Source organism: Bacillus cereus group sp. BfR-BA-01350, assembly GCF_022663775.1.
Lineage (GTDB): Bacteria > Bacillota > Bacilli > Bacillales > Bacillaceae_G > Bacillus_A > Bacillus_A paranthracis.
This window is the reverse complement of record NZ_JAKUGD010000022.1, coordinates 1-48,490: the sequence shown is the minus strand read 5'-3', so window position 1 is coordinate 48,490 and position 48,490 is coordinate 1. Positions and strand designations below refer to the sequence as shown.

The window sequence follows — 48,490 nt, the reverse complement described above, 5'->3', positions numbered from 1 at the left end:
GGCAGAGAGGTCACACCCGTTCCCATACCGAACACGGAAGTTAAGCTCTCTAGCGCCGATGGTAGTTGGGACCTTGTCCCTGTGAGAGTAGGACGTCGCCAAGCAACTAAAAACACAAGTCTTTTGACTTGTGTTTTTTTGTGTTTTCAAACAGTATGCAAAAAGAAGTAATGGTAATACAAACACGTTGCCCAAGGATGAATCATATTATATAAGAAATCGATGTATATTTTTCTGTAAATTGTTAAGGAATAGAAGTATAAAATATGTCCATTTAAATTAAATAGGGAGGGAAAGGTATGAAATCACAAAACGAAGTTTGTATTGTTTGTGAGACAGAAAGAAAAGAAGGGATATATGTTTATAATAATTTAATATGTTATGAATGTGAAAAGGACATGGTGAATACAGAAACAAATGATCCAAAGTATATATATTATTTAAAACAGCTTCGGAAATTAGAAGTATCATATTTTTAAATAGGCATATGCCTATTATTTTTTTTGTTCTGTATAATAGAGAAAGAATGAAATAATAAGGAAGAGATATAGATGAATCAAAATCGCATACCTTTATATGAAGCATTAATAGAGTTTAAAGAAAGAAGGCCGTTATCCTTTCATGTTCCAGGTCATAAAAATGGTTTAAACTTCCCTCAAGGGGCAGTAGAGGAGTTTAAAGATATACTATCTATCGATGTAACTGAGTTATCAGGGTTAGATGATTTACATAGTCCGTTTGAATGTATAGATGAGGCACAACAATTATTAGCTGATGTATATGGAGTGAACAAAAGTTATTTTTTAATTAATGGTTCAACAATCGGGAACTTAGCAATGATTTTGTCTTGCTGTAGGGAACATGATATTGTTCTTGTACAAAGAAATTGTCATAAATCAATTATTAATGGTTTAAAATTAGCAGGAGCAAATCCAATTTTTTTAGATCCATGGATTGATGAAGCTTATAACGTACCCGTGGGAATTCATGATGAGATTATTAAGGAAGCAATTGAAAAATACCCAAATGCGAAAGCACTTATTTTAACACATCCTAATTATTATGGTATGGGGATGGATTTAGAGGCAAGCATTGCTTATGCACATGCACATAAAATTCCTGTGTTAGTAGATGAAGCGCATGGAGCTCATTTTTGCTTAGGTGGGACATTTCCAAAGTCAGCTTTAGCATATGGTGCAGATATTGTAGTTCATTCCGCACATAAAACATTACCTGCGATGACGATGGGATCCTATTTACATATAAATAGCCGCTTAGTGAAAGAAGAAAAAGTTTCTACTTATTTAAGTATGCTACAATCTAGTAGTCCATCGTATCCAATTATGGCTTCCCTTGATATTGCACGCTTTACGATAGCGCGTATAAAAGAAAAGGGACATGATGAAATTGTCGAGTTTTTACAGGAATTTAAAGAAGAATTGTCTTCTATCCCACAATTAGCTATTTTACAATATCCATTACAAGACGAGCTAAAAGTTACCATACAGACGCGTTGTCGGTTATCAGGATACGAATTACAGTCTGTATTAGAAAAGGTTGGTATATATACCGAAATGGCAGATCCATATAATGTCTTATTTATTTTGCCTTTGCAAGTAAATAAGAAGTATATGAAGGCAATAGAGATGATCCGGGCGGCATTGCAACCTTATGAGGTGAAAGACAAGACGGAATCTATTCGTTATACTTATAAAGGAGAAATTTCTCCCCTGCCGTATACATATAAACAACTGGAAGGATATGAAACAAAAGTAGTATCTGTAGAAGAAGCAGTTGGGATGATAGCGGCGGAAATGGTAATTCCATATCCACCTGGTATTCCATTGATTATGTATGGAGAAAGAATTACTTCAGAACATAAAGAGCAAATTATGCATTTAGAGAGAGCAGGCGCTCGTTTTCAAGGTAGCACGAAATATATGAAAGTGTATGATATAGAAAGTAGGTTTTAGGATGAAGGGATTATTTGTAACAATTGAGGGGCCAGAAGGTTCGGGTAAAACAACGTTAATTCAAGGTTTATTGCCATACTTTAAACAAAAGGAACAAAAGGTAATGGCGACGAGAGAACCAGGTGGTATTGCAATTTCTGAGGAGATTAGAACGATTTTACATAAGCAAGAATATACGATGATGGAAGCACGTACAGAGGCACTTCTATATGCCGCTGCACGTAGACAACATTTAGTGGAAAAAGTTATGCCGGCACTTGATGAGGATTACCTTGTATTATGTGATCGTTTTATAGATAGCTCTTTAGCGTATCAAGGCTATGCAAGAGGGTTAGGTATGGATAAAGTATTTGAAATCAATCGTTTCGCAACAGAAGACTGCATGCCTAGTTTAACAATTTACCTAGACATTGAACCCGAGGTTGGTTTAGCTCGAATTGCAAAAGATGCAGGACGTGAAGTGAATCGGTTAGATATGGAAGATATCACTTTCCATAAACGTGTGCGTGAAGGGTATTTACAAGTTGTAGAACGTTTCTCGGATCGTATTGTATTAGTAAATGCTGATCAACCAATGGAAAAACTTATAGAAGAAGTTATTCAAGTTATAGAAGATAAATTGTTATAATAGAAGGAAAGAATGAAATAAGTGAGGTATGCATTATGACGAAGACGTGGGAGCAGCTTTCTGCTATACAACCCATCGGTGTAAAAATGTTGATGAATAGCATCGCAAAAGAGCGTATATCCCACGCTTACTTGTTAGAGGGAGGGAAAGGAACAGGAAAGTTTGCGACAGCAATTCAAATGGCAAAGAGTTTCCTCTGTTCTCAGCGGAATGGGGTAGAGCCTTGTCATGTATGTACAAATTGTAAGCGAATTGATTCAGGTAACCACCCAAACTTACATATTGTAAAACCAGACGGATTATCTATTAAGAAGCAGCAAATTCATGATTTACAAGAAGAGTTTTCAAAAACAGGATTAGAAGCAAATAAAAAAGTATATGTTATTGAGCACGCAGACCGTATGACAGCAAATGCGGCGAATACACTGTTGAAATTTTTAGAAGAACCAAGTAGTGATACAACAGCTATTTTACTTACTGAACAAAGTCATCAAATTTTAAATACGATTTTATCTCGCTGTCAAGTTGTTACATTTAGACCGTTACCTACGGAATCTTTAATTAGGAGACTACAGGATGAAGGTGTTACGACATCTTTATCGACACTTGCTGCACAACTCACAAATAGTTTTGATGAAGCTTTAGCTTTATGTAGTGATGAATGGTTTGCACAAGCACGAGCTTTAGTGATAAAATTATGTGAAGCGCTCGAAAAAGATAAAGCCTCTATTTTTTTTGTACAAGAAAAATGGGGAAAACACTTTGGAGAGAAAGAACAATTACAGCAAGGTTTAGATATGTTACTCCTTATTTATAAGGATTTATTATATGTTCAACTTGGAGAAGAAGATCGTCTTGTTTTTCATGAGCAGAAAGAGATGTTTGAATCTTTCTCCTACGCTCAGAAGCGCATTGTATCAGCTCTCTTTAATATATTAGAGGCAAAAAATAGAATCAACGCTAATGTAAATGCGCAGCTTGTGTTCGAACAGTTAGTGTTGCGGTTGCAGGAGGGATGACCGTTTTGTATGATGTAGTAGGTGTTCGCTTTAAGAAGGCCGGAAAGGTGTATTACTTTGATCCGAATCAGTTCGATATCTCTGAAAATGAGTTTGTAATTGTAGAAACGGTAAGAGGTATTGAATACGGAAAAGTAGTTATTACCAAAAAGCAAGTTGATGAAAACGACGTTGTATTACCGCTAAAAAAGGTTATTCGCATTGCAAATGAAAACGATCGTACCATTGTTGAAGAGAACAAACATGCTGCAAAAGAAGCATATCAAGTTTGTCAGCAAAAGGTAGTAGAACATAATCTTGATATGAAACTTGTAGATGTAGAGTATACGTTCGATCGCAATAAAATTATTTTCTACTTTACTGCGGATGGTCGGATTGATTTTCGCGAACTAGTGAAGGACTTAGCAGCAATTTTTAGGACAAGAATTGAACTAAGACAAATTGGTGTTCGTGATGAAGCGAAAATGCTTGGTGGTATTGGTCCATGTGGTCGTATGCTTTGTTGTTCTACTTTTTTAGGGGATTTTGAACCTGTATCCATTAAGATGGCAAAGGATCAAAATTTATCATTAAATCCTGCAAAAATCTCTGGTTTATGTGGTCGCTTAATGTGTTGCTTAAAATATGAGAATGATGAATATGAGGCAGCAAAGGAACAACTTCCTGATTTAGATCAACGTATACAAACCCCGCATGGTACTGGCCGTGTTATCGGATTAAATATTTTAGAAAGATTAATTCAAGTGGAACTAGTAGACAAGGAACGGATAGTAGAATATACGTTAGATGAATTAGTGAATAAAGGGGTCGTTTCGAGTCAAACCACAGATTAATGAGGTGGGTGCTTGTGGAGAAAAAAGATATTTTTGCATCGGTTTCTAGTATGGAAGAGCAAATTGGACATTTATACAAACAGTTGGGAGAATTAAAACAACATCTTGCAGAGTTACTGGAAGAAAACCAACATATAAAAATGGAAAATGAAAATTTGCGACACCGCTTTGAAGAAGTACAGATTAAAGAAAAACAAAAAACTCAAAAACGTAAAGAAGTGAAGCCGAAGACAGATATTGGTGAAGGCTACGATAATTTAGCAAGACTATATCAAGAAGGTTTTCATATTTGTAATCTGCATTATGGAAGTGTACGTAAAGAGGGAGATTGTTTATTCTGCCTGTCATTTTTAAATAAAAAGTGAAATTACCTTTCCAATAATAATTGGAAAGGTAATTTTTTATACATGAGAGTAGAATCGAATATGTTTTTTATTAGTAGAAGATGAAATAGGGTAGGTTAAGTGTAAGAAAAGGAGCAACATATGAATTTATATGAAGATGAACGTTTAGATTACTTATTAGCACAAGATTTGAAGATTATACAAAGCCCATCAGTATTTAATTTCTCGTTAGATGCTGTTTTACTTGCAGACTTTGCTTGGGTGCCAATTCAAAAAGGTAATTTACTTGATTTGTGTACAGGTAATGCAGTTGTGCCCCTTCTATTAAGTACAAGGACGAAAGGGAATATTACTGGTGTAGAAATTCAAGAACGCTTATATGATATGGGAATAAGAAGTGTCCAATACAATAAGTTGGAAGAAAGAATTCACTTAATACACGGGGATTTGAAAGATATGCCGGAGAAACTTGGGCGTCATCAATATGATGTTGTCACATGTAATCCGCCTTATTTCCAAACACCTGCAACTTCTGAAAAAAATATGAATGAACATTTAGCGATAGCTCGTCATGAAATTATGTGTACACTAGAGGATGTTGTATCTGCAAGTAGTCAGTTAGTAAAGCAAGGCGGGAAAGTAGCATTTGTACATCGTCCAGGTCGTTTATTAGATATTGTTACATTAATGCGTAAATACAAAATTGAACCGAAGCGTGTACGATTTGTTTATCCTAAGGCAGGGAAAGAAGCGAATACATTGTTAATTGAAGGAATTAAGGACGGAAACGCAGATTTGAAAATATTGCCACCTCTTTTTGTATATGAAGAAAATAATGAATATACAAAGGAGATTCGCTCGATTTTATATGGAGAAGAATAAGCATTGTTTTTATGTAGTGGAGTGCTCTGATGGAAGTTACTATGCTGGATATACAAATCATATAGAGAAGCGGATTGAGACCCATAATAGCGGAAAAGGGGCTAAGTATACGCGTGCTAGACTTCCTGTTGCTTTAAAATACGTAGAATTTCATGAAGATAAACGTACAGCTATGCAAGCAGAGTATTATTTTAAGCAATTAAATAGAAAACAAAAAGAAGAATATATGCAAAAAGGAGAACGCTATGTGGCAACAAAAAAGCTTTCAACAAAGTGAAAAGGGAGTTTTATATTTAGTACCAACTCCTATTGGAAATTTAGAAGATATGACATTTCGTGCAATCCGAATTTTAAAAGAAGCGGATTTAATTGCTGCTGAAGATACGAGACAAACGAAAAAACTTTGTAATTATTTTGAAATTGAAACGCCTGTTATGAGTTACCACGAGCATAATAAAGAAGTAAGTGGAAAGAAAATATTAGAGAAGTTAGATGAAGGAAAGACTGTAGCACTTGTTAGTGACGCTGGTATGCCGTGTATTTCCGATCCAGGCTATGATATTGTTGTCGAGGCAGTAGCTGAGCAATATCATGTAATCCCGCTTCCTGGGGCAAATGCAGCCCTTACAGCATTAATTGCATCAGGACTTGAAACAAAACAGTTTTATTTCTATGGGTTTTTACAAAGAAATAAAAAAGAAAGAAAAATGGAGTTAGAGAAGCTTCGTTACATACAAACTACAATGATGTTTTATGAAGCGCCTCACCGCCTGGATGATACTTTAATCTCGATGCAAGAAGTATTGGGAAATAGAGAAATCGTATTATGCCGAGAGTTAACGAAAAAATTCGAGGAATTTATTCGAGGAACAGTTGAAGAAGCAATTGAGTGGACGAAACAAAATGAAGTTCGTGGTGAGTTTTGTATTTTAGTAGCTGGTTCAACGGAAGAACCTGCTCCAGAAGAAAAATGGTGGGAATCTATTTCAGTATATAATCATATTGAACATTATATAAACGAAAAAGGTATGAATTCAAAAGAGGCGATAAAAACAGTCGCTAAAGATCGAGATTTGTCGAAACGCGATGTATATCAAATCTATCATGTCGATAAAAAATAAGCTTCTCATAATTGAGAAGCTTATTTTGCTGTTTCGATATAATCTTGAAGCTCGTTTAAGATTTGCTCAGCGCCTTCTTTGCTTAAGATAATTTTACCTTCAGCTAAAGATAGGTTACCATCAGATACTTCACCAGTTACTTGGCAAGTCATGTTTGGCTTATATTTTTTTAAGATGATTTTCTCGTCATCAACATAGATTTCAAGAGCATCCTTTTCTGCAATACCTAAAGTACGGCGTAATTCGATCGGAATTACTACACGACCTAATTCATCAACTTTACGAACGATACCAGTAGATTTCATAATTCTTTTCCTCCTAAAGAAATAGTTTATAAGTTTCGAGTCTATTTTTAGATTCGTCATTTTTCGACAAAATACCCTATGGACATATGATACCAATCATTTACATTTCCGTCAATTCTTTAATTCTATATTTTTTAAAAAGATTTATAGATTTCTTACTTCTTATATATAATAGAATTTGAGTAATTTCTACTATTATTTCACTTTATTTTCGGAAAAATCAAGAAATTATAGGTAATGACTGTATATTTTCTTGAAATATGAGTAATAGATGATAAATATAAAAATATGAACTTGTTTTTATCCTGCATTGACGAGTAGTAAGATTCTAAATTTTAAATTCGGCTGGGCCAAAGAAGTTAAGTGGAAGTCGGATTGCTCGTAAAAGTCCGATTGGTGTGGGTTGATAATCCGTGGGAATGAACAAGACCCTCACAGATTAAAGTTTCACTTTATATATAAGTTTTTGATATACTATTTATAAATACATATGAGGTTATTCGGGAGGTCCAAAACAATGACAGAGGAAAACAAATCCTTTTATATTACTACCCCAATTTATTATCCAAGTGGAAAATTACACATTGGACATGCTTATACAACAGTAGCAGGAGATGCGATGGCACGATATAAGCGTATGCAAGGATATAATGTTCATTATTTAACAGGAACTGATGAGCATGGACAGAAGATCCAAAAGAAAGCAGAAGAATTAAACGTTACACCACAAGCATATGTGGATAACATCGTTGCAGGAATTAAAGAACTTTGGGGGAAAATGGATATCTCTTATGATGATTTTATTCGTACAACGGAAGATCGTCATAAAGATGTTGTTGAAAAAATCTTTAAGCAACTAGTAGATCAAGGTGATATTTATCTTGATGAATATGAAGGTTGGTATTCTGTACAAGATGAGACATTCTATACGGAGCATCAATTAGTAGATCCAATTATGGAAGGTGACAAAGTAGTTGGAGGAAAAAGTCCAGATAGTGGTCATGATGTAGAACTTGTTCGTGAAGAATCGTATTTCTTTAGAATGGGTAAATATGTCGACAGACTATTAAAATTCTATGAAGATAATCCACATTTCATTCAGCCAGAGTCTCGTAAGAATGAAATGATTAATAACTTCATTAAACCAGGCTTAGAAGATTTAGCAGTTTCCCGTACTTCATTTGACTGGGGAGTTCGTGTTCCAGGTAATCCGAAACACGTTATTTACGTATGGGTTGACGCATTATCTAACTACATTACAGCATTAGGTTATGGAACAGAAAATGAAGAGATGTATAAGAAGTTCTGGCCAGCAGATGTGCATTTAGTTGGAAAAGAAATCGTTCGTTTCCATACGATTTATTGGCCAATCATTTTAATGGCATTAGATTTACCTCTTCCGAAAAAAGTCTTTGCTCACGGTTGGATTTTAATGAAGGATGGAAAGATGAGTAAGTCAAAAGGAAATGTAGTAGATCCAGTTACATTAATTGATCGTTACGGATTAGATGCATTACGTTATTACTTACTTCGTGAAGTTCCATTCGGATCTGATGGCGTATTCACACCAGAAGGATTTGTGGAGCGTATTAATTTCGATTTAGCAAATGACTTAGGTAACTTATTAAATCGTACAGTAGCTATGATTGATAAGTACTTTAACGGAGAAATCCCTGCATTTAAAGCAAATGTAACGGAATTTGATGAAACGTTAGTAACATTTGCGAAAGATACATTGAAAAAAGTTGAAGAAGCAATGGAGAATATGGAATTCTCTGTAGCTCTAAGCTCAATTTGGCAATTGGTTAGCCGTACGAATAAATATATTGATGAAACACAACCATGGGTATTAGCGAAAGACGAGAATGATCGTGAAAAGTTAGCTTCTGTAATGGCTCACTTAGCAGAAGTACTTCGTCAAACGGGTATTATGCTTATGCCATTCTTAACGGTAGCACCAAGCAAAATGTTTGCTCAGCTTGGCCTGACTGATGAAGCACATACATCCTGGGGAAGCCTATCTACAATCGGCTGTATTCCAGCTGGAACAAAAGTAGAAAAAGGACAACCAATTTTCCCTCGTTTAGAAATGGACGTGGAAGTGGCGTACATTAAAGAACAAATGAAAGCCTCTGCTCCTAAAGTAGAAGAGAAAAAAGAAGAAGAACCGAAGGCAGAAGAAATTACAATTGATGATTTCTTTAAAGTAGAATTGCGTGTAGCTGAAGTACTATCTGCTGAACCTGTAAAAAAGGCAGATAAGTTGTTAAAAATTCAACTAGACTTAGGTACAGAAAAGCGTCAAGTTGTTTCTGGAATTGCAAAATTCTATTCGCCAGAAGACCTAAAAGGTAAAAAGGTTATTTGTGTAACAAATTTAAAACCTGTAAAATTACGCGGTGAATTATCGCAAGGTATGATTTTAGCGGGTGAAGAGAATGGCGTATTGTCATTAGCATCGATTGACCAAAATCTACCAAATGGTACAAAAATCAAGTAATTAAGACAAGAAAAGAGATGTTTCACGTGTAACATGTGTGAAGCGTCTTTTTTCTTTTTACACTCTCATTTTTGCATTAAGATTGTAGTATTGTTATCGTTAAGTTATGAAAGAGCTTATTTGCGTAGAATAAATTGGATTTCAATATAAAAGGAGTTATGTATTATGTTGTTTGATACACATTCACATTTGAATGCAGAGCAATTTGAAGAAGACTTGCAAGAAGTGATTGCCCGAATGAAAGAAGCGGGGGTTACTTATACAGTTGTTGTTGGTTTTGATGAAGCAACGATAAAAAAGGCGATTGAATTAGCTGAAGCCTATGATTTTATTTACGCTGCGGTTGGATGGCATCCAGTTGATGCAATTGACATGACAGAAGAGCATTTAGCTTGGTTAGAAGAACTTACTGCTCATCCTAAGGTCGTTGCACTTGGAGAGATGGGCTTAGATTATCACTGGGATAAGTCGCCAAAAGAAATACAGAAAGAAGTATTCCGTAAACAAATTGCGTTAGCGAAAAAGGTAAAGTTGCCGATTATTATACATAACCGCGATGCAACGCAAGATATTGTTGATATTCTAGAAGAAGAGAATGCAGCTGAAGTAGGAGGCATTATGCATTGCTTTAGCGGCAGTGTAGAAGTAGCAGAGCGATGTGTTGATATGAACTTTTTAATTTCATTAGGTGGACCAGTTACATTTAAAAATGCTAAGAAGCCGAAAGAAGTTGCTACTGAGATTCCATTAGAGAAATTGTTAATAGAGACGGATTGTCCGTATTTAACACCACATCCATTTCGAGGAAAACGAAATGAACCGAGTTATGTAAAACTCGTAGCAGAAGAAATTGCAAACTTAAAAGGAATTTCTTATGAAGAGGTAGCGGAAGTAACAACTAAGAATGCAAAAGCTTTATTTGGTGTCGAATAAAAAGAATGGGGGAGCCCATTCTTTTTATTTTTTGAGAAACAGAATAGTAGAAGTGGTAGAGAAAACGAGGGTGAATGAGTAAGTGTTACAATAAGGAGAGAGAACAAAGTTTTGGACATTCTATTTTTTAAAATGTAACAATGGGGAAAATAATAATGGAAAAGTCGTCATTTTTTTGTTTTACTAAGTAGAGACGAAACGAGTGTGGAGGCAAGCATGAAAATTAAAGAGATTATCGTTGTAGAAGGTAAAGATGATACAGTCGCGATTAAGCGTGCTGTTGATGCGGATACAATTGAAACGAACGGTTCAGCAATCGGTGATCATGTTATTGAACAAGTAAAATTAGCGCTGCAAAAACGAGGCGTTATTATTTTCACAGATCCGGATTATCCTGGAGAGCGTATTCGAAAAATTATTTCTGACAAGGTACCTGGGTGTAAACATGCTTTTTTACCGAAGGAAGAAGCACTTGCTAAGAGGAAAAAAGGTGTCGGGATTGAACATGCTTCTAATGAATCAATTCGCCGTGCTTTAGAGAATATACATGAAGAAATGGAAGCTTACACAAGTGAAATCAGTTGGAGCGATCTAGTCGATGCAGGTTTAGTGGGCGGAGAAATGGCAAAGAGTCGCAGAGAAAGAATGGGTAAGCTATTAAAGATTGGTTATACAAACGCAAAACAGTTACATAAACGTTTACAAATGTTTCAAGTCTCAAAAGAATCATTTGCAGAAGCTTATAAGCAAGTCATACAGGAGGAAAGAAAATGAAGGATATCGCAACGCCAAATCGTACGAAAGACATTGTTGAAAAGTATGGATTTTCATTCAAAAAAAGTTTAGGGCAAAATTTTTTAATTGATACGAATGTATTAAATCGTATCGTTGATCACGCTGAAATTGGTTCAGAAAGTGGTGCAATTGAAATTGGACCAGGTATCGGTGCATTAACGGAACAATTAGCGAAGCGTGCCAAAAAAGTAGTGGCTTTTGAAATTGATCAAAGGTTATTACCGATTTTAGATGAGACGTTAGCTCCATATGGCAACGTTACAGTTATCAATAAAGATGTACTAAAGGCAGATGTACATGAGGTGTTTAGTGAGCAATTTGAAGAAGGACAAGATGTAATGGTAGTAGCTAACTTACCATACTATATTACAACGCCAATTTTATTTAAATTGCTGGAAGAGAAATTACCGGTTCGTGGATTCGTTGTTATGATGCAAAAAGAAGTTGGGGATCGTTTAGCGGCTAAGCCTGGAACGAAAGAGTACGGTTCTTTATCCATTGCTATTCAGTATTATACAGAGGTAGAAACAGTTATGACTGTACCGCGTACAGTGTTTGTGCCACAACCGAATGTTGATTCTGCAATTATTCGCCTCCTAAAGCGTCCGAAACCAGTAGTAGAAGTAACAGATGAGACATTCTTCTTTGAAGTAGTACGAGCAAGTTTTGCACAGCGTCGTAAAACTTTAATGAATAATTTATCAAATAATTTAAATGGTTTCCCGAAAGATAAAGAGCTGTTGGATCGAATTTTAACAGAAGTAGGAATTGATCCAAAACGAAGAGGCGAAACGCTATCTATCGAGGAGTTTGCGACATTAAGTAATGCATTAGTTCTTCATAAGTTATCATAAGAATACAAAAGGGACAGTTCAATTTGAACTGTCCCTTTTGTCACCTTTCTCCTCCTAAATTCATACTTTAAAAACAGGTAAGATGGCCTAACGAGTTTGGAGGTAGGAGAATGGCTTTACATGTTGGAGAATTAGTGGAACGATATTCTCATAATAGGGATATCCTTTTTCGTATTATAGAAATAAAAGGCGAGATAGCTATATTGTTTGGAGAGGAAATTAGATTAGTGGCAGATGCGCCACTTGAAGATTTAATTAGTATAGATCAACGAGAACATAAAAAGAGAGCAAAGCGTGAGAAAGAAACAATGGAGCGCACGTATCGTTTGTTTCAACAAGATTACGTATTAATGAAACAAAGGCATGAACACACTTCAACTGGTGGATATACAAGTGAAGTGAATTATTTTCAAATGCCAGGGCGTGTCTTGCATATAGATGGAGACCCGTTATATTTGCGCAAGTGCCTAGATTTATATAATAAAATTGGTGTTCCTGTACAAGGTATTCATTGTAAAGAAACGGAGATGCATGAAAAGGTAGTAGATTTAATAGACCATTTTCGTCCGGACATTTTAGTTATTACAGGGCACGATGCGTATACAAAATCAAAAGGCGTAAAGGGAGATTTAGCAGCCTATAGGCATTCAAGGCATTTTGTACAGGCTGTTCGAGAAGTGAGAAAAAAATATCCATCATTGGATCAACTCGTTATTTTTGCTGGGGCATGTCAATCACACTTTGAAGCATTAATTCGAGCAGGCGCTAATTTTGCTAGTTCCCCATCTAGAATTAATATTCATGCACTAGATCCTGTATATGTGGTTGGTAAAATTAGTTTTACATCATTTATGGAAAGGGTTAATGTATGGGATGTTGTACGTAATACGATTACTGGTGAAAAGGGGCTTGGCGGGATTGAGACGAGGGGGATTTTACGAACTGGATTACCTTTTCAACATTATGAAGAATAAGCAAGGTACATATGTATCTTGCTTTTTTATTTGGAGAGGATTTAAATCAGTTTGGATAAAAAGAGACAAGAACGCACAGACTACATAATGATACTTTTACAATATAGTATTTCTTCTATCTATTCGAACGCATGATGCTTTTATAATGATATTGTCTGTGAGTTGCGGTTAATAATTGGGATAGATATATCGTGTTTTAAGTGTTCAATCTAAATTACAGCGAGGTGTAACGAAGTATATGTCAAAACGTTTAGATGAAATTAAAAGCGAATTAGATCACCATCTTGGACAGAGACTGATGTTAAAGGCAAACAGTGGGAGAAGAAAAACTGTAGAACAATCAGGTGTACTTGCAGAAACGTACCGTTCTGTTTTTGTTGTACAACTGGATCAACAAGAAGATACGTTGCAACGTGTGTCGTATAGTTATGCGGATGTTTTAACAGAGACAGTAGAGTTAACATTTTATGGTGAACCTCATAATGAAGTGATTTTATAATTCATGTATCGTTACATATATTCCCACAAATGAAAAGCTATATTATTTTGCATACTAATGATACCGTAGCAAAATAAGGAGGGACTCTGCATTGAGTAGACGAAGAGGTGTCATGTCGAATCAATTTAAAGAAGAGCTTGCAAAAGAGTTGGGCTTTTATGATGTTGTTCAGAAAGAAGGATGGGGCGGAATTCGTGCGAAAGATGCTGGTAACATGGTGAAACGTGCTATAGAAATTGCAGAACAGCAATTAATGAAACAAAACCAGTAGTTGTAAGATACTTTCTATGCTACGGTAGCCGAGGAGTGATTCCTCGGCTTTTTGTACTATAAAAGGTGCCATCATTTTACATAAGTAGTTTCATTCTGAATGCTTTTCGTTATAATTAGGGAAGTGTCATCGTCTTACTATAAATTTATGGTAAAATAAACGATAAAAGATTGAGTACATAGAGTGGGTGAATAGATTGAAGCTACTAGTGAAAGCACCAGCAAAGATTAATCTGTCGTTAGATGTACTGGGAAAAAGACAAGACGGATATCATGAAGTGAAAATGATTATGACAACAATTGATTTAGCGGATCGTTTAGAACTAATGGAATTAGCAGAAGACCGTATTGAAATTTTATCCCATAATCGGTATGTCCCAGACGACCAAAGAAATCTGGCTTATCAAGCAGCGAAATTATTAAAAGAGAAGTTTAATGTGAAAAAGGGTGTATCTATTACTATTGAAAAAACGATTCCAGTAGCAGCTGGATTAGCGGGTGGAAGTAGTGATGCAGCAGCGACATTACGTGGTCTTAATAAATTATGGAATTTAGGGCTTACAATTGATCAGTTAGCAGAGCTTGGCGCAGAAATTGGGTCAGACGTATCGTTTTGCGTATATGGTGGGACAGCAATTGCCACTGGAAGAGGGGAGCAGATTGAGCACATAAAAACTCCACCTTCTTGTTGGGTTATTTTAGCAAAACCCCATATTGGTGTATCTACTGCTGATGTGTATGGAAATTTAAAGTTAAATCGAGTTACACATCCAAATGTAGATAAAATGGTGGATGTCATAAATGCTGGAGACTACAAAGGGATTTGTGATACTGTCGGTAACGTTTTAGAAGATGTAACGTTTGCGATGCATCCTGAAGTTGCACGTATTAAGGCACAGATGAAGCGATTTGGAGCAGATGCCGTATTAATGAGTGGTAGTGGTCCAACTGTATTCGGCCTAGTGCACCATGATTCGCGAATGCATCGTATATATAACGGATTAAAAGGATTTTGTGAACAAGTATACGCAGTACGTTTATTAGGAGAGCGAGAAACGCTTGAATAAAGACGTATAATACGTTATGATTTGTTTAGAATATTCGTGATTTGAGGTGGGAGTATGAAAATTAGACGAAGTACAAGATTAGTCGATATGACTTATTACTTGCTACAAAACCCTCGTCAGCTAGTTTCTCTCACTTTTTTTGCTGAAAGGTATCAATCAGCTAAGTCTTCTATTAGTGAAGATTTAGTTATTATTAAGCAAACGTTTGAACAACAAGGGGTCGGCACATTGCAAACGATACCAGGAGCAGCAGGAGGAGTGAAATATATACCATATATAAGTGAGGAAGAGGCAGATTTAATTATTGGTGAGCTGTGTAGCTTATTTGAAAATCCAGATCGTATTTTGCCTGGTGGTTACTTATATATGACAGATCTTTTAAGTAATCCTCGTCATATTAATGGCGCAGGTCGTTTGTTTGCTTCTGTTTTTGCTAGGCAACCAATTGATGCAGTTATGACGGTGGCAACGAAGGGGATTCCACTTGCATATGCAGTGGCGAACTACTTAGATGTACCGGTAGTGATTGCAAGAAAAGATAATAAGGTAACAGAAGGACCAACTGTTAGTATTAACTATGTATCAGGTTCTTCTAAGCGAATTCAAACAATGACGTTAGCGAAGCGTAGCCTTCCAGAAGGATCCAATGTTTTAATTATTGATGACTTCATGAAAGCTGGCGGAACCATTCAAGGTATGATGAGTATGTTAGAAGAGTTTAAAGCTAATGTTGTTGGTATTGGTGTATTAGTAGAGTCTACGGATATTGAAGAAAGACTAATTAATAATTTTGTATCATTAATTCGTCTATCGGAAGTTGATGTGAAAGAAAAAGCGATTCAAGTGGAAAAGGGAAATTATTCACTGGCACCATTTGATGAAGGGCTTGTAGAGGCTGAGTAAAAAGGTAAAGCAAATAGCTTTATCTTTTTTTATTCTATTTATAAGTTATAAAATAGATGGACAAACTGCTTTTCGTACACTATTTTTAAAGAGTAAAAATAAATAATAAAAGGGTGAAAAGTATGAAAGTTGTTCAAACAAACAATGCACCACAAGCGATTGGACCATATTCACAAGGGATTATTGTAAATAATATGTTTTACAGTTCAGGACAAATTCCGTTAACTGCAAGTGGAGAGCTTGTAGCAGGAGACGTAACAGTACAAACAGAGCAAGTATTTCAAAATTTACAAGCAGTATTAGAAGAAGCAGGTGCTTCATTTGATACGGTAGTAAAAACAACAGTATTCTTAAAAGACATGGATGATTTTAATGCTGTTAATGAAGTATATGGATCTTATTTCTCTGCTCATAAGCCAGCTCGTTCTTGCGTACAAGTAGCAAAATTACCGAAAGATGTTTCAGTTGAAATTGAAGTAATTGCCCTAGTTAAGTAATTCTTTGTAAGCGATAACCTCCACTAATCTCTATATTCAATTACATTAAAAATTTTTATCTTAAAAATTTTTAAAAAATTAAAGGGAAAATAGAAATTTTGTGGAATTTATACAAATATATCGCTTATTTAGAAAAGGGTGGTGAACACAAGATGGAAGTGACTGACGTAAGATTACGCCGCGTAAACACAGAAGGCCGCATGAGAGCAATTGCCTCTATTACTCTAGACCATGAATTTGTTGTTCATGATATTCGTGTAATTGATGGTAATAATGGATTATTTGTAGCAATGCCAAGTAAACGTACTCCAGATGGAGAATTCCGTGACATTGCACATCCAATTAATTCTGGTACACGCTCTAAAATTCAAGATGCGGTTTTAACAGAGTATCATCGTTTAGGCGAGTTAGAAGAGGTTGAGTTTGAAGAAGCGGGCGCTTCGTAAAATTCGAATGAAAAGGGCTTTTTAAAGGAAGCCCTATAATTTTGCAACAAACTCCTGTAAGCATTTACAGGGGTTTGTTTTTTTTGTGTTTATACATATATTTCGTTTAGAAAATTCCGAATTAAATAAAATAAAGAGGGGAACTTCTAATTTTTTCAAAATCATTTTAAATAGTATAGCTTATTTCTTAAAAAAGATACTAAAGAGTAAAACATCTTATAAGAATTATGGTAAAATTTAATAGTTAAAATGTGTTTCTTGAAATATATGATGATTTAGGATAATATCGTTAATGGATAAATAGGTTGCGATGGAGGGTCTATATGTCAAACAGATTTGCAGTGATTCTAGCGGCAGGTAAAGGCACACGTATGAAGTCTAAGCTATACAAGGTGCTTCATCCTGTATGTGGAAAACCTATGGTACAACATGTTGTCGATCAAGTATCTCAATTAGGATTGCAGAAACTTGTAACAGTCGTAGGACATGGTGCTGAAATGGTACAAGAACAGCTAGGAAACGTAAGTGAGTTTGCATTACAAGCAGAACAACTTGGTACAGCACATGCTGTAGATCAAGCTGCAAGTGTACTTGCAAACGAAGAAGGAACAACTTTAGTTATTTGTGGTGATACACCGCTAATAACTGCTGAAACGATGGAAGCATTACTTCAGCAACATAAAGAAGCAGGGGCAATGGCAACGGTATTAACAGCTTACATAGAAGAACCTGCTGGATATGGTCGTATCGTTCGTAATGAGAATGGTCATGTTGAAAAGATTGTTGAGCATAAGGATGCAAATGAGAAAGAATTAGCTATTAAAGAAATCAATACAGGTACGTATTGTTTTGATAATAAAGCTTTATTCGCTTCACTTTCTAAAGTTTCAAATGATAACGTACAAGGTGAATATTACCTGCCAGATGTTATTGAAATTTTAAAAAATGAAGGTCATATTGTATCAGCTTATCAAACAGAGCACTTCGATGAAACGTTAGGTGTTAACGACAGAGTCGCTCTATCGCAAGCGGAAATTATTATGAAAAACCGTATCAACCGAAAGAACATGGTAAATGGTGTTACTATTATTGATCCAAGTAACACGTATATTTCTGCTGATGCAATTATCGGTAGTGATACAGTTCTTCATCCAGGAACAATTATTGAGGGGAACACTGTAATTGGTTCTGATTGTGAGATTGGACCGCATACAGTAATTCGCGATAGTGAAATTGGAGATCGTACGACAATTCGTCAATCTACTGTACATGATAGTAAGCTTGGTACAGAAGTATCGGTTGGCCCATTTGCACATATTCGCCCAGATTCAGTTATTGGAGATGAAGTACGCGTTGGAAACTTCGTGGAAATCAAAAAAACTGTTTTTGGTAATAGAAGTAAAGCTTCACACTTAAGTTATATCGGGGATGCACAAGTTGGAGAAGACGTGAATCTTGGTTGTGGTTCAATTACGGTGAACTATGACGGTAAGAATAAATTCAAAACTGTGATTGGTAACGGGGTATTTATTGGATGTAATTCAAACCTTGTTGCTCCTGTAACAGTTGAAGACGGTGCTTATGTGGCAGCAGGCTCTACAATTACAGAGAATGTTCCATCAAAAGCATTATCTGTAGCACGTGCACGTCAAGTTAACAAAGAAGACTATGTTGATCAATTGCTGAATAAGAAAAAATCATAATGTGGAGGGTTAATCTAGATGTCGACTCAATATCTAAATTCTAATTTGAAAGTATTCTCTTTAAACTCTAATAAGGAACTTGCTGAGCAAATTGCAAAGCATATTGGAGTAGGACTAGGAAAATGTTCTGTTGATCGTTTTAGTGATGGAGAAGTTCAAATTAACATTGAAGAAAGTATCCGTGGTTGCGATGTATTCATTATTCAATCTACAAGCTTCCCAGTAAACGAACATATCATGGAATTACTTATTATGATCGATGCATTAAAGCGTGCATCTGCAAAAACAATTAATATTGTTATTCCTTACTATGGTTATGCGCGTCAAGACCGTAAAGCGCGTTCTCGTGAACCAATTACATCGAAACTTGTAGCAAACTTGCTTGAAACAGCAGGTGCAACTCGTGTAATCACTCTAGATTTACATGCTCCACAAATTCAAGGGTTCTTTGATATCCCAATCGACCACCTAATGGGTGTACCAATTCTTTCAGATTACTTTGAAACAAAAGGTCTTAAAGATATCGTAATCGTGTCACCTGACCACGGTGGAGTAACTCGTGCTAGAAAAATGGCAGATCGCCTAAAAGCACCGATCGCTATTATTGATAAGCGTCGTCCTCGTCCGAACGTATCTGAGGTAATGAACATTATCGGTAATATTGAAGGTAAAACAGCAATTTTAATTGATGACATCATTGATACAGCTGGTACAATTACATTAGCAGCAAACGCTCTTGTTGAGAACGGTGCTTCTGAAGTATATGCTTGCTGTACACACCCAGTATTATCTGGTCCAGCAATTGAGCGTATCCAAAACTCAAATATTAAAGAGTTAGTTGTAACGAACTCTATCGTATTACCAGAAGAGAAGAAAATCGACAAAGTACATGAACTTTCAGTTGCTCCACTAATCGGAGAAGCAATCATTCGTGTATACGAAGAAGAATCTGTAAGTGTATTATTCAATTAATTGGATAGAATGAGACGTAACCAAGATTGGTTACGTCTTTTCGTATCGAAAAAAGAAAGTAGTGGTACAAGAATGAAATTGATAGTAGGACTTGGGAACCCAGGTAGAGAATATGAATTAACAAGGCATAATATTGGATTTATGGCGATTGATGAACTTGCAAAGCGTTGGAATATTTCTTTGAACGAACAAAAGTTTAAAGGAGTATTTGGTGCAGGATTTGTTAATGGAGAAAAAGTAATCTTATTAAAGCCACTTACATATATGAATTTATCTGGGGAAAGTATTCGTCCGTTAATGGATTACTATAAAATTGATGTAGAGGACTTCGTTGTTCTGTACGATGATTTAGACATCCCTGTAGGTAAATTACGCCTTCGTATGAAAGGCAGTGCGGGTGGACATAATGGTGTGAAATCAACAATTTCACATTTAGGAACACAAGAGTTTCAACGTATCCGTATGGGAATCGATCGTCCGAAAAATGGAATGAAGGTAGTAGATTACGTATTAGGACGTTTTACATCAGAAGAGATTCCTGATGTAAATCATTCTATTGAAAAAGCAGCAGATGCATGTGAAGAATGGTTAAATAAACCTTTTCTTCAAATTATGAATACTTTCAATAGTTAAGAGTACGATTGGGAATATTTTATTTTATTTTTACCCATACTAGCAGTAATTGGATTTTTAGGAGGCTAGTATGGAAGGGTATTATTATTGCAGACATTGCGGGAGTAATGTAGGCTCCGTTACCGCAGAAAAAGTATATAGCGACGTTTTATTTCAACTAACAGAGCAAGAAGTAGTAGAAATGATTCATTTTCATGAGAATGGAAATATATATATAAAAACGATTTGTGAATTGTGTCAAGAAACGCTCGCATCTTATCCTGAGTATTATGAATATGAAAAATTTCTGCAATAAAATGTTGTCGCTTTGGCATGTCCAAAGCATTTTTCTGTTTTCTTTTTCCGAAATATTTGCATAAAATATAGTGGCTTGCTCTTTTATGTTGAGAGGGGTTTTGAAAATGATAGGTTTATTAGAGCAATTTTATAAAAATGAAGAGATCCAATCGGTCATTAATGGATTAGAAGATGGTTTAAAAGAGCAACTTGTATCAGGTATGGCAACCTCTTCTCGTTCGTTATTAATGGCGGCCTTATATAAAAAAACAAAAAAATCACAACTTATTGTGACGCATAATTTATACCAAGCACAAAAAGTACATGAAGATTTAGTGGCGTTACTTGGTGAAAAAGATGTATGGCTATATCCAGTAAATGAATTGATAGCATCAGAACTTGGTGTTGCAAGCCCAGAATTGAAGGCGCAACGTATTGAAGTCTTAAATCGCTTAGCTGCAGGAGAGCATGGGATTATTGTAGCACCAGTTGCAGGGCTACGCAGATTTTTACCAATGAAAGAGTTGTGGAAGCAAAGGCAAATCGAAATCAGTCTAGGGCAAGAGATTGATTTAGATACATTTTTGCATACTTTACATCATATTGGCTATGAGCGTAAGTCTATGGTAGAAGCTCCTGGAGAATTTAGTTTGCGTGGGGGAATATTAGATATATATCCACTAACTGAAGAGTTACCATTTCGTATTGAATTTTTCGATACAGAAGTCGATTCTATTCGATTATTTGATGTGGATGAACAGCGCTCTCAAGATAAAAAAGAAAGTGTTAGATTTGGTCCAGCAACAGAGTTTTTATTTTCGCAGGAAGAATTGAAATCAGGAATTAAGCATCTTGAAGAAGGTCTGACTAAGACGATGCAAAAACTTTCTGATGATAAGTTGAAGACTACAGTGCTTGAGACGGTAAGTCATGAAATTGAGATGTTAAAAAACGGGCAAAGTATAGAACAGATGTTTAAATATTTATCTATTTTCTATAACGAACCTGCTAGTCTGATAGATTATTTACCAGAAGATGGTGTTGTGATTTTAGATGAGATTTCACGTATTCAAGAAACAGCATCACATCTTGAAACGGAAGAGGCGGAATGGTATATATCCCTTCTCGGTGAGGGAACAATCATTCAAGATTTATCTTTCTCTCATTCGTTTGAAGAATTTCTTCATCATAAAAAAAGAAGTTTTGTATATTTAACGTTATTCTTACGTCATATAGCACATACACATCCGCAAAACATTGTGAATGTGACATGTAAAACAATGCAGGATTTCCATGGGCAGATGCAGTTGTTGAAAACTGAAATTGATAGATGGAACGAAGGGCATTTTACGACTGTTGTGTTAGGTACAGATGATGAACGTGTGAAAAAACTACAACATATTTTAAGTGATTATGATATTGAGGCAGATATTGTAGAAGGCACAGATATATTATTGCCTGGAAGGTTACAAATTGCTGTAGGTGATTTACATGCAGGATTTGAAATGCCGATGCAAAAGCTTGTTGTCATTACTGAAAAAGAGCTTTTTCATAAGAAAGTTAAAAAATCACAACGTAAGCAAAAGTTATCGAATGCTGAACGTATTAAAAGTTATTCGGAATTAAAAGTTGGGGATTATGTAGTTCATGTAAATCATGGTATAGGTAAATTCTTAGGTATTGAAACATTAGAGATTAACGGTGTTCATAAAGATTATTTGAATATTAAATATCAAGGTAATGATAAGTTATACGTTCCAATTGAACAAATTGACCAAGTGCAAAAATATGTAGGATCTGAGGGTAAGGATCCGAAAGTTTATAAATTGGGTGGAAATGATTGGAAGAAGGTCAAAACGAAAGTTGAAAAATCTGTACAAGACATTGCGGATGACCTAATTAAACTATATGCTGAGCGCGAAGCTTCAAAGGGTTATGCATATACACCGGATACGGCAGAACAACAAGAATTCGAGTCCTCTTTCCCGTATCAAGAGACAGAGGATCAATTACGTTCTATTGAAGAGATTAAAAAGGATATGGAACGTGGACGTCCGATGGATAGGCTTCTTTGTGGTGATGTAGGATATGGAAAGACGGAAGTAGCTATTCGTGCGGCGTTTAAAGCAATTATGGATGAAAAACAAGTTGCAATTTTAGTGCCGACAACGATCCTTGCACAACAACACTATGAAACAATTCGAGAGCGTTTTCAAGATTATCCAATCAATATAGGATTATTAAGTAGATTCCGTACGAGAAAGCAGCAAAATGAAACAATTAAAGGTTTAAAAGATGGCACAGTAGATATTGTAATCGGAACGCACCGTATTTTATCTAAAGATGTTACTTATAAAGATTTAGGTCTTCTTATTATTGATGAAGAACAAAGATTTGGTGTAACGCATAAAGAAAAAATTAAACAATTAAAAGCAAATGTTGACGTATTAACATTAACGGCAACTCCGATTCCGCGTACGCTCCATATGTCTATGCTTGGTGTGCGTGATTTATCTGTTATTGAGACGCCGCCGGAAAATCGTTTCCCAGTTCAAACATATGTAGTAGAGTATAATCCAGCATTAATGCGAGAAGCGATAGAACGGGAGCTTGCAAGAGGTGGTCAAGTTTACTTCCTATATAATCGTGTAGAGGATATCGAACGAAAAGCAGATGAAATTTCGATGTTAGTTCCAGATGCGCGTGTAACTTATGCACATGGGAAAATGAACGAGAGTGAATTAGAGTCTGTTATGCTATCGTTTTTAGAAGGACAGCATGATGTTCTTGTAAGTACAACGATTATTGAGACGGGTGTAGATATTCCAAATGTAAATACATTAATTGTATTTGATGCAGATCGTATGGGATTATCGCAGTTGTATCAGCTTCGTGGGCGTGTTGGACGTTCTAATCGTGTTGCATATGCTTACTTTGCATATAAACGGGATAAAGTGTTATCGGAAGTTGCGGAGAAGCGCCTGCAAGCCATTAAGGAGTTCACAGAGCTTGGATCTGGTTTCAAAATTGCGATGCGAGATTTATCAATTCGTGGTGCTGGTAACTTGTTAGGAGCCGAACAACATGGATTTATTGATTCTGTCGGATTTGATTTATATTCTCAAATGTTAAAAGATGCAATTGAACAGCGTAGAGGAACAGACGGAGTTGAAAATACAGTTAATGTTGAAATTGATTTAGAAGTAGATGCATATTTACCGGATGCTTATATTTCTGATAGTAAACAAAAAATTATGATGTATAAACAGTTTAGAGGTGTTTCTGCAATTGAGGATATTGAAGAATTGCAGGAAGAGATGATAGATAGATTTGGTGATTACCCGCAAGAAGTTGGTTACTTATTACAAATCGCAAATATTAAAGTATTAGCAATGAAAGAACAAATTGAATTAATTAAGCAAAATAAATTTGAAGTAACAATTCTGTTCTCAGAACAAGCGAGTCAAAACATTGATGGCGGAAAATTATTCATGCTTGGAAATAGTTTTGGACGAATGATCGGTCTAGGAATGGAAGGATCACAATTGAAAATCGTCATGAAAACAAATGGCTTAGAGACATCGAAGTGGTTAACAATTGCTGAAAATTTATTAAAAGGCTTGCCAGATGTAAAAAAAGAAGTCATAAATGCCTAATATTAGATAAAAAAATGCAATTCGACGTGCATAGAAGAACTAATGTGTAAAATACTATGTCTAACAGTTGGTGATTTTTACATGAACAGGTAAATTCACCACTTTGATCATCAGTAGAAAGTGAGGCAGCATTAGAATGAAAGCAACTGGAATCGTACGTCGAATTGATGATTTAGGTAGGGTAGTAATCCCGAAGGAAATTCGTAGAACTTTACGTATTCGAGAAGGGGACCCGCTAGAAATATTTGTAGATCGCGATGGAGAAGTAATTTTAAAGAAATATTCTCCAATTAGCGAGCTAGGTGATTTTGCAAAAGAATATGCAGATGCTTTATATGATAGCTTAGGACATAATGTGCTTGTATGTGATCGAGATTCTATTATCGCAGTATCAGGTGTATCAAAAAAAGAATACTTAAATAAAAGCGTTGGCGATCTAATTGAAAAAACGATGGAAGAAAGAAAGTCTGTTATTATGACGGATGAAAGTGATATTTCCATTATTGATGGTGTAACAGAAAAGGTTCATTCTTATACAGTTGGGCCGATTGTTGCAAATGGAGACCCAATTGGGGCTGTCATTATTTTTTCAAAAGAAGCGATTATAAGCGAAATAGAGCACAAGGCGGTCAATACTGCTGCCAGTTTCTTAGCGAAACAAATGGAACAGTAAAGGTGTATGATTTTAGAAGTAGCAATCTTTCCTAATTATGATATTTCTTCTTGAGAAATCAATTATTTGGAGATATATGTATATTGAATGAAGGTAGCGCTTTGCTACCTTTTTTCATTGAATATTTCTAACGTTGCACGAACGTATTCTTACTTGTGTAGGTAAGGAAGCTTGTCCTTTTCTTTATGATATAATACGAGGGGTGAGAATAGAAAAAGGAGTTTTCTTGCATGGAATCGAAGAAGTATCAAGCCTTTTGGCGTGGGGCTATTATATTAACAATCGCAAGTTTTGTTACAAAGGTATTAAGCGCCTTTTACCGTATTCCATATCAAAATATAGCGGGTGACATTGGTTTTTATATTTACCAACAAATTTATCCATTTTATGGATTTTGTTTAATTTTAGCTACTTATGGGTTCCCTATTATAATTTCAAAAATGGTTGCGGAACGATTAGAGCGAGGGAAAAAACAAGAAGCAGAGGAAATTATTTGTGTATCTTTTTGGTTTTTATTAGGGATTGGTTTCATAGGATTTTTTACATTGTTCTTTGGTGCCGAAGCAATTGCGATAGCTATGGGCGATATACAATTAGATAAGCTATTACGCGTTATTTCCTTTTCATTCATATTGATGCCGTTTTTATCTGTAGCAAGAGGATATTTCCAGGGATTCAATAATATGATGCCAACAGCTGTTTCGCAAGTGATAGAACAAACGATTCGTGTTTCTATTATTGTATTTTTATCTCTATTCCTAATTGCTCACGAATTTGATTTATATACAGTTGGTGCAGGTGCTATGCTCGGTTCAATCGCAGGTGGATTGATTGGGATTATCGTACTTATACTTTATATGCGTCATGACTTTCGTTCTATATTCTTCAAAAGTGTAAAGAGGATTAAAGGGAAAAAGAAGATTATAAAAATCCTGTTTTGGCAGGGGTTAGCGATTTGTGTTAGTAACTTAGTGCTTATTTTTATACAAATGGCTGATTCTATTTCTTTCTATTCTCTACTTATTGGAGCGGGAGAGCCAGTTGAAAGTGCAAAGGTGTTAAAAGGTGTTTATGACAGAAGTATCCCGCTTATGCAATTGGGTACTGTCGTGACAACTTCCTTCTCGTTGTCGCTTATTCCAATTATTACAGCAGCGAAGGAAAGAGGGGATCTTACCTTTATTCGAGAAAAGGTAAGGTTAGCGATGAAAATAACATTTGTTATCGGATTTGCAGCAGCCATTGGATTAACTTGTATTATCCAACCTACGAATATTATGTTGTTTGAAAATAGTGATGGGTCAGATGTTTTATCTATTTTATCTTTATCTATTTTATTTAGTTCATTGTCGATTACAACTGCTTCTATTTTGCAAGGGTTAGGACAAACATTAAAACCAGCAATATTCGTTATATTTGGCGGTTGTTTAAAGTTAGCTTTAAATTATATATTAATGCCATATTTTAGTGTGAAGGGAGCTGCAATTGCGACGCTAGTTGCGTTAATTGTAATTTCTATACTAAATAGTGTATTACTTATGCGAGCTGTATCCGAATCGCTTATCGACAAACGGAATATGTTAGGTATAGTTATTAGTGGTATCGGTATGGGATTTGTACTAATAATGTTTATGCGTGTATTGCAAATGTCTGGATTAGTAATGGATACAAGTCATAGAGGTGTTGCAACACTTGAGGCGTTGTTAGGTGTAGCCATCGGCGGATTGGCATATATGTTTTTCATTTTAAAATTACGTGTATTTACAAAAGCAGAAATAGGAACCGTTATGAAAAAAGAGAAAAAAGAGAAAAAAGAAGGTTCATTGAAGAAGAGTGGATAGAGGTGACAGGTTGTGAGTGGAATCATTACTATTTTAGGATTAGGTGCTGGTGAATTAGATCAGTTAACGATGGGTGTATATAGAAAAATAAAAGAAGCAGATCACATGTTTGTTAGAACGAAGGAACATCCCGTTATAGAAGAGTTGGAGAAAGAAGGTATACAATATACTGCTTTTGACAATGTATATGAAGCACATGATACATTTGAAATTGTATATGAAACAATTGCGAATACATTGCTAAAACAAGCTGAAGGTGCAGAAATCATCTATGCTGTTCCAGGGCATCCACTTGTAGCGGAAAGAACGGTTCAGCTACTATTGGAAAAAAGTGAAGTAGCGAATATTGAAGTGCGAATTGAAGGTGGGCAAAGTTTCCTTGATCCTATGTTTGCAAGTCTTAAGATTGATCCGATTGAAGGATTCCAATTAATTGACGCTACATCATTTGAAAGAGGACAATTAGAATTACGTCAACATTTAATCTTTTGCCAAGTATATGATGCATTCGTTGCATCTGATGTGAAATTAACATTAATGGAGATGCTGCCAGATGATTATGAAGTGTATATCGTAACAGCTGCAGGAACTTCATTTGAACAAGTTAAAAAGGTACCGTTGTACATGTTAGATCATGAAACGGAGTTGAATAATTTAACGAGTGTGTACGTACCGCCAGTTCAGGAACGTGCGTCCTTGTATCAACAGTTTGATGTGCTTAGAGAAATTATTGCAGATCTTCGTGGCCCGAATGGCTGTCCATGGGATAAAAAGCAAACACATCAATCTTTAAAGAAATATTTAATTGAGGAAGCTTATGAAGTATTAGAAGCAATTGATGAAGAGGATGATGATCACTTAGTAGAAGAACTGGGTGATGTATTATTACAAGTTATGCTTCATGCCCAAATCGGAGAGGACGAAGGTTGGTTCTCTATAGATGATATTATTCAAACTTTATCTGAGAAAATGGTTCGTCGTCATCCACATGTATTTGGGAATACGGATGTAAATAATGCCGATGAAGTAATTGCCAATTGGGAAGAAATTAAAAAACAAGAAAAAGGGTTTGTAAAAGAATCTGTTTTAAATGGGGTTCCAAAAAGTTTGCCGCAGTTACTACGCGCTTATGAAATCCAGAAACAAGCTGGTAAGGTTGGTTTCGATTGGGTTGATGTACAGCCGATGATAGAGAAAGCCTTAGAAGAATGGCAAGAGTTCCAACAAGAAGTTACAAACATGGATGAGGCGAAGATGTTAAGTGAATTTGGCGATTTACTATTTGCGTTTGTTAATATAGCTCGTCATTATAAAATAGATCCAGAAGAAGCGTTACGTTCAACAAATGAGAAATTCGTCAGTCGTTTTTTATACATGGAAGCAAAGGTAGCTGAAATGAAGAAAGAGATGCAAGATCTATCATTAGAGCAGTTAGATGTTTTCTGGGAAGAGGCAAAACAAACAGAGCGTTAATAGGGGGATTTAATATGCGTCTAGATAAGTTTTTAAAAGTATCACGTTTAATTAAAAGAAGAACATTGGCGAAAGAAGTAGCTGATCAAGGAAGAATATCTATTAATGGTCAAGTGGCAAAAGCAAGTTCAGATGTAAAAGTAGCTGATGAATTAACAATTCGTTTTGGTCAAAAAGTAGTAACTGTAAAAATAAATGAATTGAAAGAAACGACTAAAAAAGAAGATGCAGCAAATATGTATAGCTTAGTTCGTGAAGAAAAAGTAAAGGCCGAAGAAGGCTTGTTCTAAAATCGATTATCCCTTCATACATTACTATTAGCTAGTATAAATGTATGGGGGGATTTACGTGAATAATGGTTACTCACCTATGTCTTCTAATCAACAAAATGTTTCTGTAGAGCATGATATTATTATGCGTGGCAGACGTGTAATTGATATTACCGGTGTAAAGCAGGTAGAGAGTTTTGATAGCGAAGAGTTTTTACTTGAGACCGTAATGGGCTTTTTAACAATTCGCGGTCAAAATTTGCAAATGAAAAATTTAGATGTAGAAAAAGGTGTTGTATCGATTAAAGGGAAAGTTCATGAGATGCTGTATATTGATGAGAATCAAGGGGAGAAAACTAAAGGCTTCTTTAGTAAGTTGTTTAAATGAGTCTAACAATTCAGTTGTATACGATGCTCTCAATGATCGGAATGGGTGCTTGGATTGGAGCGTCTTTAGATACATACCAACGATTTTTAAAACGTCAAGAACGTAAGCGTTGGATTGTATTTATACATGATATACTATTTTGGATTGTCCAAGCATTATTCGTTTTTTACGTATTACTTCTTGTAAATGAAGCTGAACTACGTATATATGTATTTTTAGCATTGTTATGTGGTTTTGCGGCATATCAAAGCATGTTGAAAGCAATATACATGAGACTGTTAAATTTTCTCATCTATATTTTTGTGCAAACAACACACTTTTTTGTTCAAATTATACAGCTACTCATGATAAAACCTGTTATTATTATAGCGCAGCTATTTATTGCATTTATATTATTCTTATTTCGTATACTGCTTTCAATTGGACATGTGTTATGGAAAATGGTGATTTGGATATTACTTTTCATATGGAAAGTTTTTTTCTGGCCTGTTCGATTTATTGCTTCGCTCATATGGAAACTTCTCCCTAATCGTGTTAAACTTTTTATAATGAAGCATGTAGGGTTCCTGCAATATATAGCAAAATTGAAGGGACATATCTTCCAATTATGGGAGCGTATAAAAAAGAAGTTAGGGGGACCTCGGAAATGAGGGAACTGAGACAAAGAACAATCGAAAAACAGAGTCCAAATCCTGTTAAAGAGCATATAATACAAACGGATGAGAACAGGAAGCGACTTTATCGCCGTTTAGCGGTTTTTCTTGTCTTTGCTTTTACAATTATTGCGAGTATTAGTGTAACGTTTTATCAACAAAACAGTTCCATTAAAGCAAAAGAAGCAAAAGTTAAGGACATGAAAAAAGAACTGGATTCATTAACGAACAAAGAAAAGAGTCTAAAAGACGACGTTCAAAAGTTAAATGATGAAGAGTACGTATTAAAGATTGCTAGAAGGGATTATTTCTTCTCTGGAAAAGGGGAGATAATTTTTCCTGTTTCTAAGTAGAGTATGTCTTATTGACACTATATTTTAGGATTATATATAATAAAGTAAAATTTGACTTTTTAACCACTAAGGAGGAGCATTTTTTTTATGTCAATCGAGGTAGGCAGCAAGTTACAGGGTAAAGTAACAGGTATTACAAATTTTGGGGCTTTTGTGGAGCTGCCAGAAGGCTTAACGGGTCTTGTTCATATTAGTGAAGTTGCTGATAATTATGTGAAAGATATTAACGATCACTTAAAAGTGGGCGACCAAGTAGAAGTAAAAGTTATTAACGTTGAAAAAGATGGTAAGATTGGTCTATCTATTAAAAAAGCGAAAGAGCGTGAAAAAACAGAAGGAGATCGTCCACGTGGTGAATACCAACGCGGTGGTGATCAACAACGTTCTGGACGTCCACAACGTAATCGTTCTTTCAACAGAGATAACCGTGGTGGCGGTAACGACCGTGCTCCAAAAGAAACATTCGAGCAAAAGATGGCACGTTTCTTAAAGGATAGCGAAGATCGTTTAACTTCTTTAAAGCGTAACACTGAATCTAAACGTGGTGGCCGTGGCGCACGTCGCGGATAATAAGAACGTTTAATTCTTAGAATATAGAGAGGTGCCCAGGGCGATTGCTCAGGGTGCTTTTTTATATGTGAAAATATATTTTTAAAAAAGTTTTCAAGATGTGTTGACTTTAAATTATATCTGAGGTAAGATACTAATTGTCCGTTAAATAAGACGACATGGCGGTGTAGCTCAGCTGGCTAGAGCGTACGGTTCATACCCGTGAGGTCGGGGGTTCGATCCCCTCCGCCGCTATATTTAATTTAACGGCCCGTTGGTCAAGTGGTTAAGACACCGCCCTTTCACGGCGGTAACACGGGTTCGAATCCCGTACGGGTCATCTAAAAAGATCATGCAAATGTGCATGATCTTTTTTTGTTAAATAAATTAAGACATACAACACTTCTACAAAATCACCCTATATTTTCTGAATGTTCGATTAAAATATTAAAAATAAAATACATACTGTGTATATATGTAGAGTTATTTCGAATAAAAAGTCGAACGATTATAAAAGTGAAAACTGTTGTTTTGACAAAAATCCCAATAATCATCTTTTATAATGACAGTAATTAAACTATGCAGGTGGTGTTAAAAATATGCCTAAAGCAGGAAGGAATACTATGAATACAAGTGCATTGGCAATGAATGAAGGTCAGCTTGGAGGAGTAAAGTGGACGAGTAAGTTGCGAATGAAGTTTGAGCAAGTTTTCTTTAGATGGGGATTCATTATTGTTGTTATTGGTTTTCTTTTGGGACGAGCATATATATTAACAAACATTTTACCGTTTGCACTACCGTTTTTTGCTGCTGTTTATGTTATGAAGCGGGATAAAATGCCGCTCGCATTCTTGGCCCTAATGGGGGGCGCACTTTCAGTTTCGATAGATAATTTATTCTTTACCTTTGCATCTATTTTTACTTTCTTCATTTATAATATCTTCTTTAGTCGGTTTACACGTAAAACTGTTGGACTTGTACCATTCCAAGTATTTATCTCCGCATTAACTGCACATTTAGTTGTCGTATATTTTGCACAACAAACTGTTACCATGTACGATTTACTCGTTAGTACGATTGAGGCAGGACTTAGCTTCGTATTAACTATGATATTTTTACAAAGTGTCCCGCTTTTAGTAGAAAGAAAAGGGAAACAACAAGCGTTAGAGACAGAAGAAATTGTTTGTTTAATTATATTACTAGCATCTGTTTTAACTGGTACAACAGATTGGTTCATATATGACGCTTCTATTCAACATATTTTTACTAGGTATTTAGTGCTTGTGTTTGCGTTTATCGCAGGAGCGGCTACAGGATCTACAGTAGGGGTCGTCACTGGGTTAATATTAAGCTTAGCAAATGTCTCTAGTTTGTCCCAACTTAGTCTGCTTGCTTTTTCTGGATTGCTTGGTGGTTTGTTAAAAGAAGGGAAACGCTTAGGTGTTAGTTTAGGTTTATTAATTGGGACAAGCTTGATTACGCTATATGTAGACAAGCAAACAAACATTGTGACAACTTTAATTGAATCTGGTGTGGCGATTGCTTTCTTTTTATTAACACCGAAACTTGTTATGGATCGTATTGCTAAATTTATGCCAGGCACACAGGAGCATTCGCAAGATCAACAACAGTATTTAAGAAGAATGCGTGATGTTACAGCGAATAAAATCAATCAATTTGCCAATGTATTTGCTGCTTTATCTAATAGCTTTTCTGTATATGGATATGTGGAGGAGGAAGATAAAGAGACGGAGGCAGATTTGTTCTTAAGTACAATTACTGCAAAAACATGTCAAACATGCTTTAAAAAGGACCAATGCTGGGTAGTTAATTTCGATAAAACGTATGATTATATGAAACAAATAATGAGTGAAACGGAAGAAGGAACTCTGCAGCATAATCGGAAGTTAGTTCGTGAATGGGACAAGCATTGCGTAAGAGGCAAGAAAGTGACGGATTTAGTAGCGGGTGAATTAGATCACTTCTATGAGGGACAAAAATTACGAAAACAAATGAAAGAAAATCGTAGAATAGTAGCGGAGCAATTGTTAGGTGTATCAAAAGTTATGGAGGATTTTGCTAAGGAGATACAAAGAGAAAGAGAAAATCATCAAGTACAGGAAGAACAGATTCTGCAAGCGTTTCGTGATTTTGGTGTAGAAATAGAGCATGTTGATATTTATTGTTTAGATAGAGGAAGTATTGATATTGAAATGTTGATTCCAGTTGCATCTAATGAACATGGAGAGTGTGAAAAATTAGTTGCACCAATGCTTTCTGATATCCTGAAGGAAAACATAGTTGTGAAACATGAAGAAAAATCTTCTTATCCGAACGGCCACAGTTTAATATCATTTGGTTCAGCAAAAACGTATTCCCTTGATACCGGCTTGGCCACAGCCGCGAAAGGCGGTGGGTTTGTTTCGGGTGATTCTTATGCGATGATGGATTTAAGTGTTGGGAAATATGCCCTTGCAATTAGTGATGGCATGGGAAATGGGCAAAGAGCTCATATGGAGAGTAAAGAAACAGTGAAATTATTACAAAAAATACTTCAGTCAGGCATTGATGAGGAGATAGCGATTAAATCTATTAACTCTATTCTCTCTTTAAGAACAACAGAAGAGATGTTTACGACATTAGACTTAGCTATGGTAGATTTGCGGGATGCGAGTGCGAAGTTTTTAAAGATTGGATCGACGCCGAGTTTTGTTAAACGCGCAAATAATATTTTGAAAATTGAAGCAAGTAATTTACCAATGGGAATTATCGAGGATGTTGAAGTTGATGTAGTGGGTGAGCAATTAAAAACAGGTGATATTCTTATTATGATGAGTGATGGGATTTTTGAGGGCGCGCAGCATGTGGAGAATCACGAGTTATGGATGAAGCGGAAAATTAAAGAGTTACAAACTGAAGATCCGCAAGAAATTGCTGATATCATTATGGAAGAGGTGATTCGATCTGGCGATGGTTATATAAATGATGATATGACTATTGTAGTAGCCAAAGTGAAGAAAAATATGCCGAAGTGGGCTACCATTCCAATTGTAGGAATGCAAGCGCAATAAAGTGAAACTTGAAGTGTAATGTTTCTTTCTAAAAACCTAGGTGAATACCTAGGTTTTTTTGCTTTAAAAGATAATGTTATTATTTTTGTGAATATGTACGGATGATGTAAGATAAAAATATAATTTTTGTATATCTTTTTTTTGCACAATGTTTGTAAAAGTTGTACCATTATAAACAAGGTAACTAACGTTGCTGTTCTTGTTTAATGAAAGGTGATTACGAAGTTGAAAGATACATTTGTTGAAAAGGTAGATGACTTTGTAAAGCAGCATGATGTATTAAAGGAACGCTCAACAATTGTTGTAGGGGTTTCTGGTGGTCCTGACTCTTTGGCTCTTCTATATTATTTGTTAGAAAAAAGAGCAGCAAAACAGTTTGAAATTGTAGTGGCGCATGTGGATCACATGTTTAGAGGTGATGAATCTCATGAGGATCTACAGTTTGTGCAGGACCTTTGTAAAGGACTGGGAGTTATTTGCGAAACGATAAGAATTAATGTGTCGCAATATCAACAGCAATACGGGATGAATGCACAGGTTGCTGCTAGAGAATGCAGATATGCATTTTTGGAAAGAATAATGAAGAAATATGATGCGAGATATGTAGCCCTTGGACATCATGGTGATGACCAAGTAGAGACGATTTTAATGCGTCTTGTACGAGGGAGTACTCCGAAAGGATATGCAGGAATTGCAGTGAAGCGTCCTTTTCATAATGGATATTTAATTAGGCCGTTACTTGGAGTAACAAAGGAAGAAATTGTTGATTACTGTAATAAGCTGAAAATAATTCCTCGTATAGATCCAAGTAATAAAAAGGAAGTATATACAAGGAATCGATTACGTAAATATGTTCTTCCTCATTTGAAAGAAGAAAACCCACAAGTGCATGAGAAATTCCAAAAATTTAGCATGCAGATGCAAGAGGATGAGGCGTATTTGCAGGAATTAGCTTTTGAGAAAATGAATAAAGTAATTACAAAAAAAAGTGATAAACAAATTAGCATATCAATTCCTGCCTTTGAATCCATGTCTATGCCTTTACAAAGAAGAGGGATTCAACTAATATTAAACTATCTTTATGAATATAAGATTCCATCTTCTCTTTCCTCTATACATATTGACAAAGTGATTGAGTTTTTTAAGCGGACACAACCTTCGGGTTCACTTGATTTCCCAGGTGATTTAAAAATTGTTCGCGCATACGAGGAGTGTAGCTTTGGATTTAAACAAGAAATTGTTTCCCCTTTTTTACAGGATTTATCAGTTCCCGGGACAATTACGCTATCGAACGGGGATAAACTTGTAACAGAGGTGAGCGAAGATATACCAAGTGACATGAATGAAACAGTATTTGTTGCTAAGTATAATGATATATCATATCCGCTTCGTATTCGGTCTAGAGAAAATGGAGATCGCATGTCAATACAAGGTATGAATGGCACTAAAAAGATAAAAGCTATTTTTATCGAAGCGAAAGTGCCAAGAGAAAAAAGAGAAGAATGGCCGGTCGTTTGTGATGCAAGAGGGAATGTTATTTGGTTACCCTTGTTGAAGCGATCTGCATTTGCTATCTCGAAAGAGACAGCAAAGAAGGATAAATATATGATTATTCACTACAAAAGCAAGGAGTCTTCCGGGAGGATAATGAAATGATGAATCAAGATATCGAAAAAGTATTAATTTCTGAAGAGCAAATACAAGAAAAGGTGCTCGAATTAGGCGCAATTATTGCAGAGGATTATAAAAACACAGTACCTCTTGCGATTGGTGTACTAAAGGGTGCAATGCCATTCATGGCAGATTTATTAAAGAGAACAGATACATATCTTGAAATGGACTTTATGGCTGTATCTAGTTACGGTCACTCAACTGTTTCAACAGGCGAAGTAAAAATTTTAAAAGACCTTGATACTTCTGTAGAAGGTCGCGATATTTTAATCGTTGAAGATATTATTGATAGCGGTCTTACGCTAAGTTACTTAGTAGACCTATTTAAATATCGTAAAGCGAAGTCTGTAAAAATTGTTACGTTATTAGATAAACCAACAGGCCGTAAGGTAGATTTGAAAGCGGATTATGTTGGATTTACTGTACCGCATGAATTTGTTGTAGGATATGGATTAGATTATAAAGAGCAGTACCGTAATCTTCCTTATGTAGGAGTATTAAAACCAAGCGTTTACTCAAATTAATTAAATACAGGCGTCACAATTGTATAGGAAAGTTTTTCTATGTTACGATTTACTATAGTGTTTATGCCGTGAGAGGAGGTTAGGAATGAATCGTATCTTCCGTAATACCATCTTTTATTTACTGATATTCCTAGTAGTAATTGGAATCGTGAGCTATTTTAATGGTTCGACACAAAAAACGACATCAGTTAGCTACGATAAATTCATTACTAAACTAGAAAAAGGTGAAGTTCGTAATGTGCAACTTCAACCGAAAAATGGTGTGTTTGAAGTAAAAGGACAATTTAATAACTCTAGCCAGGGAGAACAATTTGTTACTTATGCACCAAATACTGAGGAATTACAAAAGAAAATTAATGATAAAGCGCAAGGTGCTGAAGTTAAGTATCAACCAGCAGAAGAAACAAGTGCTTGGGTAACCTTCTTTACTTCTATCATTCCGTTTGTCATTATCTTCATTTTATTCTTCTTCTTATTAAACCAAGCTCAAGGCGGCGGTAGCCGTGTTATGAACTTCGGGAAAAGTAAGGCGAAGTTATATAATGACGAAAAGAAAAAAGTTCGTTTCAGAGATGTTGCTGGAGCGGATGAAGAGAAACAAGAGCTTGTTGAGGTAGTTGAATTCTTGAAAGATCCTCGTAAGTTTGCTGAAGTTGGTGCCCGTATTCCGAAGGGTGTTCTATTAGTGGGACCTCCAGGTACAGGTAAAACTTTACTAGCACGTGCCGTTGCAGGTGAGGCAGGCGTTCCGTTCTTCTCTATCAGTGGTTCTGATTTCGTAGAGATGTTCGTCGGTGTCGGTGCATCACGTGTACGTGATTTATTCGAAAACGCAAAGAAAAATGCTCCTTGTATCATTTTCATTGATGAAATTGATGCGGTAGGACGTCAACGTGGCGCGGGTCTTGGTGGTGGCCATGATGAGCGTGAGCAAACGTTAAACCAATTGCTTGTTGAAATGGATGGATTCGGTGCAAACGAAGGTATTATTATCATCGCTGCGACAAACCGTCCTGATATTCTTGACCCAGCATTATTACGTCCAGGTCGTTTTGACCGTCAAATTACAGTAGATCGTCCAGATGTAAATGGCCGTGAAGCTGTACTGAAAGTACATGCTCGTAATAAACCGCTTGATGAGAATATCAACTTAAGAGCAATTGCAACTCGTACACCGGGATTCTCTGGTGCCGATCTTGAAAACTTATTAAACGAAGCTGCTTTAGTAGCTGCGCGTCAAGATAAGAAGAAAATTGATATGAGTGACATTGATGAAGCAACGGATCGTGTTATTGCAGGTCCGGCTAAGAAAAGTCGTGTTATCTCTGAAAAAGAACGTAATATCGTTGCTTTCCATGAAGCGGGCCATACTGTAATTGGTGTTGTTCTTGATGAAGCTGATGTCGTTCATAAAGTAACAATTGTCCCTCGTGGTCAAGCTGGTGGATATGCAGTAATGCTTCCGAAAGAAGATCGTTACTTCATGACAAAACCAGAGTTACTTGATAAAATCACTGGTTTACTTGGTGGTCGAGTAGCTGAAGAAATTGTATTTGGTGAAGTAAGTACAGGTGCTCATAATGACTTCCAACGTGCGACTGGTATTGCAAGACGTATGGTTACGGAATTTGGTATGAGTGATAAGCTTGGACCAATGCAATTTGGTAGCTCACAAGGTGGTCAAGTGTTCTTAGGAAGAGACTTCCATTCAGAACAAAACTATAGTGATGCGATTGCACACGAAATCGATATGGAAATGCAAACGATTATGAAAGAATGTTATGCTCGTGCAAAACAAATTCTTACTGACAATCGTGATAAACTAGATCTTATTGCGAAAACGTTACTTGAAGTAGAAACGTTAGATGCAGAGCAAATCAATCATTTATGTGATTATGGCAGATTGCCAGAACGTCCAACATCTTCAACTGATGTGAAAGTAAACATCAACATGAAGAAGGACGATGAAGAATCAGAAGATAAGTAAGAGATGAAGGAGTGACGATAGTCACTCCTTTTTTATTTGTAGAAGGGAACTAAGTAGAAAAAGAATTTAAATAAATCTGGTATTAAAAATTGAAATGGGGAGTAATCTTTTTGTAAAATGATGAGGATAGAAAAGCTGATTATATAAGTATGTGTGATATGATGTTTTTATAAGTTTTATACATACTGCACAAATATAGATTAAATAAGATAAGTGGTGAGAATATGATTTTTGTATTGGATGTAGGGAACACAAATGCTGTACTGGGCGTGTTTGAAGAGGGGGAACTTCGTCAACATTGGCGCATGGAAACAGATCGTCATAAGACAGAAGATGAATATGGGATGCTTGTGAAGCAGTTGCTTGAGCATGAGGGTCTTTCGTTTGAAGATGTGAAAGGTATTATCGTGTCTTCAGTCGTACCACCAATTATGTTTGCTTTAGAGCGCATGTGTGAAAAGTATTTTAAAATTAAGCCGCTTGTAGTAGGTCCTGGAATAAAAACGGGGCTAAATATTAAATATGAAAATCCACGTGAAGTAGGTGCGGATCGAATCGTAAATGCAGTAGCAGGAATCCACTTATATGGAAGTCCGCTTATTATTGTCGATTTTGGTACGGCTACTACATATTGTTATATTAACGAAGAAAAGCATTATATGGGTGGAGTTATTACACCGGGAATTATGATTTCAGCAGAGGCTTTATATAGTAGAGCAGCAAAACTTCCTCGTATTGAAATTACAAAACCAAGCAGTGTAGTTGGGAAGAATACGGTAAGTGCGATGCAATCTGGTATTCTTTATGGTTATGTAGGACAAGTGGAAGGTATTGTTAAGCGCATGAAAGAGGAAGCTAAACAAGAACCGAAAGTTATTGCAACAGGTGGATTGGCTAAATTAATTTCAGAAGAATCGAATGTAATTGATGTTGTAGATCCATTCTTAACATTAAAAGGTTTGTATATGTTATACGAGCGTAATGCAAATTTACAGCATGAGAAAGGTGAATAAATAAGTATGAAAGATTATTTAGTAAAAGCGTTAGCATTTGATGGGGAAGTGCGTGCGTATAGTGTACGTACTACAAACACGGTAAGTGAGGCGCAAAGACGTCATGATACATGGAGAACAGCTTCAGCGGCACTTGGTCGTTCTTTAACTGCAGGTACAATGATGGGTGCAATGTTAAAAGGTGACCAAAAGCTAACGATTAAAGTAGAAGGTAATGGTCCGATTGGTCCTATCTTAGTAGATGCTCATGCAAATGGGGATGTACGTGGTTATGTAACGAATCCACATGTTGACTTTGAAGGAACAGAACAAGGGAAATTACGTGTATATCAAGCGGTAGGTACTGAAGGATTTGTAACGGTAATTAAAGATATTGGTATGCGTGAGCCGTTTATTGGTCAATCTCCAATTGTTTCAGGAGAATTAGGAGAAGACTTCACGTATTATTTTGCAGTTTCTGAGCAGACGCCTTCTTCTGTAGGTGTTGGTGTCCTTGTAAATGGAGACGATAGCATATTAGCGGCAGGTGGATTTATCCTTCAAATTATGCCGGGTGCACAGGAAGAGACAATTTCATTCATTGAAGAGCGTTTACAGAAGATTCCTCCTGTATCAACATTGATCGAACAAGGGCTTTCTCCAGAAGAGTTACTGTATGCAGTCCTTGGAGAAGATAAGGTAAAAGTATTAGAAACGATGGATGTTCAATTTAATTGCACATGCTCACGCGAACGTATCGAGAGTGTGTTAATTAGTTTAGGTAAAACGGAGTTAGAGCAAGTTCGTGAAGAAGAAGAAGAAACAGAAGTTCATTGTCATTTCTGTAATGAGCGATACAAGTTCACTAAAGAAGATATTACAAATCTAATTGAGAATTTGTAATAAGGGAATTTACCCTCTAAATACATTGACAAACAGGGAATTTTCTGACAAAATCTAAATATAGACAAAACCAATAAAAATACTCGGTGTTAGGAGTGACAGGAATGCGAGTGGCACAATCAGTTTCAGAATTAATCGGGAAAACGCCGATCGTTAAGTTGAACCGCATCGTAGAATCAGACAGCGCAGATATATACTTAAAATTAGAATTTATGAATCCGGGGAGCAGCGTTAAAGATCGTATCGCATTAGCTATGATTGAAGATGCTGAGAAAAAAGGATTATTAAAAGAAGGCGATACAATCATTGAACCGACAAGTGGTAACACGGGAATTGGTTTAGCGATGGTAGCGGCTGCTAAAGGATATAAGGCAATTTTAGTAATGCCAGAAACAATGAGTATTGAACGTCGTAATTTATTACGTGCTTACGGTGCGGAATTAGTATTGACTCCAGGGCCTGAAGGAATGGGTGGAGCAATTCGTAAAGCGACTGAATTAGCAAAAGAGAATGGTTACTTTATACCACAACAGTTCAAAAACCAATCGAATCCAGAAATTCATCGTTTAACAACAGGTCCAGAAATTGTTGAACAAATGGGCGACCAATTAGATGCGTTTATTGCAGGTATTGGTACGGGTGGAACGATTACTGGTGCTGGTGAAGTGCTGAAGGAAGCGTATAAAGATATTAAAATTTATGCAGTAGAACCTGCGGATTCACCAGTATTATCTGGTGGGAAACCAGGCCCGCATAAAATCCAAGGAATTGGGGCTGGATTTATCCCAGAGACATTGGATGTAGAAGTATATGATGAAATTGTTCAAGTGAAAACGGAGCAAGCGTTTGAATATGCAAGAAGAGTGGCTAAAGAGGAAGGTATTCTAGTTGGTATCTCTTCTGGAGCAGTTATTTATGCAGCAACAGAAATTGCGAAAAAGTTAGGTAAAGGGAAAAAGGTACTTGTTATTATCCCAAGTAACGGTGAACGTTATTTAAGTACACCACTTTATCAATTTGAGTCTTAATTATATGTGATTGAAAAAGCATCCTTGAAAAAGGATGCTTTTTCTTTTTGGATTGGAAATAGGAAAAGAGTGAATGACTAGAAAACTTCATGTAAAATAAGAGGTAGTATAATTAATTTATTTTCACTAGCCTTCGAGTATAACTCTTCTATATACATAACGAATGTAGTTTGAAGTGGTTAATATAAGAGGGTGGGATAAAAGAAGACGGGGTGTTGATATGCAACGAAGAAAATCTTTAGCGCTTTCTATTCCATATCAGTTAGATTTCTTTAAGCAATATAAATTTCTTTCTAAGGATAAACCGCAACATATTTTGTTAGAGAGTGGGCGTGGCGGTCGTTATAACATTGTGGGGTTAAACCCGGTAGCGGTAATCCGAGGGAAGGGTGAAACGTTACATATAAGTGAAAGTGGTAAGGAAACAATAAAGCAAGGAAACCCATTAGATTTAATGCAGGAATATATGGAGCGATGGAAAACGGATTATAATCCGGAATACCCGCCTTTTCAAGGTGGTGCAATTGGCTACTTTAGTTATGATTGCATCCGTTATATTGAAAAACTTCCTTCTCTTGCCGAGGATGATATTAATATACCTGACATATTCTTTTTATTATTTGATGATGTGTTTGTGTATGATCAAGAGGAAAAAGTATTATGGATTATTACACATTATGCAGATAAGCACGAAGAGGCAAAAGAACGATTAAATGAATGGAAGGTTCTTTGGACGACAGAAGCGCCAGAAGTGACTATGCCGTTTGCGTGCCCTGAAAAGAAAAGTGAAGCAGTTGCTTTTACTGAAGAAGGTTTTATGAAGGCAGTTGAATGTATTCAAGAATATATTGGTGCTGGTGATGTGTTCCAAGTTAACTTGTCAACAAGACAAGAAAGAACGTTACAAACACATCCATTAGAAATTTATACAAGTCTTCGCGAAATTAATCCATCTCCATATATGGGTTATTTGGAGCTTGGGGATTTTCAAATTGTTAGTGGATCGCCGGAGTTGCTAATTAAGAAACAAGGAATTGAGGTAAGTACAAGGCCAATTGCTGGAACGAGATCTAGAGGGGCGAATGAGCAAGAGGATGAAGAGTTGGCAAGAGAATTAATTGAGAATGAAAAGGAACGAGCAGAGCATGTCATGCTTGTAGATTTAGAGCGAAATGATTTAGGGCGTGTTTGTAAATATGGCACTGTAGAAGTAGATGAATTTATGGTAATTGAGAAATACTCACACGTTATGCATATTGTTTCTAATGTGCGTGGTGAGGTGGAAGAAGATAAAGACGCTTTTGATTTAGTGAAGGCTGTATTCCCTGGGGGGACAATTACTGGTGCCCCGAAAATACGTACGATGGAAATTATTGAAGAATTAGAACCTGTTCGCCGAGGGATTTATACAGGTTCAATTGGTTGGATTGGTTATTCTGGAGATACAGAATTGAATATTGTGATTAGGACACTTCTTGCTAAAGATGGAAAAGCGCATGTACAAGCGGGGGCGGGAATTGTAATTGATTCAAATCCGGAAAATGAATATAAAGAGTCGTTAAAAAAGGCGATTGCTTTATGGCGTGCAAAAGAACGTAGCGAAGAAACGGTTAGGTGAGAGAAATGATATTAATGATTGATAATTATGATTCTTTTACATTTAATTTAGTGCAGTTTCTTGGAGAACTTGGACAAGATCTTGTTGTTAAACGTAACGATGAAGTGACTATTTCAGATATTGAGAATATGAAACCAGACTTTTTAATGATTTCACCAGGTCCATGCAGTCCGAATGAAGCGGGAATTAGTATGGAGGTTATTCGATACTTTGCCGGAAAGATTCCGATTTTTGGGGTTTGTCTTGGGCATCAATCCATTGCGCAAGTGTTTGGTGGAGAGGTTGTCCGCGCAGAGCGATTAATGCATGGGAAAACATCGCTTATGCATCATGATGAAAAGACGATTTTTTCGGATATCCCAAATCCGTTTACCGCGACGCGCTATCATTCCCTTATTGTTAAGAAAGAGACGTTACCTGATTGCCTAGAGGTAACATCTTGGACAGAAGAAGGGGAAATTATGGCGCTCCGCCATACAACATTACCGATTGAAGGTGTGCAGTTCCACCCGGAATCTATTATGACTTCTCACGGGAAAGAGTTGTTGCAGAATTTCATTCGTAAATATAGTCCGAGTGTGACATCATGTTAATTTACGTAAATGGTCAGTACGTAGAATCGAGTGAAGCGAGAATTTCTCCTTATGATCACGGTTATTTATATGGTCTTGGAGTTTTTGAGACTTTTCGTATTTATAATGGTCATCCTTTCTTATTGGATGATCATTATGACCGTTTAATAGATGCGCTGGATACGTTGCAAATTAAATGGTCGATGACGAAAGATGAAGTAATGCTTATTTTGAAGAATTTACTCGTTAAGAATAAATTAGAGCATGCGTATGTCCGTTTTAATGTATCGGCGGGTATAGATGAAATTGGATTGCAAACAGAAATGTATGAAGAGCCGTCTATTATTGTTTTTATAAAACCTTTAGCGGCCCCGGGAGATGTAGTGGAAAAAGAAGGGGTTGTCTTAAATCAAGTGAGAAATACACCAGAGGGTGCATCTCGCTTGAAGTCTCACCATTATTTAAATAACATTTTGGGGAAACGTGAAATTGGAAATGGTGTGAATAAGGAAGGGATTTTCCTGACTGAAGCAGGTTATGTTGCAGAGGGTATTGTTTCGAATCTCTTTTTTGTGAAAGGTGATATTTTATATACACCTTCGCTTGAAACAGGGATTTTAAATGGTATCACTCGTGCGTTTATTATAAAGGTTGCTGAAGAGATTGGTATAGAAGTAAAAGAAGGTTTCTTTACAAAAGATGAATTACTTTCAGCCGATGAAGTCTTCGTAACAAACTCGATTCAAGAAATTGTTCCGCTTAATCGTATAGAGGGACGAGATTTCCCGGGTAAAGTAGGTATGGTTACAAAAAGATTTATGAACCTTTATGAAATGCAGAGAGAGAAATTGTGGAGCAGAAATGAATTACGAAGAGGAGATGTGTAGTTTGAAGTGGGATTATGATTTGCGCTGCGGCGAATATACATTGAACTTAAATGAAAAAACGTTAATTATGGGGATTTTAAATGTAACACCAGATTCGTTTTCTGATGGTGGGAGTTACAACGAGGTAGATGCTGCAGTGCGCCATGCGAAAGAAATGCAAGATGAAGGTGCTCATATTATTGATATTGGTGGCGAATCTACTCGTCCGGGCTTTGCTAAAGTGTCAGTGGAAGAAGAAATAAAACGAGTTGTTCCAATGATTCAGGCTGTCTCAAAAGAGGTGAAATTGCCTATTTCTATCGACACATATAAAGCGGAAGTTGCAAAACAAGCGATCGAAGCTGGTGCTCATATTATTAATGATGTTTGGGGAGCGAAGGCGGAACCGAAAATCGCTGAAGTTGCGGCTCATTACGATGTACCTATTATCTTAATGCATAATCGCGATAACATGAATTATCGTAATTTAATGGCTGATATGGTTGCTGATTTATATGACAGTATTAAAATTGCTAAAGATGCTGGTGTACGAGATGAGAATATCATTTTAGACCCAGGCATCGGTTTTGCTAAAACACCTGAACAAAATTTAGAAGCGATGCGTAATTTAGAACAGTTAAACGTACTAGGTTATCCAGTTCTCTTAGGTACTTCAAGAAAGTCCTTTATTGGGCATGTGCTAGATTTACCGGTAGAAGAACGTCTTGAGGGGACGGGAGCTACCGTTTGTCTTGGTATTGAAAAGGGTTGTGAGTTTGTTCGTGTTCATGATGTGAAGGAAATGGCACGTATGGCTAAGATGATGGATGCGATGATTGGTAAGGGGGTAAAGTGATTGGATAAAATTTATATTCATGATATGGAGTTTTACGGTTATCATGGTGTATTCCCAGAGGAAAATAAATTGGGCCAGAGATTTAAAGTGGACTTAACGGTGGAATTAGATTTGAAACAAGCAGGAGAAAGTGATGACTTAGAGCATTCTGTTAATTATGGAGAGCTTTTCGAATTATGTAGGAAAGTTGTAGAAGATAGAACATATAAGCTTGTAGAGAGTATTGCTGAAAATATTGCTACAGATATATTGAAACAATATGAGAGTATTTCAAGATGTACGATAAAGGTAATTAAACCAGATCCGCCGATACCAGGACATTATCGTGCTGTAGCGGTAGAAATTACGAGAGAACGTCCATGAATAATATAGCTTACATTGCATTAGGTTCAAATATTGGAGAACGTTATACGTATTTAACTGAAGCGATTCAGTTTCTGAATAAAAATCCTTATATCAAAGTTGAGGATGTTTCGTCTGTATATGAGACGGAACCGGTTGGCTATACTGACCAAAGTTGCTTTTTAAATTTAGTTATAAAAATTTCTACCAATTTATCACCGCAAGAATTATTGAAAGTAACGCAAAAAGTAGAAAATGATCTAGGAAGAAAAAGGGAAATTAGGTGGGGACCTAGGACTATCGACCTTGACATTTTACTATATAATCAAGAAAATATTGAAGCAGAGAATCTTATTGTTCCGCATCCGCGGATGTTCGAAAGAGCTTTTGTTATCGTTCCGTTGTTAGAGATTAATCAAGATATAAAACAAAACATTTCACGTTCACAAGTAGAAGAAATGAAAAGGCGAGAGGGAGTAACGGTATGGAAGCAGAAAAATGGGGAAGACGCATTCGTGCTTTTCGAAAACTAAAAGGTTATACGCAAGAAGGTTTTGCAAAAGAATTAGGGGTATCTGTATCTGTTTTAGGTGAAGTTGAGCGAGGGAATCGATCGCCTTCCCAAGACTTTGTAGTGGAAGTTGCTAAAGCATTAAAGGTCTCGATAGATGAGCTAATGCCAAAGTGACCATGAAGGAAGGAGTAAATCGAGTGTTAAAAATCGCAAATATTGAGATGAAAAATCCGGTTGTATTAGCACCGATGGCGGGAGTGTGTAACTCTGCATTCCGTTTGACAGTAAAAGAATTCGGTGCAGGCCTAGTTTGTGCTGAAATGGTAAGTGATAAGGCGATACTACTGAACAATAAAAGAACATTAGATATGTTATATATTGATGAGAGAGAAAAGCCATTAAGTTTACAAATTTTTGGTGGCGAGAAAGAAACTCTTGTAGATGCTGCGAAATACGTAGATCAATATACGACAGCAGACATCATTGATATTAATATGGGGTGCCCAGTACCGAAAATCGTTAAGTGTGATGCAGGAGCAAAGTGGCTTTTAGACCCAAATAAAATATATGAAATGGTAGCGGCAGTTGTAGATGCTGTAGAAAAACCAGTTACAGTAAAAATGCGTATTGGTTGGGATGAGGATCATATTTTCGCAATCGAGAATGCGAAAGCTGTTGAGCGTGCTGGTGGACAAGCGGTAGCAGTTCATGGGCGCACACGAGTACAAATGTATGAAGGAAAAGCGGATTGGGATATTATTAAACAAGTAAAGCAAGCTGTAAATATCCCGGTTATCGGAAATGGTGATGTCGCAACGCCGCAAGATGCAAAGCGTATGCTTGATGAAATTGGTGTAGATGGTGTTATGATTGGCCGCGCTGCCCTTGGAGATCCATGGATGATTTATCGTACGGTAAAGTATTTAGAGACGGGTGAGTTAATGCCGGAACCGACAGTGCGTGAGAAAATTGACGTATGTATGTTGCATCTAGATCGTCTTATTGATTTAAAGAACGAAAATGTCGCTGTAAGAGAGATGAGAAAGCATGCAGCTTGGTATTTAAAAGGTATTCGTGGTAATGCAACTGTACGTAATGGTATCAATGCTTGTAATACGCGTGAAGACCTTGCAAATGTATTAGGTACATTTGTAGAAGAAGTAGAAGCGAAACAACAAACAATTCACGTTGGTTAATAATAGGAAGGGAAGATTGACATTCTTCTATACACTTCCTATAATTACGTGAAAGAAAGAAGAACTGCCAGTTAGTTGCTGGCAGTTTTTCTAGTTGAGTAGAAAATGCTATACTGTATATATTGTAAAAATTAATAGAGCTGGAGTGATATCAATACCATGGATAACATGAACCACGAAGAATTAAACGACCAATTGCTTGTTCGTCGTGAAAAGCTACATAACTTACGTGAGCAAGGGATCGATCCGTTCGGTAAACGTTTTGAACGTACAAATGCAACAAATGAATTATTAAGCCTATATGGAGAGTTCTCTAAAGAAGAATTAGAGGAGAAAGAAATCTCTGTTTCTATCGCTGGTCGTATTATGACAAAACGCGGTAAAGGAAAAGCTGGATTTGCACATATTCAAGATTTACATGGACAAGTTCAAATTTACGTTCGTAAAGATGCTGTTGGAGATGAAGAGTACGAATTATTTAAAACAGCAGATTTAGGTGACTTAGTAGGTATTGAAGGTAAAGTTTTCAAAACGAACGTTGGAGAACTTTCGGTGAAAGCAACGGGCTTTACGCTATTAACGAAATCTCTTCGTCCGTTACCGGATAAATATCATGGATTAAAAGATGTTGAACAACGCTACCGTCAACGCTACTTAGACTTAATTACAAGTATGGAAAGCCGTGAAACATTCGTTACTCGCAGTAAAATCATTCGTGAAATGAGAAGATACTTAGATGACAATGGTTATCTTGAAGTGGAAACACCTATGATGCACGCAATTGCAGGTGGAGCTTCTGCGCGTCCTTTTATCACGCACCATAATGCGTTAGATATGGAATTATATATGCGTATCGCAATTGAACTTCATTTAAAACGCCTTATTGTGGGTGGATTAGAAAAAGTTTATGAAATCGGCCGTGTATTCCGTAACGAGGGTGTATCAACTCGTCATAATCCCGAGTTTACGATGATTGAATTATATGAAGCGTATGCTGATTATAAAGATATTATGAAACTAACAGAAAATATGGTTGCTCATATCGCGAAGCAAGTACTAGGTACAACAACAATCCAGTATGGTGATTATGAAATTAATCTAGAACCAGAATGGACACGTCTTCATATGGTAGATGCAATTAAAGAACATTCTGGAGCAGATTTCTGGAATCCGATGAGTGTAGAAGAAGCGCGTGAACTTGCAAAAGAACATAATGTAGAAATTAAGGATACAATGGAAGTTGGTCATATTATTAATGAATTCTTCGAGCAAAAAGTAGAAGATAAATTAATCCAACCAACATTTATTTACGGTCATCCGGTAGAAATTTCGCCACTTGCGAAAAAGAACGACGAAGATCCACGATTCACAGATCGTTTCGAATTATTTATTGTTGCACGTGAACATGCAAATGCATTCACTGAATTAAATGATCCAATCGATCAGAAAGAACGTTTTGAAGCGCAATTAAAAGAACGCGAACAAGGTAATGACGAAGCTCACATGATGGATGATGATTATATCGAAGCTCTTGAGTATGGTATGCCTCCTACAGGTGGACTAGGAATCGGTATTGATCGCCTTGTTATGTTATTAACGAATGCACCATCTATTCGTGATGTATTATTATTCCCTGCTATGCGCCATAAACAAGACTAAGCTTTGGAGATTTCTCCAAAGCTTTTTTATTTGGGTATGAACTGCTTGGAGATAGTAAGTCTTGATAGTGCGAAAAATTATATTTATATAGAAGAAAAGTGCTGTTTTTATACTTTTTTACTAAGTTAAAAATTTTATTAGAAAAACTATTGCATTTTAATAATCAAACTGGTATATTTATATTCGTTGCCACGAAAGGTAACAAACAAAACAAACGAAAAACAACTTATTGAAAAAAGTTGTTGACGAAAATATAACAAAATGTTATATTAATAAAGTCGCTTCTGAGCGATGAAGAAGTTCTTTGAAAACTGAACGAAACAAACAACGTGAAACGTCAATTTTTATTTTAGATGCTAGACAAACTAACTTTATTGGAGAGTTTGATCCTGGCTCAGGATGAACGCTG

50 protein-coding genes, 2 tRNA genes and 1 rRNA gene are annotated in these 48,490 nt (G+C 36.2%); 52 read left to right on the top strand and 1 reads right to left on the bottom strand.

Translation table 11 applies throughout. From position 1 onward, the window contains the following. The 10 genes from rrf to rsmI all read left to right on the top strand — a co-directional run. Positions 1-104, top strand: a 5S ribosomal RNA gene (rrf, locus tag MR147_RS26300); the annotation flags it as partial. A gap of 195 nt (positions 105-299) precedes the next feature. Next, positions 300-479 (top strand): sigma factor G inhibitor Gin, encoded by a 180-nt coding sequence (locus MR147_RS26295; RefSeq protein ID WP_000842028.1) that lies wholly within the window; start codon positions 300-302, stop codon positions 477-479. A gap of 72 nt (positions 480-551) precedes the next feature. Further along, entirely contained in the window at positions 552-1,973 is a 1,422-nt protein-coding gene (locus MR147_RS26290) for an aminotransferase class I/II-fold pyridoxal phosphate-dependent enzyme (RefSeq protein ID WP_242304870.1), read from the top strand. A 1-nt stretch (position 1,974) separates the two neighbouring features. Beyond that, positions 1,975-2,601 carry a dTMP kinase gene (gene tmk / locus MR147_RS26285; RefSeq protein WP_074606808.1) on the top strand — a complete coding sequence of 209 codons (627 nt, stop codon included), beginning with the start codon at positions 1,975-1,977 and terminating at the stop codon, positions 2,599-2,601. A 35-nt stretch (positions 2,602-2,636) separates the two neighbouring features. Next, positions 2,637-3,620 carry a DNA polymerase III subunit delta' gene (gene holB / locus MR147_RS26280; RefSeq protein ID WP_000169574.1) on the top strand — a complete coding sequence of 328 codons (984 nt, stop codon included), beginning with the start codon at positions 2,637-2,639 and terminating at the stop codon, positions 3,618-3,620. A 5-nt stretch (positions 3,621-3,625) separates the two neighbouring features. Beyond that, positions 3,626-4,453: a PSP1 domain-containing protein gene (locus tag MR147_RS26275; protein WP_000272429.1), complete on the top strand. Its 828-nt coding sequence runs from the start codon at positions 3,626-3,628 to the stop codon at positions 4,451-4,453. Positions 4,454-4,467: 14 nt separating this feature from the next. After that, positions 4,468-4,818 carry a DNA replication initiation control protein YabA gene (gene yabA / locus MR147_RS26270; protein WP_000412056.1) on the top strand — a complete coding sequence of 117 codons (351 nt, stop codon included), beginning with the start codon at positions 4,468-4,470 and terminating at the stop codon, positions 4,816-4,818. A gap of 120 nt (positions 4,819-4,938) precedes the next feature. After that, a complete protein-coding gene (locus tag MR147_RS26265; protein WP_001055351.1) occupies positions 4,939-5,679 on the top strand; it encodes a tRNA1(Val) (adenine(37)-N6)-methyltransferase in 741 nt (246 codons plus the stop codon). Further along, positions 5,666-5,956, top strand: a complete 291-nt coding sequence (locus MR147_RS26260; protein WP_000414340.1) for a GIY-YIG nuclease family protein — start codon at positions 5,666-5,668, stop codon at positions 5,954-5,956. The genes MR147_RS26265 and MR147_RS26260 overlap by 14 nt, the downstream gene beginning before the upstream one ends. Continuing rightward, the gene (gene rsmI, locus MR147_RS26255) at positions 5,925-6,800 is read left to right on the top strand and encodes a 16S rRNA (cytidine(1402)-2'-O)-methyltransferase (protein ID WP_046199537.1); all 876 of its coding nucleotides are present in this window, start codon (positions 5,925-5,927) and stop codon (positions 6,798-6,800) included. Before MR147_RS26260 ends, rsmI begins: the two co-directional genes overlap by 32 nt. Before the next feature lie 20 nt (positions 6,801-6,820). On the opposite strand, the gene MR147_RS26250 is transcribed toward rsmI, so the two are convergent. Beyond that, positions 6,821-7,105 carry an AbrB/MazE/SpoVT family DNA-binding domain-containing protein gene (locus MR147_RS26250; protein WP_000843036.1) on the bottom strand — a complete coding sequence of 95 codons (285 nt, stop codon included), beginning with the start codon at positions 7,103-7,105 and terminating at the stop codon, positions 6,821-6,823. A gap of 517 nt (positions 7,106-7,622) precedes the next feature. Here MR147_RS26250 and metG point away from each other — a divergent pair. The 42 genes from metG to lysS all read left to right on the top strand — a co-directional run bounded on the left by metG (position 7,623) and on the right by lysS (position 48,081). Further along, positions 7,623-9,605 (top strand): methionine--tRNA ligase, encoded by a 1,983-nt coding sequence (gene metG, locus MR147_RS26245; RefSeq protein ID WP_242304869.1) that lies wholly within the window; start codon positions 7,623-7,625, stop codon positions 9,603-9,605. 165 nt (positions 9,606-9,770) lie between these two features. Further along, positions 9,771-10,538: a TatD family hydrolase gene (locus tag MR147_RS26240; RefSeq protein WP_242304868.1), complete on the top strand. Its 768-nt coding sequence runs from the start codon at positions 9,771-9,773 to the stop codon at positions 10,536-10,538. A 216-nt stretch (positions 10,539-10,754) separates the two neighbouring features. Continuing rightward, entirely contained in the window at positions 10,755-11,312 is a 558-nt protein-coding gene (gene rnmV, locus MR147_RS26235) for a ribonuclease M5 (protein WP_000692830.1), read from the top strand. Further along, on the top strand, positions 11,309-12,187 hold the full coding sequence (gene rsmA / locus MR147_RS26230; protein WP_000651552.1) for a 16S rRNA (adenine(1518)-N(6)/adenine(1519)-N(6))-dimethyltransferase RsmA: 879 nt from the start codon (positions 11,309-11,311) through the stop codon (positions 12,185-12,187). Before rnmV ends, rsmA begins: the two co-directional genes overlap by 4 nt. Positions 12,188-12,297: 110 nt before the next feature. Further along, positions 12,298-13,161, top strand: a complete 864-nt coding sequence (gene yabG, locus MR147_RS26225; RefSeq protein ID WP_001173738.1) for a sporulation peptidase YabG — start codon at positions 12,298-12,300, stop codon at positions 13,159-13,161. Between the two features lie 238 nt (positions 13,162-13,399). Then, positions 13,400-13,660 (top strand): biofilm formation stimulator Veg, encoded by a 261-nt coding sequence (veg, locus tag MR147_RS26220; RefSeq protein WP_000044350.1) that lies wholly within the window; start codon positions 13,400-13,402, stop codon positions 13,658-13,660. 91 nt (positions 13,661-13,751) lie between these two features. After that, positions 13,752-13,931, top strand: coding sequence for an acid-soluble spore protein SspF (gene sspF, locus MR147_RS26215; protein WP_001985066.1), 180 nt, complete (start codon positions 13,752-13,754; stop codon positions 13,929-13,931). 196 nt (positions 13,932-14,127) lie between these two features. After that, complete coding sequence (gene ispE / locus MR147_RS26210; protein WP_000772094.1) at positions 14,128-14,997, top strand: 4-(cytidine 5'-diphospho)-2-C-methyl-D-erythritol kinase; 870 nt, start codon at positions 14,128-14,130, stop codon at positions 14,995-14,997. A gap of 54 nt (positions 14,998-15,051) precedes the next feature. After that, entirely contained in the window at positions 15,052-15,900 is an 849-nt protein-coding gene (purR, locus tag MR147_RS26205) for a pur operon repressor (RefSeq protein ID WP_000702473.1), read from the top strand. A gap of 122 nt (positions 15,901-16,022) precedes the next feature. After that, the gene (locus MR147_RS26200) at positions 16,023-16,397 is read left to right on the top strand and encodes a RidA family protein (protein WP_000869808.1); all 375 of its coding nucleotides are present in this window, start codon (positions 16,023-16,025) and stop codon (positions 16,395-16,397) included. Between the two features lie 152 nt (positions 16,398-16,549). Beyond that, complete coding sequence (spoVG, locus tag MR147_RS26195; protein WP_000454041.1) at positions 16,550-16,843, top strand: septation regulator SpoVG; 294 nt, start codon at positions 16,550-16,552, stop codon at positions 16,841-16,843. A gap of 323 nt (positions 16,844-17,166) precedes the next feature. Continuing rightward, positions 17,167-18,546: a bifunctional UDP-N-acetylglucosamine diphosphorylase/glucosamine-1-phosphate N-acetyltransferase GlmU gene (gene glmU, locus MR147_RS26190; protein WP_000071036.1), complete on the top strand. Its 1,380-nt coding sequence runs from the start codon at positions 17,167-17,169 to the stop codon at positions 18,544-18,546. Positions 18,547-18,564: 18 nt separating this feature from the next. Beyond that, complete coding sequence (locus MR147_RS26185; RefSeq protein WP_000107420.1) at positions 18,565-19,518, top strand: ribose-phosphate diphosphokinase; 954 nt, start codon at positions 18,565-18,567, stop codon at positions 19,516-19,518. A 72-nt stretch (positions 19,519-19,590) separates the two neighbouring features. Then, on the top strand, positions 19,591-20,151 hold the full coding sequence (gene pth, locus MR147_RS26180; protein ID WP_001979768.1) for an aminoacyl-tRNA hydrolase: 561 nt from the start codon (positions 19,591-19,593) through the stop codon (positions 20,149-20,151). Between the two features lie 70 nt (positions 20,152-20,221). Further along, positions 20,222-20,446, top strand: coding sequence for an anti-sigma-F factor Fin (locus MR147_RS26175; protein WP_000399440.1), 225 nt, complete (start codon positions 20,222-20,224; stop codon positions 20,444-20,446). A gap of 106 nt (positions 20,447-20,552) precedes the next feature. After that, entirely contained in the window at positions 20,553-24,083 is a 3,531-nt protein-coding gene (mfd, locus tag MR147_RS26170; protein WP_000579716.1) for a transcription-repair coupling factor, read from the top strand. Positions 24,084-24,219: 136 nt separating this feature from the next. Then, positions 24,220-24,756, top strand: a complete 537-nt coding sequence (gene spoVT / locus MR147_RS26165) for a stage V sporulation protein T (RefSeq protein ID WP_000648302.1) — start codon at positions 24,220-24,222, stop codon at positions 24,754-24,756. Between the two features lie 230 nt (positions 24,757-24,986). Further along, positions 24,987-26,597, top strand: coding sequence for a putative polysaccharide biosynthesis protein (locus tag MR147_RS26160; RefSeq protein ID WP_242304867.1), 1,611 nt, complete (start codon positions 24,987-24,989; stop codon positions 26,595-26,597). 12 nt (positions 26,598-26,609) lie between these two features. Further along, the gene (gene yabN / locus MR147_RS26155) at positions 26,610-28,070 is read left to right on the top strand and encodes a bifunctional methyltransferase/pyrophosphohydrolase YabN (RefSeq protein WP_242304866.1); all 1,461 of its coding nucleotides are present in this window, start codon (positions 26,610-26,612) and stop codon (positions 28,068-28,070) included. Between the two features lie 14 nt (positions 28,071-28,084). After that, the gene (locus MR147_RS26150) at positions 28,085-28,360 is read left to right on the top strand and encodes an RNA-binding S4 domain-containing protein (RefSeq protein ID WP_074606823.1); all 276 of its coding nucleotides are present in this window, start codon (positions 28,085-28,087) and stop codon (positions 28,358-28,360) included. A 58-nt stretch (positions 28,361-28,418) separates the two neighbouring features. Next, positions 28,419-28,727, top strand: coding sequence for a sporulation protein YabP (yabP, locus tag MR147_RS26145; RefSeq protein ID WP_001059101.1), 309 nt, complete (start codon positions 28,419-28,421; stop codon positions 28,725-28,727). Next, positions 28,724-29,377, top strand: a complete 654-nt coding sequence (yabQ, locus tag MR147_RS26140) for a spore cortex biosynthesis protein YabQ (RefSeq protein ID WP_000059762.1) — start codon at positions 28,724-28,726, stop codon at positions 29,375-29,377. Before yabP ends, yabQ begins: the two co-directional genes overlap by 4 nt. Further along, the gene (gene divIC / locus MR147_RS26135; protein WP_074606825.1) at positions 29,374-29,733 is read left to right on the top strand and encodes a cell division protein DivIC; all 360 of its coding nucleotides are present in this window, start codon (positions 29,374-29,376) and stop codon (positions 29,731-29,733) included. The genes yabQ and divIC overlap by 4 nt, the downstream gene beginning before the upstream one ends. 87 nt (positions 29,734-29,820) lie before the next feature. Next, positions 29,821-30,303 carry a S1 domain-containing RNA-binding protein gene (locus MR147_RS26130; protein WP_000021452.1) on the top strand — a complete coding sequence of 161 codons (483 nt, stop codon included), beginning with the start codon at positions 29,821-29,823 and terminating at the stop codon, positions 30,301-30,303. Between the two features lie 160 nt (positions 30,304-30,463). Continuing rightward, positions 30,464-30,537, top strand: a tRNA-Met gene (locus MR147_RS26125). A gap of 13 nt (positions 30,538-30,550) precedes the next feature. Continuing rightward, positions 30,551-30,622 (top strand) — tRNA-Glu (locus MR147_RS26120). A gap of 259 nt (positions 30,623-30,881) precedes the next feature. Next, positions 30,882-33,353 carry a stage II sporulation protein E gene (gene spoIIE, locus MR147_RS26115; protein WP_001123528.1) on the top strand — a complete coding sequence of 824 codons (2,472 nt, stop codon included), beginning with the start codon at positions 30,882-30,884 and terminating at the stop codon, positions 33,351-33,353. Positions 33,354-33,578: 225 nt separating this feature from the next. Then, positions 33,579-35,009, top strand: coding sequence for a tRNA lysidine(34) synthetase TilS (gene tilS, locus MR147_RS26110; RefSeq protein WP_074606827.1), 1,431 nt, complete (start codon positions 33,579-33,581; stop codon positions 35,007-35,009). Further along, positions 35,006-35,548, top strand: coding sequence for a hypoxanthine phosphoribosyltransferase (gene hpt / locus MR147_RS26105; protein ID WP_000981838.1), 543 nt, complete (start codon positions 35,006-35,008; stop codon positions 35,546-35,548). The genes tilS and hpt overlap by 4 nt, the downstream gene beginning before the upstream one ends. 85 nt (positions 35,549-35,633) lie before the next feature. Beyond that, a complete protein-coding gene (ftsH, locus tag MR147_RS26100) occupies positions 35,634-37,535 on the top strand; it encodes an ATP-dependent zinc metalloprotease FtsH (RefSeq protein ID WP_074606829.1) in 1,902 nt (633 codons plus the stop codon). Between the two features lie 224 nt (positions 37,536-37,759). After that, complete coding sequence (locus MR147_RS26095; protein ID WP_000578367.1) at positions 37,760-38,548, top strand: type III pantothenate kinase; 789 nt, start codon at positions 37,760-37,762, stop codon at positions 38,546-38,548. A gap of 6 nt (positions 38,549-38,554) precedes the next feature. Further along, positions 38,555-39,430 (top strand): redox-regulated molecular chaperone HslO, encoded by an 876-nt coding sequence (gene hslO / locus MR147_RS26090; protein WP_074606830.1) that lies wholly within the window; start codon positions 38,555-38,557, stop codon positions 39,428-39,430. A 104-nt stretch (positions 39,431-39,534) separates the two neighbouring features. Beyond that, on the top strand, positions 39,535-40,458 hold the full coding sequence (cysK, locus tag MR147_RS26085; RefSeq protein ID WP_001261701.1) for a cysteine synthase A: 924 nt from the start codon (positions 39,535-39,537) through the stop codon (positions 40,456-40,458). Positions 40,459-40,678: 220 nt separating this feature from the next. Then, positions 40,679-42,076: an aminodeoxychorismate synthase component I gene (gene pabB / locus MR147_RS26080; RefSeq protein ID WP_074606832.1), complete on the top strand. Its 1,398-nt coding sequence runs from the start codon at positions 40,679-40,681 to the stop codon at positions 42,074-42,076. A 5-nt stretch (positions 42,077-42,081) separates the two neighbouring features. Next, complete coding sequence (gene pabA / locus MR147_RS26075; protein WP_000602276.1) at positions 42,082-42,669, top strand: aminodeoxychorismate/anthranilate synthase component II; 588 nt, start codon at positions 42,082-42,084, stop codon at positions 42,667-42,669. Next, positions 42,663-43,535 carry an aminodeoxychorismate lyase gene (gene pabC, locus MR147_RS26070; protein ID WP_242304865.1) on the top strand — a complete coding sequence of 291 codons (873 nt, stop codon included), beginning with the start codon at positions 42,663-42,665 and terminating at the stop codon, positions 43,533-43,535. The genes pabA and pabC overlap by 7 nt, the downstream gene beginning before the upstream one ends. Then, positions 43,510-44,370 carry a dihydropteroate synthase gene (folP, locus tag MR147_RS26065; protein WP_074606836.1) on the top strand — a complete coding sequence of 287 codons (861 nt, stop codon included), beginning with the start codon at positions 43,510-43,512 and terminating at the stop codon, positions 44,368-44,370. Before pabC ends, folP begins: the two co-directional genes overlap by 26 nt. Beyond that, complete coding sequence (folB, locus tag MR147_RS26060) at positions 44,371-44,733, top strand: dihydroneopterin aldolase (protein WP_000358059.1); 363 nt, start codon at positions 44,371-44,373, stop codon at positions 44,731-44,733. It begins immediately after the preceding gene. Beyond that, the gene (folK, locus tag MR147_RS26055) at positions 44,730-45,245 is read left to right on the top strand and encodes a 2-amino-4-hydroxy-6-hydroxymethyldihydropteridine diphosphokinase (protein ID WP_001059445.1); all 516 of its coding nucleotides are present in this window, start codon (positions 44,730-44,732) and stop codon (positions 45,243-45,245) included. The genes folB and folK overlap by 4 nt, the downstream gene beginning before the upstream one ends. Then, positions 45,197-45,400, top strand: coding sequence for a helix-turn-helix domain-containing protein (locus MR147_RS26050; protein ID WP_000387027.1), 204 nt, complete (start codon positions 45,197-45,199; stop codon positions 45,398-45,400). The genes folK and MR147_RS26050 overlap by 49 nt, the downstream gene beginning before the upstream one ends. A 23-nt stretch (positions 45,401-45,423) precedes the next feature. After that, the gene (gene dusB / locus MR147_RS26045; protein ID WP_000912258.1) at positions 45,424-46,422 is read left to right on the top strand and encodes a tRNA dihydrouridine synthase DusB; all 999 of its coding nucleotides are present in this window, start codon (positions 45,424-45,426) and stop codon (positions 46,420-46,422) included. Positions 46,423-46,581: 159 nt separating this feature from the next. Next, the gene (gene lysS, locus MR147_RS26040; protein ID WP_000369678.1) at positions 46,582-48,081 is read left to right on the top strand and encodes a lysine--tRNA ligase; all 1,500 of its coding nucleotides are present in this window, start codon (positions 46,582-46,584) and stop codon (positions 48,079-48,081) included. The last annotated feature ends 409 nt before the right edge of the window (positions 48,082-48,490 follow it).

What these genes read in the sequence shown, in the direction of transcription:
- pth (WP_001979768.1), top strand. Translation starts at nt 19,591, where the DNA reads ATGAAATTGATAGTAGGACTTGGGAACCCAGGTAGAGAATATGAATTA.
- ftsH (WP_074606829.1), top strand. Translation starts at nt 35,634, where the DNA reads ATGAATCGTATCTTCCGTAATACCATCTTTTATTTACTGATATTCCTA.
- MR147_RS26265 (WP_001055351.1), top strand. Translation starts at nt 4,939, where the DNA reads ATGAATTTATATGAAGATGAACGTTTAGATTACTTATTAGCACAAGAT.
- MR147_RS26185 (WP_000107420.1), top strand. Translation starts at nt 18,565, where the DNA reads ATGTCGACTCAATATCTAAATTCTAATTTGAAAGTATTCTCTTTAAAC.
- spoVT (WP_000648302.1), top strand. Translation starts at nt 24,220, where the DNA reads ATGAAAGCAACTGGAATCGTACGTCGAATTGATGATTTAGGTAGGGTA.
- yabQ (WP_000059762.1), top strand. Translation starts at nt 28,724, where the DNA reads ATGAGTCTAACAATTCAGTTGTATACGATGCTCTCAATGATCGGAATG.
- pabA (WP_000602276.1), top strand. Translation starts at nt 42,082, where the DNA reads ATGATATTAATGATTGATAATTATGATTCTTTTACATTTAATTTAGTG.
- MR147_RS26200 (WP_000869808.1), top strand. Translation starts at nt 16,023, where the DNA reads ATGAAAGTTGTTCAAACAAACAATGCACCACAAGCGATTGGACCATAT.
- MR147_RS26260 (WP_000414340.1), top strand. Translation starts at nt 5,666, where the DNA reads ATGGAGAAGAATAAGCATTGTTTTTATGTAGTGGAGTGCTCTGATGGA.
- hslO (WP_074606830.1), top strand. Translation starts at nt 38,555, where the DNA reads ATGAAAGATTATTTAGTAAAAGCGTTAGCATTTGATGGGGAAGTGCGT.
- spoVG (WP_000454041.1), top strand. Translation starts at nt 16,550, where the DNA reads ATGGAAGTGACTGACGTAAGATTACGCCGCGTAAACACAGAAGGCCGC.
- rsmA (WP_000651552.1), top strand. Translation starts at nt 11,309, where the DNA reads ATGAAGGATATCGCAACGCCAAATCGTACGAAAGACATTGTTGAAAAG.
- MR147_RS26160 (WP_242304867.1), top strand. Translation starts at nt 24,987, where the DNA reads ATGGAATCGAAGAAGTATCAAGCCTTTTGGCGTGGGGCTATTATATTA.
- rsmI (WP_046199537.1), top strand. Translation starts at nt 5,925, where the DNA reads ATGTGGCAACAAAAAAGCTTTCAACAAAGTGAAAAGGGAGTTTTATAT.
- MR147_RS26240 (WP_242304868.1), top strand. Translation starts at nt 9,771, where the DNA reads ATGTTGTTTGATACACATTCACATTTGAATGCAGAGCAATTTGAAGAA.
- MR147_RS26250 (WP_000843036.1), bottom strand. Translation starts at nt 7,105, where the DNA reads ATGAAATCTACTGGTATCGTTCGTAAAGTTGATGAATTAGGTCGTGTA.
- tmk (WP_074606808.1), top strand. Translation starts at nt 1,975, where the DNA reads ATGAAGGGATTATTTGTAACAATTGAGGGGCCAGAAGGTTCGGGTAAA.
- MR147_RS26150 (WP_074606823.1), top strand. Translation starts at nt 28,085, where the DNA reads ATGCGTCTAGATAAGTTTTTAAAAGTATCACGTTTAATTAAAAGAAGA.
- MR147_RS26130 (WP_000021452.1), top strand. Translation starts at nt 29,821, where the DNA reads ATGTCAATCGAGGTAGGCAGCAAGTTACAGGGTAAAGTAACAGGTATT.
- purR (WP_000702473.1), top strand. Translation starts at nt 15,052, where the DNA reads ATGAAAATTAGACGAAGTACAAGATTAGTCGATATGACTTATTACTTG.
- pabB (WP_074606832.1), top strand. Translation starts at nt 40,679, where the DNA reads ATGCAACGAAGAAAATCTTTAGCGCTTTCTATTCCATATCAGTTAGAT.
- hpt (WP_000981838.1), top strand. Translation starts at nt 35,006, where the DNA reads ATGATGAATCAAGATATCGAAAAAGTATTAATTTCTGAAGAGCAAATA.
- yabG (WP_001173738.1), top strand. Translation starts at nt 12,298, where the DNA reads ATGGCTTTACATGTTGGAGAATTAGTGGAACGATATTCTCATAATAGG.
- rnmV (WP_000692830.1), top strand. Translation starts at nt 10,755, where the DNA reads ATGAAAATTAAAGAGATTATCGTTGTAGAAGGTAAAGATGATACAGTC.
- folK (WP_001059445.1), top strand. Translation starts at nt 44,730, where the DNA reads ATGAATAATATAGCTTACATTGCATTAGGTTCAAATATTGGAGAACGT.
- MR147_RS26050 (WP_000387027.1), top strand. Translation starts at nt 45,197, where the DNA reads ATGGAAGCAGAAAAATGGGGAAGACGCATTCGTGCTTTTCGAAAACTA.
- folP (WP_074606836.1), top strand. Translation starts at nt 43,510, where the DNA reads ATGAATTACGAAGAGGAGATGTGTAGTTTGAAGTGGGATTATGATTTG.
- metG (WP_242304869.1), top strand. Translation starts at nt 7,623, where the DNA reads ATGACAGAGGAAAACAAATCCTTTTATATTACTACCCCAATTTATTAT.
- divIC (WP_074606825.1), top strand. Translation starts at nt 29,374, where the DNA reads ATGAGGGAACTGAGACAAAGAACAATCGAAAAACAGAGTCCAAATCCT.
- MR147_RS26175 (WP_000399440.1), top strand. Translation starts at nt 20,222, where the DNA reads ATGGAAGGGTATTATTATTGCAGACATTGCGGGAGTAATGTAGGCTCC.
- mfd (WP_000579716.1), top strand. Translation starts at nt 20,553, where the DNA reads ATGATAGGTTTATTAGAGCAATTTTATAAAAATGAAGAGATCCAATCG.
- MR147_RS26095 (WP_000578367.1), top strand. Translation starts at nt 37,760, where the DNA reads ATGATTTTTGTATTGGATGTAGGGAACACAAATGCTGTACTGGGCGTG.
- MR147_RS26295 (WP_000842028.1), top strand. Translation starts at nt 300, where the DNA reads ATGAAATCACAAAACGAAGTTTGTATTGTTTGTGAGACAGAAAGAAAA.
- pabC (WP_242304865.1), top strand. Translation starts at nt 42,663, where the DNA reads ATGTTAATTTACGTAAATGGTCAGTACGTAGAATCGAGTGAAGCGAGA.
- MR147_RS26290 (WP_242304870.1), top strand. Translation starts at nt 552, where the DNA reads ATGAATCAAAATCGCATACCTTTATATGAAGCATTAATAGAGTTTAAA.
- veg (WP_000044350.1), top strand. Translation starts at nt 13,400, where the DNA reads ATGTCAAAACGTTTAGATGAAATTAAAAGCGAATTAGATCACCATCTT.
- glmU (WP_000071036.1), top strand. Translation starts at nt 17,167, where the DNA reads ATGTCAAACAGATTTGCAGTGATTCTAGCGGCAGGTAAAGGCACACGT.
- lysS (WP_000369678.1), top strand. Translation starts at nt 46,582, where the DNA reads ATGGATAACATGAACCACGAAGAATTAAACGACCAATTGCTTGTTCGT.
- spoIIE (WP_001123528.1), top strand. Translation starts at nt 30,882, where the DNA reads ATGCCTAAAGCAGGAAGGAATACTATGAATACAAGTGCATTGGCAATG.
- holB (WP_000169574.1), top strand. Translation starts at nt 2,637, where the DNA reads ATGACGAAGACGTGGGAGCAGCTTTCTGCTATACAACCCATCGGTGTA.
- cysK (WP_001261701.1), top strand. Translation starts at nt 39,535, where the DNA reads ATGCGAGTGGCACAATCAGTTTCAGAATTAATCGGGAAAACGCCGATC.